52 protein-coding genes, 1 tRNA gene and 7 pseudogenes (2 of these 60 running past the window's edge) are annotated in these 57,306 nt (G+C 60.7%); 36 read left to right on the forward strand and 24 right to left on the reverse strand.

The genetic code is table 11. The features are described from left to right. Positions 1-727: pseudogene (locus LUA85_RS05245) on the reverse strand (helix-turn-helix domain-containing protein) (its annotated part extends 94 nt beyond the left edge of the window); the annotation flags it as partial. Between the two features lie 198 nt (positions 728-925). Here LUA85_RS05245 and LUA85_RS05250 point away from each other — a divergent pair. Further along, positions 926-1,078 carry an Arm DNA-binding domain-containing protein gene (locus tag LUA85_RS05250; RefSeq protein ID WP_231471775.1) on the forward strand — a complete coding sequence of 51 codons (153 nt, stop codon included), beginning with the start codon at positions 926-928 and terminating at the stop codon, positions 1,076-1,078. On the opposite strand, the gene LUA85_RS21675 is transcribed toward LUA85_RS05250, so the two are convergent. Further along, complete coding sequence (locus LUA85_RS21675; RefSeq protein WP_371823649.1) at positions 1,029-1,373, reverse strand: hypothetical protein; 345 nt, start codon at positions 1,371-1,373, stop codon at positions 1,029-1,031. The two genes, LUA85_RS05250 and LUA85_RS21675, sit on opposite strands and share 50 nt — an antisense overlap. 21 nt (positions 1,374-1,394) lie before the next feature. Between LUA85_RS21675 and LUA85_RS05255 the strand changes: the two genes are divergently transcribed. Next, complete coding sequence (locus tag LUA85_RS05255; RefSeq protein ID WP_231467547.1) at positions 1,395-2,387, forward strand: IS481 family transposase; 993 nt, start codon at positions 1,395-1,397, stop codon at positions 2,385-2,387. A 1-nt stretch (position 2,388) separates the two neighbouring features. Here the strand turns inward: LUA85_RS05255 and LUA85_RS05260 are convergent, their stop codons facing one another. Continuing rightward, positions 2,389-2,790 (reverse strand): YqaA family protein, encoded by a 402-nt coding sequence (locus LUA85_RS05260; protein ID WP_231467549.1) that lies wholly within the window; start codon positions 2,788-2,790, stop codon positions 2,389-2,391. Positions 2,791-2,861: 71 nt separating this feature from the next. Between LUA85_RS05260 and LUA85_RS05265 the strand changes: the two genes are divergently transcribed. Beyond that, complete coding sequence (locus LUA85_RS05265) at positions 2,862-3,206, forward strand: DNA adenine methylase (protein WP_231467551.1); 345 nt, start codon at positions 2,862-2,864, stop codon at positions 3,204-3,206. Positions 3,207-3,660: 454 nt separating this feature from the next. On the opposite strand, the gene LUA85_RS05270 is transcribed toward LUA85_RS05265, so the two are convergent. The 5 genes and pseudogenes from LUA85_RS05270 to LUA85_RS05290 form a co-directional block, all read right to left on the reverse strand. Beyond that, positions 3,661-3,936, reverse strand: a complete 276-nt coding sequence (locus tag LUA85_RS05270) for a hypothetical protein (protein ID WP_231467553.1) — start codon at positions 3,934-3,936, stop codon at positions 3,661-3,663. Between the two features lie 37 nt (positions 3,937-3,973). Next, positions 3,974-4,328: pseudogene (locus LUA85_RS05275) on the reverse strand (ParB/RepB/Spo0J family partition protein); the annotation flags it as partial. A gap of 342 nt (positions 4,329-4,670) precedes the next feature. Then, positions 4,671-7,907, reverse strand: a complete 3,237-nt coding sequence (locus tag LUA85_RS05280) for an error-prone DNA polymerase (RefSeq protein ID WP_231467557.1) — start codon at positions 7,905-7,907, stop codon at positions 4,671-4,673. Continuing rightward, complete coding sequence (locus tag LUA85_RS05285) at positions 7,904-9,478, reverse strand: DNA polymerase Y family protein (RefSeq protein ID WP_256448223.1); 1,575 nt, start codon at positions 9,476-9,478, stop codon at positions 7,904-7,906. Before LUA85_RS05285 ends, LUA85_RS05280 begins: the two co-directional genes overlap by 4 nt. Next, the gene (locus tag LUA85_RS05290; RefSeq protein WP_231467559.1) at positions 9,372-10,133 is read right to left on the reverse strand and encodes an ImuA family protein; all 762 of its coding nucleotides are present in this window, start codon (positions 10,131-10,133) and stop codon (positions 9,372-9,374) included. Before LUA85_RS05290 ends, LUA85_RS05285 begins: the two co-directional genes overlap by 107 nt. A 91-nt stretch (positions 10,134-10,224) precedes the next feature. Here LUA85_RS05290 and LUA85_RS05295 point away from each other — a divergent pair. Next, positions 10,225-10,647 (forward strand): annotated as a pseudogene (locus LUA85_RS05295) (integrase); the annotation flags it as partial. A gap of 55 nt (positions 10,648-10,702) precedes the next feature. Here the strand turns inward: LUA85_RS05295 and LUA85_RS05300 are convergent. After that, positions 10,703-10,823: pseudogene (locus LUA85_RS05300) on the reverse strand (Ohr subfamily peroxiredoxin); the annotation flags it as partial. Positions 10,824-10,914: 91 nt separating this feature from the next. Between LUA85_RS05300 and LUA85_RS05305 the strand changes: the two are divergent. The 7 genes from LUA85_RS05305 (at position 10,915) to ligD (ending at position 20,651) form a co-directional block, all read left to right on the forward strand. Continuing rightward, positions 10,915-11,469 (forward strand): TetR/AcrR family transcriptional regulator, encoded by a 555-nt coding sequence (locus LUA85_RS05305; protein WP_231467574.1) that lies wholly within the window; start codon positions 10,915-10,917, stop codon positions 11,467-11,469. Further along, positions 11,448-13,133, forward strand: a complete 1,686-nt coding sequence (locus tag LUA85_RS05310) for an MFS transporter (RefSeq protein WP_231467576.1) — start codon at positions 11,448-11,450, stop codon at positions 13,131-13,133. Before LUA85_RS05305 ends, LUA85_RS05310 begins: the two co-directional genes overlap by 22 nt. 10 nt (positions 13,134-13,143) lie before the next feature. Beyond that, on the forward strand, positions 13,144-14,328 hold the full coding sequence (locus LUA85_RS05315; protein ID WP_231467577.1) for an HlyD family secretion protein: 1,185 nt from the start codon (positions 13,144-13,146) through the stop codon (positions 14,326-14,328). After that, the gene (locus LUA85_RS05320) at positions 14,325-15,728 is read left to right on the forward strand and encodes an efflux transporter outer membrane subunit (protein WP_256448224.1); all 1,404 of its coding nucleotides are present in this window, start codon (positions 14,325-14,327) and stop codon (positions 15,726-15,728) included. The genes LUA85_RS05315 and LUA85_RS05320 overlap by 4 nt, the downstream gene beginning before the upstream one ends. Positions 15,729-16,269: 541 nt before the next feature. Further along, positions 16,270-17,373: a manganese catalase family protein gene (locus LUA85_RS05325; RefSeq protein ID WP_231471778.1), complete on the forward strand. Its 1,104-nt coding sequence runs from the start codon at positions 16,270-16,272 to the stop codon at positions 17,371-17,373. Further along, on the forward strand, positions 17,277-18,158 hold the full coding sequence (locus tag LUA85_RS05330) for a Ku protein (RefSeq protein ID WP_231467580.1): 882 nt from the start codon (positions 17,277-17,279) through the stop codon (positions 18,156-18,158). Before LUA85_RS05325 ends, LUA85_RS05330 begins: the two co-directional genes overlap by 97 nt. Before the next feature lie 3 nt (positions 18,159-18,161). Next, positions 18,162-20,651: a DNA ligase D gene (ligD, locus tag LUA85_RS05335; RefSeq protein ID WP_231467582.1), complete on the forward strand. Its 2,490-nt coding sequence runs from the start codon at positions 18,162-18,164 to the stop codon at positions 20,649-20,651. A 438-nt stretch (positions 20,652-21,089) separates the two neighbouring features. Here the strand turns inward: ligD and LUA85_RS05340 are convergent, their stop codons facing one another. Then, the gene (locus LUA85_RS05340; protein ID WP_231467584.1) at positions 21,090-21,860 is read right to left on the reverse strand and encodes an SDR family oxidoreductase; all 771 of its coding nucleotides are present in this window, start codon (positions 21,858-21,860) and stop codon (positions 21,090-21,092) included. Positions 21,861-22,002: 142 nt separating this feature from the next. Between LUA85_RS05340 and LUA85_RS05345 the strand changes: the two genes are divergently transcribed. Continuing rightward, entirely contained in the window at positions 22,003-24,213 is a 2,211-nt protein-coding gene (locus LUA85_RS05345; RefSeq protein ID WP_231467586.1) for a hypothetical protein, read from the forward strand. 17 nt (positions 24,214-24,230) lie between these two features. Here LUA85_RS05345 and LUA85_RS05350 read toward each other — a convergent pair whose 3' ends face one another. Then, positions 24,231-24,845 (reverse strand): DUF4142 domain-containing protein, encoded by a 615-nt coding sequence (locus tag LUA85_RS05350; RefSeq protein WP_231467588.1) that lies wholly within the window; start codon positions 24,843-24,845, stop codon positions 24,231-24,233. A 594-nt stretch (positions 24,846-25,439) separates the two neighbouring features. Next, a complete protein-coding gene (locus tag LUA85_RS05360) occupies positions 25,440-26,024 on the reverse strand; it encodes a hypothetical protein (protein WP_231467590.1) in 585 nt (194 codons plus the stop codon). Between the two features lie 181 nt (positions 26,025-26,205). Here LUA85_RS05360 and LUA85_RS05365 point away from each other — a divergent pair, with 181 nt between their 5' ends. The 4 genes from LUA85_RS05365 (at position 26,206) to LUA85_RS05380 (ending at position 29,280) form a co-directional block, all read left to right on the forward strand. Continuing rightward, complete coding sequence (locus LUA85_RS05365; RefSeq protein ID WP_231467592.1) at positions 26,206-26,475, forward strand: hypothetical protein; 270 nt, start codon at positions 26,206-26,208, stop codon at positions 26,473-26,475. A gap of 172 nt (positions 26,476-26,647) precedes the next feature. Continuing rightward, positions 26,648-27,253 (forward strand): Crp/Fnr family transcriptional regulator, encoded by a 606-nt coding sequence (locus tag LUA85_RS05370; protein ID WP_231467594.1) that lies wholly within the window; start codon positions 26,648-26,650, stop codon positions 27,251-27,253. Positions 27,254-27,556: 303 nt separating this feature from the next. Next, the gene (locus LUA85_RS05375) at positions 27,557-28,069 is read left to right on the forward strand and encodes an SRPBCC family protein (RefSeq protein WP_231467596.1); all 513 of its coding nucleotides are present in this window, start codon (positions 27,557-27,559) and stop codon (positions 28,067-28,069) included. Then, the gene (locus tag LUA85_RS05380; RefSeq protein ID WP_231467598.1) at positions 28,069-29,280 is read left to right on the forward strand and encodes a zinc-dependent alcohol dehydrogenase; all 1,212 of its coding nucleotides are present in this window, start codon (positions 28,069-28,071) and stop codon (positions 29,278-29,280) included. Before LUA85_RS05375 ends, LUA85_RS05380 begins: the two co-directional genes overlap by 1 nt. A gap of 15 nt (positions 29,281-29,295) precedes the next feature. Here the strand turns inward: LUA85_RS05380 and LUA85_RS05385 are convergent, their stop codons facing one another. Further along, positions 29,296-29,808: a DUF6766 family protein gene (locus tag LUA85_RS05385; protein ID WP_231467600.1), complete on the reverse strand. Its 513-nt coding sequence runs from the start codon at positions 29,806-29,808 to the stop codon at positions 29,296-29,298. Positions 29,809-29,875: 67 nt separating this feature from the next. Here LUA85_RS05385 and LUA85_RS05390 point away from each other — a divergent pair, with 67 nt between their 5' ends. From LUA85_RS05390 to LUA85_RS05405, 4 genes and pseudogenes are all read left to right on the forward strand, one after another. Beyond that, positions 29,876-30,073, forward strand: coding sequence for a hypothetical protein (locus LUA85_RS05390; RefSeq protein WP_231467602.1), 198 nt, complete (start codon positions 29,876-29,878; stop codon positions 30,071-30,073). 6 nt (positions 30,074-30,079) lie between these two features. After that, the gene (locus tag LUA85_RS05395) at positions 30,080-30,598 is read left to right on the forward strand and encodes a CinA family protein (protein ID WP_371823650.1); all 519 of its coding nucleotides are present in this window, start codon (positions 30,080-30,082) and stop codon (positions 30,596-30,598) included. Between the two features lie 746 nt (positions 30,599-31,344). Then, positions 31,345-31,763 (forward strand): annotated as a pseudogene (gene tnpA / locus LUA85_RS05400) (IS200/IS605 family transposase). A gap of 136 nt (positions 31,764-31,899) precedes the next feature. Beyond that, positions 31,900-33,945, forward strand: coding sequence for a GLUG motif-containing protein (locus LUA85_RS05405; RefSeq protein ID WP_231467606.1), 2,046 nt, complete (start codon positions 31,900-31,902; stop codon positions 33,943-33,945). On the opposite strand, the gene LUA85_RS05410 is transcribed toward LUA85_RS05405, so the two are convergent. Beyond that, the gene (locus tag LUA85_RS05410) at positions 33,934-34,926 is read right to left on the reverse strand and encodes an IS481 family transposase (protein WP_231467547.1); all 993 of its coding nucleotides are present in this window, start codon (positions 34,924-34,926) and stop codon (positions 33,934-33,936) included. The genes LUA85_RS05405 and LUA85_RS05410 overlap by 12 nt on opposite strands. A gap of 74 nt (positions 34,927-35,000) precedes the next feature. Here LUA85_RS05410 and LUA85_RS05415 point away from each other — a divergent pair. Next, positions 35,001-36,334 (forward strand): annotated as a pseudogene (locus LUA85_RS05415) (MFS transporter). On the opposite strand, the gene LUA85_RS05420 reads toward LUA85_RS05415, so the two are convergent. From LUA85_RS05420 to LUA85_RS05450, 7 genes and pseudogenes are all read right to left on the reverse strand, one after another. Next, on the reverse strand, positions 36,331-36,801 hold the full coding sequence (locus LUA85_RS05420) for a chromate resistance protein ChrB domain-containing protein (RefSeq protein ID WP_231467607.1): 471 nt from the start codon (positions 36,799-36,801) through the stop codon (positions 36,331-36,333). The pseudogene LUA85_RS05415 and the gene LUA85_RS05420 sit on opposite strands and share 4 nt — an antisense overlap. A 4-nt stretch (positions 36,802-36,805) precedes the next feature. Next, positions 36,806-37,552 (reverse strand): superoxide dismutase, encoded by a 747-nt coding sequence (locus LUA85_RS05425; protein WP_231467609.1) that lies wholly within the window; start codon positions 37,550-37,552, stop codon positions 36,806-36,808. 16 nt (positions 37,553-37,568) lie between these two features. Continuing rightward, positions 37,569-38,860: pseudogene (gene chrA / locus LUA85_RS05430) on the reverse strand (chromate efflux transporter). Positions 38,861-39,680: 820 nt separating this feature from the next. Then, positions 39,681-41,228 carry a recombinase family protein gene (locus LUA85_RS05435; RefSeq protein ID WP_231467611.1) on the reverse strand — a complete coding sequence of 516 codons (1,548 nt, stop codon included), beginning with the start codon at positions 41,226-41,228 and terminating at the stop codon, positions 39,681-39,683. Beyond that, positions 41,225-41,524 carry a hypothetical protein gene (locus tag LUA85_RS05440; RefSeq protein ID WP_231467613.1) on the reverse strand — a complete coding sequence of 100 codons (300 nt, stop codon included), beginning with the start codon at positions 41,522-41,524 and terminating at the stop codon, positions 41,225-41,227. The genes LUA85_RS05435 and LUA85_RS05440 overlap by 4 nt, the downstream gene beginning before the upstream one ends. A gap of 253 nt (positions 41,525-41,777) precedes the next feature. Beyond that, positions 41,778-42,161, reverse strand: a complete 384-nt coding sequence (locus tag LUA85_RS05445) for a hypothetical protein (protein ID WP_231467615.1) — start codon at positions 42,159-42,161, stop codon at positions 41,778-41,780. Beyond that, on the reverse strand, positions 42,158-42,601 hold the full coding sequence (locus LUA85_RS05450; RefSeq protein WP_231467617.1) for a TraM recognition domain-containing protein: 444 nt from the start codon (positions 42,599-42,601) through the stop codon (positions 42,158-42,160). The genes LUA85_RS05445 and LUA85_RS05450 overlap by 4 nt, the downstream gene beginning before the upstream one ends. 60 nt (positions 42,602-42,661) lie before the next feature. Here LUA85_RS05450 and LUA85_RS05455 point away from each other — a divergent pair. The 13 genes from LUA85_RS05455 (at position 42,662) to LUA85_RS05510 (ending at position 53,437) form a co-directional block, all read left to right on the forward strand. Then, a protein-coding gene (locus LUA85_RS05455; RefSeq protein ID WP_371823651.1) for an IS3 family transposase occupies positions 42,662-44,025 on the forward strand; the annotation gives its coding sequence in 2 pieces (ribosomal slippage) (positions 42,662-43,010 and positions 43,010-44,025; 1,365 coding nt in all). A 183-nt stretch (positions 44,026-44,208) separates the two neighbouring features. Beyond that, positions 44,209-44,631, forward strand: coding sequence for a hypothetical protein (locus LUA85_RS05460; protein WP_231467619.1), 423 nt, complete (start codon positions 44,209-44,211; stop codon positions 44,629-44,631). A gap of 276 nt (positions 44,632-44,907) precedes the next feature. Continuing rightward, entirely contained in the window at positions 44,908-46,008 is a 1,101-nt protein-coding gene (locus LUA85_RS05465) for a hypothetical protein (RefSeq protein ID WP_231467621.1), read from the forward strand. Positions 46,009-46,729: 721 nt separating this feature from the next. Next, positions 46,730-47,977 (forward strand): site-specific integrase, encoded by a 1,248-nt coding sequence (locus tag LUA85_RS05470; protein WP_231467623.1) that lies wholly within the window; start codon positions 46,730-46,732, stop codon positions 47,975-47,977. 99 nt (positions 47,978-48,076) lie between these two features. Beyond that, positions 48,077-48,541 (forward strand): hypothetical protein, encoded by a 465-nt coding sequence (locus LUA85_RS05475; protein WP_231467625.1) that lies wholly within the window; start codon positions 48,077-48,079, stop codon positions 48,539-48,541. A gap of 121 nt (positions 48,542-48,662) precedes the next feature. Beyond that, entirely contained in the window at positions 48,663-49,346 is a 684-nt protein-coding gene (locus LUA85_RS05480; RefSeq protein WP_231467627.1) for a hypothetical protein, read from the forward strand. Between the two features lie 94 nt (positions 49,347-49,440). Further along, entirely contained in the window at positions 49,441-49,629 is a 189-nt protein-coding gene (locus tag LUA85_RS05485) for a helix-turn-helix domain-containing protein (protein WP_231467629.1), read from the forward strand. Positions 49,630-49,632: 3 nt separating this feature from the next. Further along, complete coding sequence (locus LUA85_RS05490) at positions 49,633-49,821, forward strand: hypothetical protein (RefSeq protein WP_231467632.1); 189 nt, start codon at positions 49,633-49,635, stop codon at positions 49,819-49,821. After that, positions 49,814-50,125 carry a hypothetical protein gene (locus LUA85_RS05495; protein ID WP_231467634.1) on the forward strand — a complete coding sequence of 104 codons (312 nt, stop codon included), beginning with the start codon at positions 49,814-49,816 and terminating at the stop codon, positions 50,123-50,125. Before LUA85_RS05490 ends, LUA85_RS05495 begins: the two co-directional genes overlap by 8 nt. Then, positions 50,122-51,060 (forward strand): toprim domain-containing protein, encoded by a 939-nt coding sequence (locus LUA85_RS05500; RefSeq protein ID WP_231467636.1) that lies wholly within the window; start codon positions 50,122-50,124, stop codon positions 51,058-51,060. The genes LUA85_RS05495 and LUA85_RS05500 overlap by 4 nt, the downstream gene beginning before the upstream one ends. Beyond that, positions 51,053-52,363 (forward strand): AAA family ATPase, encoded by a 1,311-nt coding sequence (locus tag LUA85_RS05505; protein WP_231467638.1) that lies wholly within the window; start codon positions 51,053-51,055, stop codon positions 52,361-52,363. The genes LUA85_RS05500 and LUA85_RS05505 overlap by 8 nt, the downstream gene beginning before the upstream one ends. Before the next feature lie 206 nt (positions 52,364-52,569). Next, positions 52,570-52,803 carry an HGGxSTG domain-containing protein gene (locus tag LUA85_RS21680; RefSeq protein ID WP_371823652.1) on the forward strand — a complete coding sequence of 78 codons (234 nt, stop codon included), beginning with the start codon at positions 52,570-52,572 and terminating at the stop codon, positions 52,801-52,803. Between the two features lies 1 nt (position 52,804). Then, on the forward strand, positions 52,805-53,437 hold the full coding sequence (locus LUA85_RS05510; protein WP_231467640.1) for a hypothetical protein: 633 nt from the start codon (positions 52,805-52,807) through the stop codon (positions 53,435-53,437). On the opposite strand, the gene LUA85_RS05515 is transcribed toward LUA85_RS05510, so the two are convergent. Then, positions 53,426-54,040 carry a hypothetical protein gene (locus tag LUA85_RS05515; protein WP_231467642.1) on the reverse strand — a complete coding sequence of 205 codons (615 nt, stop codon included), beginning with the start codon at positions 54,038-54,040 and terminating at the stop codon, positions 53,426-53,428. The two genes, LUA85_RS05510 and LUA85_RS05515, sit on opposite strands and share 12 nt — an antisense overlap. A gap of 415 nt (positions 54,041-54,455) precedes the next feature. Then, positions 54,456-54,548 (reverse strand) — tRNA-Ser (locus LUA85_RS05520). Positions 54,549-54,778: 230 nt separating this feature from the next. On the opposite strand from LUA85_RS05520, the gene LUA85_RS05525 reads away from it, so the two are divergent. Together LUA85_RS05525 and LUA85_RS05530 are read left to right on the forward strand one after the other, a co-directional pair. Next, entirely contained in the window at positions 54,779-55,564 is a 786-nt protein-coding gene (locus LUA85_RS05525) for an EipA family protein (protein ID WP_371823653.1), read from the forward strand. A 147-nt stretch (positions 55,565-55,711) separates the two neighbouring features. Then, the gene (locus LUA85_RS05530) at positions 55,712-56,884 is read left to right on the forward strand and encodes an amino acid aminotransferase (protein ID WP_231467644.1); all 1,173 of its coding nucleotides are present in this window, start codon (positions 55,712-55,714) and stop codon (positions 56,882-56,884) included. A gap of 100 nt (positions 56,885-56,984) precedes the next feature. Here the strand turns inward: LUA85_RS05530 and LUA85_RS05535 are convergent, their stop codons facing one another. Then, positions 56,985-57,306 carry the end of an SDR family NAD(P)-dependent oxidoreductase gene (locus tag LUA85_RS05535; RefSeq protein WP_231467646.1) on the reverse strand. It continues 599 nt past the right edge of the window, so 322 of the gene's 921 nt are visible here — the last part of the coding sequence; its start codon lies off the right edge, out of view; it ends in the stop codon at positions 56,985-56,987.

Consider the following 57,306-nt stretch of genomic DNA (forward strand, 5'->3'; position numbering starts at 1 on the left):
ATCAGATCGTGGGCCTTCAACAGACGGTAAACCGTGGCTTCCGACACGAAGTAGCGCCTCTCATCGGTAAAACGCACCGCCAGTTCCCGGGGGCTTAGCTCGGACTGCCCCAGCGCCAGCTCGATGATCTGATCATGGATGTCAGGCGGGATCCGGTTCCACACCCGGCTCGGTGTCGATGGCCGATCCTCCAGCGCCTCCGGGCCGCCTTCGAGGAACCGGTCGTACCAGCGGTAGAAGGTCCGACGGGCAATGCCGAGCTCGTCCAACGTGTGCTTGGCTGGTAGGTGCGATTGCTCGACGATCCGGATGATCTCGAGCTTCTCCGATGCTGGATACCTCATTCGTCGTCGCCCCCATCCGCGATCATACTTTTTTTGAGCAGACGGTTTTCGAGCGTCAGGTCGGCAACGCATTCCTTCAGGGCACGGGCTTCGCGGCGCAGGTCCTGCACCTCGCCGGTGGTTGCGGCACGGGCAGTGTCGCCAGCCAGGCGACGCTTGCCCGCTTCCATGAACTCCTTCGACCAGGTGTAATACAGGCTTTGGGCGATGCCTTCCTTGCGGCACAGCTCGGCAATGCTGTCCTCGCCGCGCAGGCCATCCAGCACGATCCTGATCTTGTCTTCGGCCGAGAAGTGCCGACGGGTCTGCCGCCGGATGTCCTTCACCACCCGCTCGGCAGGGGCCTTCATCGGCGATTTTTTTAAGGAGTGTTGGGGCTTCATCTTCGTTCCTTCGTCACTACGACGAAGCCCCAACACTCCTTAAATCACAACCTCAAATCTGTGCCATTGGTGCTGACGGGGAACATTTGTGCTATTTTGTTCCCCGTTTGATCTTATGCTTCCGTATGCCTCCAGAGTAAAGTGGGGGCATTTTGGGGGCAGTGAAATCGAGATTTGGGGGCATTTATGCTCAACGACATGACTGTCCGTAACGCCAAGGCGAAAGACCGTGATTACAAGCTCTCGGACTCGGAAGGGCTTCACCTCTTCATAGCGAAGTCCGGGCACAAAAGCTGGCGTTTCAAGTATCGCTTCGCTGGCAAAGAACGCAGACTGGTTTTCGGCTCCTAACGAACTCACTGAGGATGCCCACGACGCTCCGGTTAGCAGTCTTTGCGTACTCAACCTTGTCCATCCGCCAGACTTCCTGAGCGATGAATTCGGGCGGCACTCCGTGCTCTTTCAAGACGAGCGCTAGCTGGCCTGGGTACCGTCGAGCGAGCGTGGCCGCCGGGGCCAGCGGCATGAGCACCGGAAGCAGCGTGCGTTCGGAAACCAGCAAAGCGACTTGCGGCTTCCAGAACAGGACGGTGGCAAACCAGTTGCCTAGATGTTTGGTCCCGGAGTTTGATGGTGCATTATCCATGCAAGAATGGAAGGATGCACTATGGGACAAGTTCTTCACGGGAGCGCCAGCACGACAGCGGCAATCCGTCGAGCAATACAAAATAGTCAAGAGAGCCTGAGGACGCTGGCCAAGCGTCACGGGATCAACCCCAAGACGGTTGCCAAGTGGCGGAGTCGGAATAGCACAACCGATGTGCGGCCCGGCCCCAAGGATGCCCATTCGACGGTGCTGAGCATCGCGGAAGAAGCAATCATCGTCGCTTTCCGCAGGCACACACTGCTGCCGCTCGACGATTGCCTTTATGCCTTGCAGGCGACGATACCGCATTTGACCAGATCGTCGCTGCACCGCTGCTTGCAGCGCCACGACATCTCGCGCCTGCCTGAGGTGGAGGGTGACAAGCCCAAGCGCAGCAAGTTCATCTCTTACCCCATCGGCTACTTCCACATCGATATGGCCGAGGTGCGCACCGAACAGGGCAAGCTCTACATGTTTGTGGCAATCGACCGGACCAGCAAGTTCGCCTTCGTCGAGTTGCACGAGAACTCCAGAACCGCAACGTCGCGCGACTTCCTGCTCCGGCTGATCGAAGCGGTACCGTACAATATCCACACGGTGCTGACCGACAACGGCATCCAGTTCACCACGCCGGGCGCTGGCGGATCAGCCGTCCCGCTGATCAGGGAAGCCATGGCCAACGGTGAGCCTTTCCGGGCGCATGCCTTCGAATACGCCTGCGCCAGGAACGACATCGACCACCGGACAACCAAGCCCAGGCATCCGTGGACCAACGGCCAGGTCGAACGGATGAACCGGACAATCAAGGAAGCAACCGTCAAACGCTTCTACTACGAGACCCACGATCAGTTGCGCGAACACCTCGCCAACTTCGTGGCTGCCTACAACTTCGCCAAGCGGCTCAAGACGCTCAAGGGCCTCACACCCTATGAGTTCATCTGCAAATGCTGGACAAAAGAGCCCCAGCGGTTCACGTCAGATCCGCACCATCAAACTCCGGGATCAAACATCTAGGTCAAGCCAGCCAGCTGAGCGTGGCGGCGGCGAGAAACAGGTAACGCCCGCCCTTGGCGATCACGACCACCGCGAAAAATGGCAGGAAGCGCATTTTTAGTACCCCCGCGATCACGGTCAGGGGATCGCCAATGATCGGCACCCATGACAGCAACAGCACCGCGGGGCCGAAGCGGGCGAACCAAGTCTCCGCGCGGACCATCGATTCCGGCGATACCGGGAACCAGCTTCGGTCCCGATAATGCGAAAAATAGCGCCCCAGCACCCAGTTGACGACCGAGCCCAGCACATTCCCGGCAGTCGCGACTGCCAGCAGCATGGCCGTATCGAAACGCCCAGAGACCATCATCGCCGCCAGCACAAGTTCGGACTGCGCAGGCAGGATCGTCGCCGCGACGAACAATCCGGCATAACCGGCACTTCGGCATCGACTTCAGCAATGGTGCCCGGTTCAACCTGACCAAGATCGTGCCGATGCTGGAAGACGTGCACGAGCGGCTTGCCGGCGTGCTGATCGAGCGGCTGCCCTATGCCGAATGCATCCGCCGCTACGACAGCCGACCGGGCTCGTTGTTCTACTGCGACCCGCCCTACTGGGGATGCACTGATGACTACGGAAAGGACATCTTCTCACCGGCCGATTTCGAGGCTCTGAGAGACCTCTTAGCGGGCCTTCAGGGGCGCTTCATCCTGTCGATCAATGATAAGCCGGAGATCCGTGCGATATTCACGGGATTCGACATTGAAGAGGTTGCACTCAACTACCGGCTGAGTGGAAAGGTGACTCCTGCCCGAGAACTGATAATCACCGGGCCTTAGACAGGAGCCTTACATGAGCAACTATTCAGAGGATTTGGTCGACTACGCCCGTAGCAGCATCGCCAAAGGCGGCTTGAAGGTCGAGATCTTTTCTGAGCCGACAGGTTGGTTGGAGGTCAGCGAGATTTCACCTGCTGGCAGCTTCGGACTCCGTGCCCTTTCTCCTACCGATGACAAGGATCAGCAGCATCCAGCTGCCCGTATCCGAAGTCCGGGCGGTTCGGGTTACAAAGCCGTCCGAAGGGGGAAGGGCATGGACATTTTGATTGCTCTAGATTCTCTTGTCACGCGCTCTAAACGCTCCTGCCGCGCTACATCGGCGACGGGCTTGCCGGTCAGTGCCACAGGGTCTCGAGCCCCCTCCGCTCTCCTTCCAAAAAGGAAGCGGCCCTCCGGCGTGAGCCGAAGGACCGCTTCTCACGGGTCGCGAGTGGCTTTTCCTGTCAGGAGGAGGTCAGGCGGCCACCTCGCGGGGGGTATGAGTTTCGCCGTCGACACCAGGCTCAGCGTCAGCCGAGTCGATCTCGGCTTCGCCCGCCTCCGGCGCAGGGCAAGCGAAGCGCATGACCTCAGGCACCCAGGCCAAGGCCTTTTCGCGGACCTCGACCTCGGTGATGTAGGTGCCGGCGAAGACGCGCTCGGCGCTCATCGCCAGGTCACCCTTCTTGACCGACGCAAAGCGCGAGGAGAGCTCGAGACCGCCGACATCGGTCAGCGCATCGAGGATCACCTGCTTCGACACCCGATCAAAGTAGTTGGCCGCCGTCGGGCGAGCGCCGCAAAGGCCTGGGCTTCGTCGGCCGGGTTCATTGCGAGACGGTGGAAGTTCTCCGCAAGGCTGGTCTCGACCGCGGCTTCAGCGCTGTCCTCGAGAAGGAGACACGTGACTTCATGGTCGCGGGCGAGGATCTTGTCGTCCGCGAGCGCAAGCATTGCGCGGCGACGGCGCTCTCCGGCTTCGACCTCGAACTTGCCCCTCGCGGCAGGCCGGACGATGAGATTCTGAAGCAGCCCATGGGCAGCGATACTGGCCTTTAGTTCGGCATCGGCGACTTGATCGCCGTGACGGCGGACATTGCGGGGAGACTCGACGAGCTTGTTCAGCGGGATCGACTTGATCATGGGACATACTCCTGATTGTGAGCCCGGTGCATCGACTATAGACGCCCATTTGGCTCAATCAGGGCAAAGCCCCCTCCCCTCTCGTGCGTTCGTAGCGGATCTGCGTATATGCGCTGGGAAACAACGGACGACTATGCTTGCGGACGATCCGGTTTGTCTCCTTCGGGCGGTGGATCGGCCCAAGGTGCCTTTGATTCACCCGGCATGGATTGGGTCGCGAATGCCCGTGATTGCGGACAGACCGGAACGGCGGCTTCAGGAAACTGATCGAATTCAAACTGCCCTACATTCATCGAGCTATATCCGGAATTGGCATGTCTTGCAGGGTCGTACAATTCGATGTCAGTGGAAATCCCGTGATTTCGGCAGTACTCTGACATCGCGTGGATGGCCGTGCATGCGGGGCCGCTGGGGGTGATGGATCTCGTCGCCGCGCGAAATGGGGTGCCTGACCTTCTCCTGATCCGTCAGGCGATCAAGAAGGTCGGTGCGATCCGTGATCCGCGCGGCCATCAGGTGGACCACGCCTTCCTTGCTTTTCTGGATATCGCCTTCGATCAGCATCAGGCGGGCGGCCATGACGGCACGGCGCTGTTTTTCCAGATCGCGTGACCAGAGTAGCGCGTTGACCACGCCGGTTTCGTCCTCGATCGTGATGAACACCGCATTGCCCTTGCCGGGGCGCTGGCGGGTCAGGACCACACCTGCGACGCGGACCTTGCGGCCATCGGGCGCTGCGTTGGCATCGGCGCAGGCGAGCACGCCTTTGCGGGTCAGGGCCTCGCGCAGGAATTGCATGGGGTGCCCCTTCAGCGAAAGGTGCGTGGTCTGATAATCCGTCACCACATCTTCTGAGAGCGGCATGGCGGGCAGGTGCGCGGCGGGTTCGTTGCCGAGTTCGGGGGCATTGGCAAACGCGAATAGCGGCAACTGGGTGGGCGGCGTGCGGCGCACGTCCCACAGGGCATCACGGCGCGAGGATGCCAGCGATCCGAAAGCGTCTGCATCGGCAAGTTTGCGCAAAGCCGGAGCGGGTAGTGTAGCGCGGCGGGCGAGGTCTTCGATCGAGGCGAAACTGCCACCCCGGCTGGCCTGCGTCACGTTGTCGGCCCAGCCTTTGCGGAAACCGTCAATCCGGGAAAAGCCAAGCCGCAGCGCAAGCGCACCGCCCTCCGATCCTTCGAGCGTGGAATCCCACTCACTGGCGTTCACGTCTACCCCGCGCACTTCCACGCCGTGTTCTTGAGCATCGCGAACAAGCTGAGCCGGGGCATAGAAGCCCATCGGCTGGCTGTTGAGCAGCGCGCAGGTGAACGCGGCCGGGTGGTGGCATTTGAGCCATGACGAGACATAAGCGAGCCATGCAAAGGCCTGCGCGTGGCTTTCGGGAAAGCCGTATTCGCCGAACCCCCTGATCTGTTGATAGCAGCGTTCGGCAAAATCGCGTTCATAACCGCGCGCCACCATGCCATCCACCAGCAGGTCTTCGTAGTTGTTTACTGTTCCGTGGTTGCGGAAGGTTGCCATCGCGCGCCTGAGGCCATCGGCCTGTGCCGGGGTGAAATTGGCCGCCACGATGGCGAGCTTCATCGCCTGTTCCTGAAACAATGGCACGCCCAGCGTCTTGCCCAGCACCTTGCGCAATTCTTGCGGATCGTGGGGTGGCGCGGGGCTGGGAAAGATCACCGCTTCCTCGCCATTGCGCCGCCGCAGATAGGGATGAACCATGCCGCCCTGGATCGGACCGGGGCGGACGATCGCCACCTGGATGACAAGATCGTAAAGGCAATCAGGCTTCATGCGCGGCAGCATGGCAATCTGCGCGCGGCTTTCGACCTGGAAGGTGCCGATGCTGTCTCCCTGCTTGAGCATCGCGTAAGTAGCCTTGTCATCGCAAGGAACCGAAGCCAGCGTCAGGTCACCCAGTCCGTGCGCGCGCAGCAGGTCGAAGCTCTTGCGGATCGCGGTGAGCATTCCCAGCGCTAGCACATCCACCTTCATCAGGCCCAGCGCGTCGATATCATCCTTGTCCCATTCGATGAAAGTGCGATCGGGCATCGCAGCATTGTGGATCGGCACCAGTTCGTCCAGCCTTCGCTCGGTCAGCACGAAGCCGCCGACGTGCTGCGACAGGTGGCGGGGAAAGGTCAGCACCTGATCGACCAGCGCCTTCAGCCGCGCGATGGTGGGGTTGGTGATATCCAGCCCGGCTTCGGCCACGCGCGCTTCAGGCACGTCATCGCCCCAGTTGCCCCAGATGGTCGAGGCCAGCCGTGCGGTCACATCCTCCGTCAGCCCAAGCGCCTTGCCCACTTCGCGCAGGGCGCTGCGGGGACGATAATGGATGACGGTGCCCGCTATGCCCGCGCGTTCGCGGCCATAGCGGGCGTAGATATACTGCATGATCTCCTCGCGGCGCTCATGCTCGAAATCAACGTCGATGTCGGGCGGCTCGTCACGCTGCTCGGACAGGAAGCGCGAGAACAGCAGCTTTTCGCGCACCGGATCTATGGGGGTGATGCCGAGGAAATAACAGACCAGCGAATTGGCGGCACTGCCCCGGCCCTGGCACAGGATCGGCGGATCGAGGCTGCGGGCATGACGCACGATATCGTGCACGGTAAGGAAGTAAAAAGCGTAGTTCTTCTGGCGGATCAGGGCGAACTCCTGATCCAGCACGGTCCGGTATGCTTCCGGCAGGCCACCAGGAAACCACGCGCGGCCGCCTTCGTGCACCAGATGCTCCAGCCAAGCCTGTGGCACCCAGCCTTCGGGCACCGGCTCGTGCGGATATTCGTAGCGCAAGTCGTCGAGCGTGAAGGCGATGCGTGAAAGGATCTCGGTGCTGGTCGTCAAGGCTTCTGGGTAGTTGCGGAACAAGCGCGCCATTTCTGCGGGCGACTTGAGGTGGCGTTCGGCATTGACGAGCAGGCGGCGCCCCGCCTCGGCAATGGTCACGCCTTCGCGGATGCAGGTAAGCACATCGTGCAGGGGCCGCACATCGCGATGATCGTAAAGCGCATCGCAAGTGGCGAGCAGCGGCACGCCGCAGGCCGCGCCCAGCGCTTGTGCTTCGGCCAGCCGCCGCGCGTCGGCACCGCCGCGCTGCATCGTCACGGCCAGCCACACCGCGCCAGGACGCGTTTGCGCCAATTGCTCCAGCACCGGGCGATCATGGCCCGTGGCGATCAGCAGCAGATCGTCCGAATGGTCGAGCAGATCAGGCAGATGGAGCGTGCAGTCGCCTTTCTCTGCGCGCCGGTTGCCCAGCGTCAGCAGCCGAGTCAGTCGGCCCCAGCCCTGGAGCGTGGCGGGATAGGCGATCACATCGGGCGTTCCGTCGGAAAAGACCAGACGCGCGCCCACTGCCAGCTGGAAGCCGCTGGCAAGTCCGCCGACCTCGCGCCATGCAACATGGGCGCGCACCACCCCGGCCACGGTGTTGCGATCCGCGATGCCGATGCCTGCCATTCCCAAGGCATGAGCGCGCGCAACCATCTGCGCAGGATGAGAGGCGCCGCGCAAAAAGCTGTAATTCGTGGCAGAGACCAGTTCGGCAAAGGGCTGGGGCACGGTCATGCAAACAGACCGTGAAGATACCACTTCGGTCCGTGGCGCGGATCGGATTTCTCCTCATAAAGCCCATGGCGGAATATCCAGTAGCGCCGCCCGCGCACGTCCTCGATCCGGTAATAGTCGCGCGTCAGCCCGCCATTGCCGGGGGCTTCGCCACCTTTGCGCCGCCACCATTCCGACGCGATCCGCTCTGGGCCTTCGTACAGCCGCACCTCGTGCAACTTGCGCCGCCAGCGGAAACGGTGCGGCGGGCCGTCGGGCACTTCGGCAATCACCTCCACCGGCTGCGGCGGATCGAACAGGAACAGGGGGCGTAATGGCGGTTCGCCTTCCGGCGGTGTGGGCCAGTGGGCGGGGGATCGCGCATGAATCGCGGGTAGGGCAAGTTGGGCCTGTTCGGGAATGTGGCTGTCCTGCGGCACCAGCCGGCACAGGCTGGCAGGTCCCAATCGCGTGCTCAACCGGTCGATCAGGTCGGCCAGCGCCGCTGCATCTTTTTCGCTGCCATCGAGCCTGGGCTGGCTTGCGGCAAGCGGCTCGGTCACAGGCAGGAACAGCGTGATGCTGTCATAGCCGAAGCCGGGATCTAGCGGATCGGCCAGCGCGCCGATGCGTTCATCGAACAGGCGCAGCACCGGCGCGGGATCGCGCGTGGGCAGGCCCGTCTCGATGGCGAGGCGGTGGCGCGCGCCGTCACTGCGAAACAGCGTCAGGACAAAACGCCGTCCGCCAAGGCCGCGTTCCTCCAAGGCGCGCGCCGCATCGCGCAACAGGTCGAGGAAACAGGCCGCGATGCTTGCCTGATGGGCAACCGGTTCGGCGAAACGGCGCTCAAAATGCAGTGGTTCGGGTTGCGCCAGCGGGTCAATGGGGGCGTGTTCCTCACCCAGCAGGCGGCGCAGCGCGGTTACTGCATCTGCGCCAAAGCGCGCCGCGATGCTGGCTGCGGCCCGCGACGCGACATCGCCGATGGTCTTCAATCCCGCGCGACGAAGGGCAAGGGTCGCCTCGTCTTCCAGCCCCAGCGCCAGCACTGGCAATCCGCGCAGCGCCTGCCGCTCATCCATGATGGGCAGGCGCGCATGACGCGCCAAAGCCTGCGCGCCTTGCGCGGTAGAGGCCACGGCCATGCGTATGGTCATTCTGATCGCGGCGAAGGCTTCCTCCGCCTGCGCAGCAAGGCCTGCTTCGCCGCCAAACAGGTGTTCGCTTCCTGCAATATCCAGCGTTATGCCATCCGGTGGGGCGACAGTGACGCGCGGAGACCAGCTGATGCAATGTTCGGCCAGCCGCTTTAGCCAATGCCGGTCAGCGTCCTCGTCCATGTCGGCCACGATCAGGCCGGGATGCAGCGCACGCGCATCCGCCAGCGTCATGCCGGTGACGATACCGAGCGCCTGCGCGTTCCCATCAACCGCGCACAGACGCAATGCACCCTTTATCCTGGCGGTCAACGCACGCGGAGCGTCAGGCAACCTGCCGGTCGTCTCCTTCTGTACCCGCAGCCGATCTGTGGGCAGGAAGGGAAACCACAGCGCCAGATAGCGCCGCCTCGCGGAACATACGTCGGTCACGGTCCCACTCCAGCCGCCAGTCGAGGCCACAGGGGCCGGAACGCTGGCGCAGTAAAGTCACATCGAAGGTCGGCCCTCCCGGCGCGTTGCCCGGCAAGGCGCGTGAAGGTGCGGCGGCCACCTGCCAGCGGGTCTGTGCCGCGCTGGGCACAGGGGTTGCGTCATGCCGCAAGAGCAGCAGCGGCACGCCCGATTTCTCTGCAGCCAGCGACAGACGGCGACTGGCGGTCAGGTCCAGTTCGCGCATCGCGCCCCAGCCCTCCAGGATCACCGCCCCCAAAGCTGTGCAGCGCAAGGCATCAACACCAGCGCGCAGCAGAGCCATGACATCGGGCACCACGCCCACCAGCCCATACCCCGGCGCACCGCCAAGTTCGGCCCAGCCATTGGCCTGGACCACCCCACCCAGACGGGCGGCGCGCTGTACGCGCAACCACAGAACTGTCCCTCCCGGATCGGCCATGCCCGTTGCCACGCCCAAGGCAAACCCGGCTGCGCTGGCCGCATCGTCGCCTTCGGCCGCATAGAATTCATGAACACGCCCCCGCGCCAGTCCGCCGCTCAAGGCGGTATCGAGCGAGGCAATGCCGAACGGGCACCGATAAGCCTCCAACGGCTCCGCGCTCTCGCGCATCAGGGATGAGGCGATTCTCATATGTTCACATTATGTTCTTATCATTGAAGATCAAGAGATCGTTTCGACGTTTGCTCTTCGGTCATTCAGACCATAGGAGAAGAACGATGGGATACTCTGGTTTGGACCCGTACACGATCGGCACCCCCGGAATGCAGGACTGAACGTAGGACCAAAGCGGATACTCCCACGGCGGGATATCTAGGCGATCCACTTCTATTTGGATGACCACAAACGGCATCGCGACCGCCCGCTGTTTGACTTGGCGATTGATAGCAAGCTCAGGGGATTTGACCTCGTGAAGCTTCGCATTGGGGATGTCGTAAGTGGTGGCCACATCCGAAATCGCGGAACAGTCATCCAGCAAAAGTCCGGCCGACCAGTCCAGTTTGAAATCGTGGCTGAAACCCGCACCACTTTGCAACGCTGGCTTGAACGCCGGGGCGGAACGCTCAACGACTTCGTGTTTCCAAGCAGGGTCGATTATCTCGGCCATCTCAGCACCAGGCAATACACACGACTGGTCGATGAGTGGGGTCCGGATAGGCAGCTACCTTTTCGGCCTAGTCACGGGGTGACACGAATCACCGATTCTCGAAACAGGCAGCATATCCGGCCGCGAACAGCTGCTCGGGATTGGTCGCGCGCCCTTTGCCACCCAGTTGCTTGGGTAGGGCGAGGACAGAGAATACCGTCCTCGCTCCGTACGATTTTGTCATTGAGTCGGCGCGCCTTGGTGGCGCGATCGGCCTTTTGCGAGAGAGTATTTGACAATCGGACGATTTTGTCCGCTTAGGGGCTGGTGAATATCCGAATAGATGCGCAGCGCCACCGTCAAGCTCTATTGAAAGCCGCGCGAGAGGTATTTCTTTTGCATGGCATTACCGCGCCTCTGGAACTCGTGATCGCGCGGTCGGGCCTTGGCCGCGCCACGTTGTACAGGCATTTCCCGGATCGTGCTGCGCTCGCGCTGGCAGTGGGATCGCAGAGCCTAGATAGCCTCGCCCTGTTGGTGGAGACCGGGGATGGTAGCGCCTCCCTGCAGGACTTGTTCGATTACCTGGTCAGGTCCCACACCGCCAACCCGTTTCTGGCCGACGTCTGGCGGGTCGCTTCATCCCGGGCGGACGAGGTCCGCCAGCTCATCGATCGGTTTCGCGCGCTGTTCGAAGCGCCGATCCACCGGGCGATCGCGGAGGGGACATGCCGCCCCGATCTCAAGCCTTCGGATATGTTCCTGGTCGTGGCCATGCTGGGCACCTCCATCCGCGAGCCGGACAGCGAGGCGCGGCAGCGGATGGTCGAACGGATGAGGGAACTGATTGGGGAGGGCCTATGGCCGCGCCCGCTCTCATGAACGGGCCGTTGGAACCCATTCCCAACTGGACCGACGACGAAAAGCCGTCGATGCCAGGATCGCCTTCGACGCCGAAGCATAGCAGCCCGATCCGTGCGGCGTATATCGCGATCGCGTTTCTGCTGGGCATTACCGGCGGTCTGGGCAACGCCCTCGTCAGCGCCAACCTGCAGAACATACAAGGCTCTCTCGGTCTGACACCGGTGGAGGCAGCGTGGCTTCCGGCCGCCTATTTGATGGTCAACATCTCGACCAGCCTGATCCTGTTCAAGTTCCGCCAGCAATTCGGCCTGCGCCTGTTCGCCGAGATCGGCTTGCCAATGTACGTCGCGGCGACCATCCTGCACTTGTTCGCCGATAGCTATGCGACGGCGTTGCTGGCTCGGGCGGTAAGCGGCTTTGCGGGGGCGACGATCAGCACTCTCGCGATATTTTACACGTTGCAGGCGTTTCCCAAGGCCAGGCTCGGTCAGGGGCTGGTGATAGGATTGGGCATTTCGCAATTGGCGACGCCTTTGGCATGGCTCCTCTCGCCGGCTTTGCTTGATCTGGGCGAATGGCGGACGCTTTACTTTTTTGAGTCGGGGCTGGCGCTTTGCTGTCTGGCCGCCGTGGTTTCGCTCAAGCTGCCGCCCGGTATCCGCATCAAGGTATTCGAAGGACGCGACTTCCTGACCTTTGCCCTGCTTGCGCCTGCTCTTGCACTGATCGTCGCTGTGCTGGCGCAGGGCCGCACGCAATGGTGGACCGCGCAGCCTTGGATGGCGGGTGCCCTGATCGCAGCTGTCGTCCTGCTGGTGGCGGCAGTCCTCGTCGAGCACCACCGCGCCAATCCGTTGATCCAGACGCACTGGCTGGGGACAGCGTCCACGATCCGCTTCGCGATCGGTGCGATGGGAATCCGCTTTCTCCTTTCCGAACAAACTTATGGCGCAACGGGCCTGTTGCGGACGCTGGGCATGGGCCCAGATCAGGTGCAGCCGCTGTATGCTGTCATGTTGATCGGGTTGGTGGTCGGGATCGGCACCAGTGCGCTGACCTTCAACCAAAAGTCGGTGATCCCGCAAATCTTGTCATCCGTGGTGCTGATCGCCATCGGCAGCTTCCTGGACTGGAATGCCACCAGTCTTACCCGCCCGCACGACATGTTCCTCAGCCAGTTCCTGATATCCACTGCCGCTGGGCTTTTCATGGGGCCACTGCTGCTCGTTGGCGTCATGAGCGCGCTGAAGAAAGGACCCAACTATATCGTGAGCTTCGCCGTGCTGTTCGGCGTGAGCCAGTCTATTGGCGGCCTGGCCGGGCCCGCGATCTTCGGCACCTTCCAGCAATTCAGAGAGCATGAATATTCGGCGACGATCAACGCCGGAATTGATCCCACGAACCCGGTCGTGGCTCAGCGTCTGCAGATTCAGGGTCAGGTGTATGGCCGTGTAATCGCGGATCCCGTGCTGCGCCAGACACAGGGGACAGCCCTGCTCGCCCAGACAGCAACACGCGAGGCGAACGTCCGCGCCTATAACGACGTCTTCCTTCTGAACGGTATCCTCACGTTGCTCCTGTTGAGCTGGTCGCTGTTCAACGTCCTTCGTCTCGTCATTCAGGCGAAGACAAATCCCCCCGTCGCCACCGGTCCTGCGAGTGGCGCCGCGGCCCCGATCTGAAAGAACCCTGATGGCAGACGCACCGATCATCCGCCCGGAGAAAGACGAGTCCGAAGAACAAGCCTCCACACTGGTGGATGCGAGCGGCCAACCACTCAACGGGGGCATCGCAGCAGCCGGAGCTGAACCGCCAAAGACCATCAAGCCGCGACGGTCTACCGTTTTCATCATGGTCGGCGTCGCGCTGATCGGGGTGCTGCTGATACTCGCGGCTTGGCGGATCTGGCCGTTCACGAGCACAGTGGTCGTCACAGAGAACAGCTATGTCCGGGGCCAGATTACGGTGATGGCACCGCAAGTAAACGGCTATGTCGCCGAGGTACTGGTGCGCGATTTTCAACATGTGAAGGCAGGGCAGCCACTGCTGCGGATCGACGATCGCATCTATCGCCAACAACTCGAACAGGCCGAGGGCCAGCTTGACGCGGCCGAGGCCAACCTCGCCAACGCCGTTCAAACGGTCGCGCAAAATCAGGCGGACATCGAAGCCCGTCGCGCGGACCTCTATGCCGCCGAGGCCGAGCGCGACCGGGCCAGATCCGACGAGGAGCGCGTCAACGATCTGGCCACGCGCGGATCGGTATCAATGCGCGAGCGCGACCAGATCCGCGCAACCGCGCGATCAGGCGCCGCCAACGTGATGAAGGCGCGCGCCGCCATTCGCATTGCTGAGGAGACAGTGAAAGCCACACGCGTGTCGCGACTCGGTCTCGAGGCGCAGGTGAAAACCGCCAGGGCGCAGCGCGACCTTGCGCGGATCAACCTTGCCAACACGGTAATTTATGCGCCCAAGGCCGGGCAACTGAGCGAGGCGAGCGTCCGTCAGGGCCAATACGTCTCGGCCGGATCGCAACTGATGTTCCTGGTCCCCGAAAGCCTTTGGGTCATCGCCAACTACAAGGAGACGCAGACCCGTGCGATCCGACGCGGTCAGATCGCCACTTTCAAGGTGGATGCACTGGGTGATGAGAGGCTCACCGGACATGTCGAGGGTTTTGCGCCCGCGACGGGATCGGAGTTCAGTGTGCTGAGGCCCGATAATGCCAGCGGCAATTTCACCAAGGTCGTGCAGCGCATCCCGATCCGGATCTCGATCGATCCGGGCCAGCCGCTCGCAAAGCGGTTGCGCCCCGGCATGTCGGTCGTCACGCGGGTCGAGACGGCGGGCGCTTCCGACGAAGGCAGCGCCCGATGAAGCGCGCGCCTCAGAGCGCAGCGGCGCTGGTAGTCTTCGCGCTCGCAGGGTGTATGCCTGCCCATGTGCCTCCGCCCGCATCGGCCGCGATCCCTGAGCCCGCTGCATGGCGCGACGGCGCGACCGGGAGTGCCGCTGTCGATCCACGTTGGTGGGAGGCATTCAATGATCCCAAGCTGACAGCGTTGATCGAACGCGCTCTCGCCCGCAATACCGACGTCCTATTAGCCGCCGCGCGGGTGCAGGAGGCACAGGCAACAATCCGCCTCGCTCGTTCGGCGGCGCTGCCCACGCTCGATGCGGTCGGAGGCGGGCAGTACGCACGAAGCATCGGCGCGGCGGGGGTGATAACCAGCACAGCCTTGCAGCCTGAGATCCAGCTCAATTGGCAGGTGGATCTCTTCGGTCGTCTCTCCCGGCTCACTGACGCCGCTCGACTTCGCTATGTCGCGAGCCAGGCGGATCGCGACGCGGTTGCCCTGGCGGTCTCCGCCGAGGTCGCACAGGCCTATATCGGCCTGCTCGCGCTCGATGCCCAGTTGCTTGTATCGCAGCAGACGGTCACGTCGCGCGCTGAGGCGCTAAGGCTTGCTGCCGATCAGGCACGGGTCGGTTATACCTCACAGTTCGAACTTACCCAGGCCGAGTCCGAATATGAGGCCGTCCAGCAGGGGATCCCGCAAATCCAGTTCGCGATCCAGGCTCAGGAAAATGCATTGAGCCGACTGACGGGGGACCTGCCGGGCGCCATAGTCCGGGGACGGAATCTTCGTGATTTCCCGCTGCCGGTCGCTCCGGTCACGTTGCCCTCGGATCTTCTGCGTCGCCGTCCCGACATCGCCAGCGCCGAATTCGCCGTAGCAGCCAGCGATGCGACACTGGCTTCGGATCGCGCCGCCTTCCTGCCACAGGTTGCCATCTCGGCCGCTCTCGGGCAACTCCTCGTCAACTCCCTCGATTATGATCCTGTCACGGTCTGGAGCCTCGGCGGCAGTGTGCTCGCACCGATTTTTGCAGGCGGTCGCCTGACAGCACAGGTCGATGCGACCGCCGCACAGCGCGACCAGGCCGCGTTCGCCTATCGTGGGACTGTGCTCACCGCGTTCGCCGAAGTCGAAACCGCGATGAACGGGATCACGCGCTATGCCGAACAGATCGAGCGGCTTCACAATCGACTGATCATTCTGCAACGTTCGGTGGCGCTAGCTACCGATCGGTATCAGGGCGGCTACGCCTCATATCTCGAGCAACTCGACGCTCAACGAAACCTTTACGCAACCGAACTCGACGCCATCTCCGTACGGCAATCCCAGCTCGAAAACATCGTGACGCTTTATCGGGCGCTCGGAGGTGGCTGGCAGAGGGCCGTTCTGACTGACGCAGTGAGCCGACGGCGATGAACTCGAAAGATCAAAGGTTTGCTGCTCCTGCCGGGCGACAACGCAATCAGGGCAGAAGGCTGTCCCTTGAGCAGGCCCGCTTCGTGTCACCTGGTTCAGAACGCATCGAGAGCCCAATGGCGGGTGGGAAGCTTCGGGGCGCTCACGGTCGACATTCGTTTTCTCTGAACAGCTCAAGATTGCCGAGCGGCGAGCGACATTTTGACAACAAGCGTGTTGTAACCCGCCGTCCTGAATTTTACTCTAACGCACTCTCCATATCATTGTTTTGCCGTGCAGGACAAAGGTAAGCCGCTGATTGGCACCCTCGTTGGGAATGGCCGGTTGCTGAAGACGAGAGCCGGGCCAGGGCTCGAGCTGAAGGTCAGCTTCAGGCGGGCAATAAAGTACGACTAGTGGGCGCATATAGCCGGGGATTTCGCTCCGTCTCGTCGTTTCTCGCTAAACTGCGTTAGCCACGCGCATCGCCACAGGAACCCCCGCCGCTCGGCTCCATTACTCCCAAACTATCCTCATGGATCGCAGGAGCCAATTCATGTTCATGCACAACAAGCGCCTTCAATATACAGTTCGGGTCGGTGAACCCAATCCCGAACTTGCATCGCTGCTGCTGGAGCAGTTCGGCGGGCCGGACGGTGAGCTTGCTGCAGCGATGCGCTACTTCACGCAGGGCCTTGCTGAGGATGGTCCCGGCCGCAAGGACATGTTGCTCGACATCGCTACCGAAGAACTGAGCCATCTCGAAGTGATCGGCTCGATTGTCGCGATGCTCAACAAAGGAGTGAAGGGCGCACTGTCCGAAGCGGCGATGGGAGAGGCCGACATGTACATGGCGATTAACGCCGGTGGTGACAGTCATACCCAGTCGCTGCTTTATGGCGGCGGCCCGGCCTTGACCAACAGCTCGGGTGTGCCCTGGACCGTTGCGTACGTTGACAGCCGCGGCGATCCCACATGCGATCTCCGGTCGAATATTGCAGCAGAAAGCCGCGCGAAGATCATCTACGAGCGTCTGATTAACATCACCGATGACCCCGGGATAAAGGAGGCACTCGGCTTTCTGATGACGAGGGAAATTGCGCACCAGAAGAGTTTCGAAAAGGCTCTCTATTCAATCCGCGAAAACTTTCCCCCAGGCAATTTGCCCGGCCTGTCTTCATATGCCAGCCTTTACGTCAATACGTCCCAGGGCGACGGTGACGCCAATGGTCCGTGGAATACCGGACCGCAATGGGATCGTCTGGATGATATTGAATTCCACGATGCTCGTGGCGCGCCTTCGTGGAAATCGCCCTTTTCGACAAATTCCTTGCGCACTGCTTCGAATAGCAGCTGGCCATTCTTCCCCGGCCAGTGCGCCCGCAACGCGCCTGCTGGGCAAGGACGACGTTTTCGGCCTGCGTCCTTATCCAGGACGAACCCTTGTCTGCCCATCACGGATGTTCCGAAAGGAAGGTCGCGTGACCTGACCGGAATTTCAGCACCGCGCGATTGTCTGGAACTCACTGGACTGGCGATGAGTTTTGTCGCCGGAAGGCAGGTTGGCACATGGCAGCGCGGGCATACTGGCAGGGTCAGATTCGGTTGGCGCTGGTTTCCATTCCGGTGGAAATCTATCCGGCGACGAAATCCGGCGCATCAATAAGCTTTCGCCAGATTCATGAACCTTCGGGCAAGCCGATTTCCTACGAGAAGATCGTTCAGGGCATGGGAGCGGTGGACCGCGACGACATCGTCAAGGGATACGAGATATCCAAAGGCAATTACGTTCTGCTCGACGAAGACGAGATCGAGGCGGTGAAGATCGAAAGCCGCAAGACCTTTGAACTGGTGCAGTTTGTCGACCAGCACGAGATTGATGTGCTCTATTATGAAAAGCCCTATTTCGTCATCCCCGCCGATGATCTGGCCGATGAAGCCTTCATCGTGTTGCGCGAAGCACTGCGCAAGGCGCGCAAGGTCGGACTGGGACAGCTGTCGGTGCGCGGACGGGAAATTCTCGCCAGTCTCAAGCCCTGCGGCAAGGGACTGGTGCTTGAGACCATGCGCTATGCTGATGAGGTGCAGCGTGCGCAGACGTACTTCAAGGACATTCCCGACCAGAAACCCGACAGCGAATTGCTGGACCTTGCGACAACATTGATCGAAAAGAAGTCCGCGCCTTTCAAGGCGGAAACTTTCGAGGATCGCTATATCGAGGCGTTGAAATCGCTTGTTGCGCGCAAGGCCAAGAGCAAGGGCAAAAAGATTCTGGAGGACGTGGACGAGCCGACTGCCAAAGGTTCGAACGTGATCGATCTTATGGCAGCATTGAAGAAGTCCGTTGGCAGCAGCGCCGAAACAGCGAAGCCTGCGTCCAGGACCAGGAGCAAGACAAAGCCGAAACCCAAAACGCGCACGCCGTCTGCCCCGTCGCGCAAATCGGCGTGAGCCGTGGCCAAGCCTGATCCCCTTGCCGAATACAACCGCAAGCGCGATTTCGCAAAAACCGCCGAGCCTGCGGGCAAACGTGTCAAGGACACGGCAGGCAACGTGTTCATGGTGCAGAAGCACGCGGCGACCCGCCTGCACTACGACCTGCGCCTTGAAGTGGATGGCGTCCTCAAATCCTGGGCCGTAACCAAGGGGCCTAGCCTGGACCCTGACAACAAACGGCTTGCGGTGCGGACCGAGGACCACCCGCTGTCTTACGCCACATTCGAAGGCGTCATCCCTGCGGGCGAATATGGCGGCGGCACGGTCATGCTCTGGGATCGCGGCACATGGGCACCCATACCCGGAAAGAGCGCGACGGATATTGACGATGGCCACCTGCACTTCACGCTCGCCGGTGAGCGCATGAAGGGCGAATGGTTGCTGGTGCGGATGAAGCCGCGCGTCGGCGAGAAGCGCGAGAACTGGCTGTTACGCAAGGTGCAGGATGACTTTGCGCAACGCGGCGATGGACTGGTCGAACACGAGTTGAACAGCGTGTCGACCGGTCGAACGATGGCCGAGATTGCGTCAGGCAAGAAGGCTGAAGCTCCGGGGATTGCACAGAAGGGCGACCCCGCAACAAAGGTGAAGGCCAGCAAGCGACGGCCTGCCGCCCATGCTGGCAGGCCCCCCGCGTTCCGTCCGCTGCAACTGGCGACTTTGGTCGACAACGTGCCGACCGGAAACGACTGGATTCACGAAATCAAGTACGACGGCTACCGGGCGCTGATAGCGGCGGCGGGCGGTGACGTGCATGTATTCACGCGCAATGGGCATGACTGGACCGAAAAGTTCGGTCCGCTCGTCGAGGCCGTGGCGCGGCTCGACCTGCCGCCGTGCCTGATCGATGGGGAAATCGTCGCCTATGGCAAGGATGGCAATCCCAGCTTCTCTGCCTTGCAGGCGGTGCTGAAGCGCGGACACGGCTCGCAGGGGCCGGACGACCTTCTTGAGTTCTACGCCTTCGATCTGCTTGAACAGGACGGAAAGGATCTTGCACCGTTATCCAACATCGAACGCAAGGAACGTCTCGAGGCTCTGCTGCACGAGGCCGAACCACCCGTGCGCCTTGCCGATCACGTGATCGGTGCCGGTGAAAAACTGCTCGAAACGATGTGTGCCCACCATCAGGAGGGCATCATCAGCAAGCGCGCTGATGCGTCCTATAGCGGCAAGCGCAGCAAGGCCTGGGTCAAGATCAAGTGCACCAACCGCCAGGAATTTGTCGTGGTCGGCTGGACCAAATCGTCATCGCGGGCGCGGCCTTTCGGCTCGCTGCTGCTCGCACAGAATGACGGCGAAGCATTTGTCTACAAGGGCAAGGTCGGGACCGGGTTTGATGCTGACAGCTTTGCCGACCTTGCAGCGCGCTTTACCGGAATTGTTCGCAAGACACCGCCAGTGGACGTGCCGCGGGTCGAGGCGCGCGGGACAACGTGGCTCAAACCCGAACTCGTAGCGGAGATCGCCTTTGCCGAATTCACCGCCGATGGCCGGATCCGCCATGCCAGCTTCATCGGCCTTCGTGCAGATAAGCCTGCAAAGGACGTTACATCCGAAGTCCGCGAGCAGACGCCTGATGCCAAGCCCAAAATCGAGATCAGCAACCGGGATCGTGTGATCTTTCCCGATAGCGGTGAGACCAAGGGCGATCTGGCAGATTACTATTCGGCCGTGGCAACATTGATGTTGCCGTTCTCTGGCAACCGCCCAATCAGTCTCGTGCGTTGCCCGCAGGGCAGGGCGAAGAAATGCTTCTTTCAGAAACATGATACCGGCGGGCTCGGAACATCTGTGCATCACGTGGCTATCAGCGAAAAGGATGGCGGCAGCGAAGATTACCTCTATGTCACCGACGGTGAGGGCCTGCTGCAATGCGTACAGATGGGCACTATCGAATTCCACGGCTGGGGCGCAAGAGCCGATTCCGTCGAACTACCCGACCGGATGATCTTCGATCTCGATCCGGACGAAGGGCTTGATTTCGGCGCGGTCAAGCACGCCGCGCGCGACATTCGGGACCGGTTATCGGATCTCGGTCTGGTCAGTTTTGCGATGTTGTCGGGCGGCAAGGGTGTCCATGTAGTTGTACCGCTGGCCGCCGGGCACACATGGGATGTGCACAAGGACTTCTCACGCCGCTTCGCCGAAGCCTTGTCTCAAGCCGAGCCTGATCGCTTCGTGGCCACGATGAGCAAGGCCAAGCGCAAGGGCCGTATCTTCATCGACTGGCTGCGAAACCAGCGCGGTGCCACGGCGGTAGTGCCCTATAGCGCCCGCGCCCGTGGCGGTGCGCCGGTAGCGGTGCCGATTTCATGGAATGAGCTGGAAGGTTTTGATCATGCTCACCCCTATTCAATCGGCAATGCCAAAAAGCTGATCGAACGGGCAACAAGCCGTTCACTGTCAGGCTGGGGCTTTTCGCAACAGGTCCTGCCACCGCTTTAGCGTCAGACGGGTCGCCTGCTGCATGCGTGCGGATCGCGGATGGCGCGCCACACGGATCGGCACCGCCGGAGCCAGCACATGCCTGCGGAAGGTTTGACTGGTGAACCGCACCGGGATAAATGTGCGGCCGAAGACCAGCGCCTTATTCGGCTTTCGGCCGTCTTCGGCAGCAGAATGTGGAACCCTTTGTAGATTCGCATGAATTCGGAAATCCGCTCCACCCCACCCTTGGGCAGCGTTGCTCCCTTTTGATGGCGTCGCCGATGCAGCCATTCTCGCGTCCAGATCGAATGACGTCTCGGAGATCGGGAATTGCCCTCAACGCAACGTTGGGTGATTGACGGACTTGCGCCGAGCAATCCCCGATCAGGCGGGAGACTCACGCAGGCCGGCAGTCACGATGCGTTGAAATGCGGCTCGATCTGAAAGGACACCTGGTCAAGGGTGTTCAAGCCGCGTTTCGACTCGCATCAGGGAAACCGCCGCGCGCCTTGGTTGAGACAGCATGAAATGGGTGGCAACAGCGATATCCTCGGCCCGCAACATCTTGTGCTGATGAATAAGCTCACGCTGCTTTTCGGGCGGGAAGTCCGGGTACTGGAAATCGGCCCCGGTGAATCCGGGTTCGATCAGGCCAACCTTGACGTCCCTTTCGGCCAATTCCTGTCGCAGCGAAGCAGCAAACCCCTGCACCCCCGATTTTGCCGCAACGTAGATCGAGCTGCCCCCTTTTCGCGACACCGCCGACATTGAACCGATGAAAACGATATCGCTGCCAGCGGGCATGCGCCGGGCACATTCCTGCGCGGTGATCACGTAAGCGACCAGATCGGTCTCAAGCTGATAGCGCGTGTCTTGTTCGGGCGTATCAACCAGCGCTTCGGCGGGAACAGCGGCGTTTATCACCGCAATGTCGAGACCGCCCAAATAGTTGTCGGCCGCTTCGAACAATCGGTCGATACCCCCACTCCCGGAGAGATCGACAACTACACCGTCGCCTTCACCAACCTCGCAAATGCGTTCCAACGCATCGGCCAGATGCTCGGTCGTTCGGCCGCACACGAAAACTTTTACACCATAACTCGCCAGCAGAACGGCAATCGCCCGGCCGATGCCGGTGGTGCCGCCGGTAATGATCGCCTTGCGCCCCTTGAGATCGGGTTGCTGGGTGTGAGCATCCGCCAATGATTTTGCGTCGTGCGTCGCCATCGTGAACCTCTTGCAAAATGCGGTGACCCGTCGGTCAAAAAACAAGGACCGGTCAGGTTCGTTCCGCGCAAAAAGTGCCGGAACCTGCGTCCATGGCAGCGTTTGTAGCGAAGTCAGATTGCGATGGAGAAAGGAGCACCTCATGGCTCGCGACGACCAAAGCCAGATCCTGACGCCGGAACTGGCGGCCGCCGGTCCGGTGTTGAAGGGAGATCAAGGCCTCTCGCTCGTACAGGCGCGGCAGGGCGGCCTTCGGATAGATGTGCGATTTGATGATGATGCTCTGTTCATCGTATTACGCCGAAATGGCGATGGAGGGCTGGCGCTGCGGTTCCCTGTTCTGGGCGCCGAAAGTGTCGCCCGGATACTTCCGGCAGGTGGCGCCCTGGCTGCGATAGAGTGCCGGTCCAACATGGGTGTTGCCCGGCTTACGCTGACCGGTGACCCGTTTGGACTGGAGCAACTGCGCGCCCGCTATTGCTTCACACCCTTACATGAAGTGCGGATCGGCCCGCTCGCCCGCGATATCGTTCTGTTCGATTCCGGTGGCAATTCTGGCGGGGTCGATATCTCGGTAGAGGCTCAGCAACGCAAATTGAATACGGCGCTACTGTACTTCACGCTGGACAAACCAGCCTTCGGCAAGGTTCTCTATCTTCAGAACCTGTCTGCCCTGAACCCCTATTTCAATGCGACGAATTCGAAGCCCGAGGACGCAGTGAAATGCGACTGGCCCGAGCTTGGATATTCGCCACCCCTGGACCCCGAAACGGGCAAAGCAGACCTTCCCGCCGGACAGACATTCACGCTTTACGATACCATCCTCACCGTCCGCGCTTATCCGCAAACGGGAGAAGCCGACAGCGCCTGGCAATTCCTCGACATGCTGGGCGGCATCTATCCGTGGCTTTCACCCCCTGAGGCCGAATTCCGGCACTGGCCATCCCGCGCCGAAGCCACGGTACAGGACCTGCTTCACGCACCCGAGGCGCGCATCGAGCATTTCGGCAAAACTTACTTCCATCCCTATACCGCCAGCGAATATCCCGATGTCATGGTGCAACTGGCCATTGCTTCGGCGATTGACGACTGGGGCCGGTGGAAAGGCCTGCGGCATCCGCTGGTGCGCGAGATCATGGCCGGGATCGAAGGCTTCCACGACAAGGAACTCGGTACGCTGCGCCGCTATCTGCCGAATGTCGGCAAGGACAAGGATCCGAACGCAGTCGACAGCTGGTATCTTTACCACCCGATGATGAACCTGGCGAACCTTGCCATAGCGGGCGACATGCAAGCCCGGCAACTGTTTCACGACACGATCGATTATGGCATCAGATCGGCTCATCACTTCAATTACAAGTGGCCGATCCTTTACGATGTCCGCGACTTTTCGGTCATCCAGGATGTGGCGCCGGCGGACCAACGCGGCCAGACCGATGTGGGCGGGATATATGCCTGGGTCATGCTCCAGGCCTTCGAACTGACGCACGAGCGGAAGTACGTCGAAGAGGCTATCCGGGCAATCGACGCGGCCAAAGGCATGCGCTTCGATCTCAATTACCAGGCCAACCTGACGGCGTGGGGCGCGGCGGCCTGCATCCGCCTGTGGCGAATTACCGAACGAAAGAAGTACCTTACCCAGAGCTATGTCTATCTCGCCAGCTTCTTCCAAAACGCGCAGATCTGGGACAGCGAAATCGGCATGGCAAAGCACTGGAAGAACTTCCTCGGCGTCACCTGCCTTCAGGATGCTCCCTACATGGCCGCCTATGAATGCTTCGACAGCTTTGCGGCATTCGAGAAATATCTCGATTACGGCGGGCCGGACCTCATTCCTTCGGTTCGGTTGCTCCTGTCCGAATACTGCCGTCACGCGCTGGACCGGGCATGGTTTTATTACCCCGATGCTTTGCCTGCCGAGGGGATCGCACAGAGGGATATTCGCAACGGCTATATCTTGCACGAACTGAATTTTCCGCTGGAAGACCTTTACCCCGACGGCCAGCCTGCCGGACAGGTGGGGCAGGAAATCTATGGATGCGGGGCGGCGTTGATCTTCGCCACACGCAGCTTCCGCCGAATAGAGGGTGCGCCATTCCTGCTGTGGTGCGATGTGTTTGCAAGGGCCATTCACCGGATTGACGAGCGGACGATAAGCCTGCGCATCGATGGCCCTGCCGGAACCGAGGCCCGCGTCGCCCTGGTCGCGCAGGAAGGCGATCTGCCCGCCAATCTCCAGCCCCAGGTGTCCACGTCCAACGGACATTCAGCGGAGTTCACCCGTCATAACGGCAGGCTGGAAGTGCGCGTTCCGGCGGATGAATCCCTGCTGCTGCGGTGGTCTGGAGCATGACTCGCCCCAGCGCCCGCTCAAGGCTGCATGTTGCGCAGCATTTCGAGATGATGCTTGACCACGGGAGCCGTTTTTCCGGCATAGTCCATCAAAGGCTGGGCATCGCCACTGCTGGCGTATGTTGTCAGCATGGCGAGAGCCTTTTCGTGCGCTGAAAGCTGCTGCGCCGAATAGAGTCTTACAAACGCCTCCCCGCTGGCTGATTGCAGCTGTTGAATCTTATCCTGCTGTTCGGGGGTGAGAACAGGTGCTTGCCGCAATTGCACACCTTGTGTTTTCGCCGCGGCCGCCTGCAGATCATTCCTTGATTTCGTGTGGTCGCGGGTCATTGCCTGAGCGAATTCGCGCCATGCTCCCGTCAGCCCTTTGGACTGGGCGATGCGGGCGCTATCGATCTCGAACTGATCGCTTGCCGATGCGGCATCTATAAATGCCTGCCCGGTCAGCGGCAGTTCCGTCCCGTTGGCTGTGCCCGTGCCTGAAACAGAGGTTGCAGCCGCGTCCGCATCGGCAGCTTCGGTTGCCGGTCCAGTCGCCGCCGCGTCGGGACCTGAGGCCTGTCCGCAAGCACCAAGGGCCAGAACCGCAGAAATGCAAATCGTGAAGCGCGATGCGCCTGACAACAGTGTCATGTCTTTTTCTCCAAGCTCAGTTCAAAATATTGAGGTCAGACCTCCAATCCGCCGGAGGCCGAACGACGCGGCTCTCCTTACCGAACGGTGGCCGTTACTGAAGGGTGGCCGTTACTGGACTGTGGGATGTGCGCGCCTGCAATCGGCAGCGCATTCGCGGCACATTTCTGCGCAAAGCTTGCAATGGCGATTATCATGCCTTGAGCACTCATCCGCACAGAGATCACAAATCGCAGCACAAGTTTCGAGCATAAGCCGCAACGACTCGATATTCTGGGCGGTGCGGCGAATGGCCAAACTCCCCGTAGCGGAGCAGACGTCCGCGCAATCAAGGCAGGAGCGAATACACTGCCGCATATCCATCGGCTCGGCCACACAGGCGTCTACACACGAAGTGCATATCGCGGCACACAGCTTGGCATGCCGCGCAGCGGTAGCCAGAGTTTCGTTGAAATCCTCGTCAACATCGGGATGCAGGGCGATCATCTTGGCAATGGACATATTCATTTCCTCGAAAGTGAGCGCTGATCGGGCAGCGCTGCGCAACTACGACCGGGAGCAGGCGATCCATCATGGTCGCCTGCTCCCAGAGGCTCACAGGAAGTCAGTGCCGACTTTCCCAGCCCTTCCGGGCGGCTTCCGCATGACCGCGAGAATCGCCGAACCATCCTCCGTTGTTACCTCGGCGTCCGCCTCGATCGTCGTCGTCATCGTCACGGCCACGCGAAAAGCGCGATCCACCGCGTCGATCATCGTCATCATCGCGACCGCGCGAGAAACGCGAGGAAGTCCCCCGATCTTCCCAGCCCCTGCGAGAGGCTTCCGAATGACCGTCTGGATCACCGAACCAGCCGCTTCGCCCATGATCGGGGTTATCCCAGCCCCGGCGTGAAGCTTCCGAATGGCCACGGGAATCGCCGAACCAGCCACGCCCGTCACCTTCGCGTCCACCGCCAGAATTGCGGCGTCCGCCACGATCATCGTCTTCGTGGCGATTGGCGCTGCCCCGTGATGAACCACGACGGTCATCCTCATCGTCCCGCGCAGAGCGCGACGAGCCACTATCCCATCTGCGTCGTGCGGCTTCAGAATGTCCGCGCGAATCGCCATACCAACCGCGTCCGTCATCGCGGTCATCACGATTTCGCGCGCTACGCCCGCCACGATCGTCATCATCACGGTCGCGCCCGCCGTCGCGAGAACTCATGAAGCGGCCATCTTCATCGCGGTCACGTCCCCGCGACGAGTAATCGCGATCGTCATAGTCATCCCTTCCACGGCCGCGTCCGGTAAATCGACCCTGGTTATCGCGGTCCTGTCCTGCCTGTTGATAGCTAGCCATTTCGTACTCCTCTCTATTTTGGGTTTGCTGGGATCGGGGCGCGATTGTCACCGGCTGGTCCTGGTATTTGGCGCCTTTGCGCTTGTGATCACGTTCGATGCCGGATCGTTGTTCTTTGCAGAACTGGCGGGTTCGCTGCTGACGCTTTCGCTGCTGACGCTTTCGCCATTCGACCTGGCGTCGCTGGGTGGTGACATAACGTGGTGCCTCCTGCTGCTCTGGCCGGAATCAATCGCGGTCTGCAGGGGTCTAAAGTCGATGCGAAGTGCGTTCGATCCGTCTGACTAACATGGGTGAACAACCTGCCGCCGGTGGACCCTGCTCTGCGGTGAACGGTACGTCGCAGCACTGCACCGGCATGTCGCGGATTCGATGCAAATGCGTGTTGGTTTAATTGCTTGAGGCAGGAACAACCTATTGCCGAAGCGCTTGGCGGAACAGGCAATTCTGGATTCAGGCAATGGGAAACTCCCTGTCCGACAATACGATCAGGCATTTTCGCCGCTATGAGCACCTGGCGCGCGCGGGAGAGAGTTGTGACTGCATCTATCGTGTCGAGGAGCGGTGGGCCTGCCGTTACTGCGTATTGAATGACGGTCGCCGTCAGATCGCGGCGCTGTATCTGCCCGGCGACTACTGTGAGCCGCAATGGCTGCTGTCGGCACACGCTGAACTGGCAGTGATGGCGCTGACCGGGATGCGCACAACAAAGCTGTCCTTGTCTGAAATTCATGGACGGCGCGGTGAAAATGTAAAGAAGATGCTCGGCGCGACCGTGCAACTTATCGAACGGCAAACGCAGTGGATCATCAGCTTGGGCCGCAAGACAGCAGTAGAGCGAATTTCGGAATTGCTGGGAGATTTGCGGCAGCGTTTGCGAGCGGATTCAGAGCCTGTCGCCATCCCGCTTACCCAACGTGACATCGCTGATGTCGTGGGGCTGACCCCAGTTCATGTGAACCGGGTTCTACAGGATCTTCGCAGGCAAGGCGTTGTGAGACAGCTGGGCAGAACGCTTCTTGTGGCCCCGAAGGCTGCTGAAATCGACAACCGCCCGTCGGTTTGAGACGGGCCGTGCATCCCGTAAGCCACATTCCCTGCCTGACTTTAACAGTGGCACGTTCCCGTTGCAGCGGGCGTTTGTCGCGGGCGAGCGCCAATCATGAACCGGAGAAAACCTGTGAGAAACCATAACCATACGCAAAAAGGCGGGGTTGGTCTTGCCGCCATCGCGGTGACCGGTGCCCTGGCCGTCGGCGTCAGCCTTTACATGCGATCGAAACATCGGAGTACCGGGGGCAGCGCGGATGACGCGCCCGGCTTTACTGCTCGCAGGTCGTTCGGTGCATACGACGTGGTCGGACGTAGCGTGACGATCGCTCGCCCGCGAGGCGAGCTTTTCGCATTCTGGCGTCACTTTGCAAACCTGCCGCAATTCATGGAAAATGTTGAGCGCATACAGCCTGTCGGAAGCGATGGCCACAACGTCTGGACAATGCGCGCGCCCGCCGGCCAGACAGTCGATATCGAAACCGTGATCGCGCGTGAGGAACCGGGCGAATTGATCGCCTGGCGCTCTGTGGATGGATCCGACATCGATACTGAAGGCCGCGTGACGTTCAGCGATGCGCCCGGCTCGCGTGGCACGCGGGTCAGCGTCCGCATAGCTTACAAGCCGCCCGCCGGAGAACTGGGGCGGGTTGTGGCGAAATTGTACGGACGTGAGCCGGAAATTCAGGCGCGGCACGATTTGCGCCGGTTCAAGATGCTGATGGAAACGGGCGAAATCGCAACGTCGGCCCGCCGCCGCGACAAGACCCGTGCGGTCCAACAGGCAAACGAACATCAGAAGACAACTTCACAGACAGAGGAGCACGCCTGATGCGCGCACTGGCTTTCCACGGCACACACGATGTGCGTGTCGATACCGTCGATGATCCTGAAATCGTCAACCCGCGTGATGCGATCATTCGTGTGACCTCCACCGCCATTTGCGGTTCGGACCTGCACCTTTACGACGGGGTAATTCCCGGAGTGATGCCCGGCGACATCCTCGGCCATGAATTCATGGGCGAAGTCGTCGAAACCGGTCCCGGCAGCACGCTGAAAAAGGGCAGCCGCGTCGTCGTGCCTTTCACCATAAGCTGCGGAAGTTGCTTTCATTGCAAAGTCCAGCAATTCGCGGCCTGCGACAATTCCAATCCGGCCGAAAAGCAGGATGCATCCGAAAAGATGTACGGTCACGCAGCATCAGGCCTGTTCGGATATTCCCACATGACCGGCGGATATTCGGGCGGGCAGGCGGAGTATGTTCGCGTACCCTTTTCCGACATCGGTCCGATCGAAGTGCCCGACCATCTGAATGACGATCAAGTCCTGTTCCTGTCAGACATACTGCCCACTGGTTGGATGGCCGCCGAAAACGCGCAGATCCAGCCCGACGATACAGTGGCGGTCTGGGGCTGTGGCCCGGTCGGGCTGTTCGCAGTTCAATCCGCCCTTGCCATGGGTGCGGCGCGCGTGATCGCCGTCGATCATTATCCGCACCGGCTGGAACTGGCGCGCGGGCTTGGTGCGGACGTGATCAATTTTCGTGAGACCGACGTTCGCGAGGCTCTGATGGAAATGTCGGGCGGCATCGGGGTGGACGCTGTCATCGATGCCGTCGGCATGGAATCGCATGGCTTTGCCGTCGATAACATTCTCGACGTGGTGAAGCAGAAGGTTGGCATCGGGGCAGACCGTGCCAGTGCCCTCAAGCAGGCTTTGCTTGCAGTGCGCAAAGGCGGCCGTGTTTCGGTGCCCGGCGTCTATGGCGGCTTGACCGACAAGTTTCCACTAGGGGCCGTCATGGAAAAAGGGCTAGAACTTCGCACCGGGCAGACACACGTCCAGCGCTACATGAAAGATCTGCTTGTCCGGATTGAGGACGGGGCGCTCGACACCACGTTCCTTATCAGCCATCGCCTGCCGCTCGAACAAGCAGCCGATGGATATCGCAATTTCAAGGAGCAGCAGGATAGCTGGACCAAGGTTGTGCTGAAACCGGGTCAGGCACCGGCGCAGGCAACCGGCCCGGCGGCTTTCCGCTGATGGTGACGGGGAGCCTCAGCGCTCCCCGCTTTCCTCCGCTCCGTGCGGCTGCGCATGTCCTCCGTCCCGCAAATAGCGCTCGTCGATTTCGCGCAGCAAGGCGTCTGCGTTTTCGCCAGCTTGCAAGCGGATCAGCGCGTCCACTTTGGCCTCCATGCGGTCGTCGTTTTCCTTCGAGGTTGGCGAACCGACGTAGAGAAAATAGGCAAGGCCGATTACTTGCCACATCAGTTGCAGAAACTCCGACTGCCAGTTCTCAAAGGTGTCACGCATCATTTCGTCAAGGTACTCGCCCAGCGCTGCGGCCTGACCATGAGCTTCCGCTTCGTTGACGAACGCGCGCCAGCCGAACCACCAATGCAAAACCAGCGAGCCGAGGAAGAAGGCCAGCGTAATCCAGCCATAGGCATATTTTCCGAGAATGCCGAACCGGGCCGCCTTGTCTTCCGTACCTGCGCCACTCATCGCTATCTCCTGCGAGTTCAAATGGAATGCAGGTTCAGCGCGCATCGGCTCAAGCAGTTCCACAAAGCTTGTCGAGGGAACCATCGGGCAGGTCGGTGGTAGTGAAAGTACGCTGACAGGATGCACGACCATGACCGAACGAAAGCCGAAACAACCACTCGACATTCATGGCGGCAGTCCGAGTCAAAACGGTCGGATGCATGCTGCGACGAAAATCCAGTCACCGGTTACGCCCGAACAATACCCCGAGTCAGAACGTGATGCACAAGTCGCGGCGGCTACGGGTCAACCGAATAAGTCCGGCCGCGACGGCGACGAAAAACCGTAGCTGCCCATGGGAGTGTCGGATCTTGCCGAAGCAGGTGTGCTAGAACGACAGACTGCGACGGTTATGGAAATGGTTGCAAAAGCTGGCTTGAGCATTGCAACTGCGGAAAGTTGCACTGGCGGGCTGCTGGCGGCACTGCTGACCGACATTAAAGGGTTCAGCGGATCATTCGACCGGGGGTTTGTTACCTATTCCGAGCAATCCAAACGCCAGATGCTGGGTATCCCAGGCAATTTGATCAGGATGCATGGCGTGGTCAGCCGTGATGTCGCGCTGAGGATGGCGCAAGGCGCACTGTCCCGCAGCAATGCCGACTTATCGATCGGGATTACCGGGTTTGCTGGTCCAGCCGGGGTGCGAGACGAAGCGGGCCTGGTTCACCTCGCGGTGGTTGCCGGAGCCAGACCGGCCATAGTGCGAGAGTGCCACTTCGGTCTGGCAGAGCGTGATGTCGTCCGACGGCGCACGGTGCGGGCCGCCCTGGAAATGCTTGAGGAGATGGTCGTGGTTTTCCAGGTCGAATAGTCTGGCCCATCGTGGGGCCATTCGGCCAGGTTTTAACTGCCGTGAGTTGGCAATGTTACGGAGGCGAGTTGTGCGCTTAGCACGAGGTCCGTGGAACGGTGCAGAACTGAGGCGGCGGTTGACAAAACTACACCCGTTCCGGATAAAGTTTGCCGTCTAACGGACCCATATGGCGAGCTCCACCAAGCGAATGCGAAGGACTGCTCAACACCCTTTTATTCAATTTCACATCGTTTTTTCGAGATCAAACCTGCGTGGTAATCGCTTCGCTGGTATATAATCCCGAAGATCGCCAAGCGGGCATCGAGCGACCAGCCGACCCGTCGGGCAGGGGGGCTTCGTACTCCCGGCGGCGATCTAAAGGCAGCTCGCCGATGGCGAGTTGGTCGAGGGCGCGTTAATGAAATGGCTTAGAATTCGATCAATCACGTTCTTCCTGCGGCGGTGAAGTCGTTTGCGCAAGATGGATTTCAGCTTATACAATGGACTCTCGATCGGGTTGAAGTCTGGGCCGTAAAGCGGACGGAGAGCATCCTAGCACCGGCAGCTTCGATGGCGAGGAGCGCGCAATGCCTTTGTGTGCGCAGATTACCGAGGTTCACGACGTCACCTAGGCCGAGCGTCGGCACAGAGGCCGTTGACGCCCTAGACTCTTTTCCACTTAGAGTCCTCTGACTGGGAGGAACCCCTCCGACTTCAGTCGGATACTGGCTTCAGCCACAGACTCGGTGTGTAGCTTACAAGCTATGGCGTATCGCTCCGGTTGTCACACGACATTTCATCATCGCTACCATCTCGTCTGGGCACCGAAGTACCGGTACAAGGTGCTCATCGGTGATGTGCGGTTGCGTGTTCGCGAGATCATCAAGCAGGTGTGCGATGAAATGGGCGTGACCATCGTCACCGGCGCATTGTCGCGCGATCACGTGCATATGTTCGTCGAGATCCCGCCGCACGTCTCGGTCAGCGATTTCGTGCGCCGGGCGAAGGGCCGGTCATCGCGCGGGATCCAGCAGGAGTTCGACACATCCGCAAACGCTACTTGGGCCAACGCTTCTGGCAACGCGGCTACTTCTCGACCACATCCGGCAACGTCACCGATGACATCATCATGCGTTATCTGGACCGACATACCCACAAGGATGGCTTCAGCCCCTCCGCATGATCTTACCGGCGTCAGCCGGTCTAGTCATTCAGTTGGGTTTGGGTGAACTTTGACTGACGCCTCTGTTTCTTGATACCTCAAGGCTTACGCCACACTCAACCTGATCGCGGACAACACCGGCACAGGCATCGGCACGGTGGCGTTCGGTGCGGGGATCACTGCGGCGCTCGGCGGTACCGGCACCGTCGCCAAGGTTTTTTACAACCCGACCACGTTCGGCACCGCGACCAGCTACGGCGGCAACGTTACCGCCGGAAAGCTGACTGCCTACCAGCTGGTCAACACTGCCGCCAAGCTGCAGGCGATCAACAATTTTCTCTCGGGCAACTTCGCGATCAGCCGCGACATCAATGCCTCGACCATCGTCAACTTCGTCCCGCTCGGCACCAATGGCGCGGGTACGGTCGCCAATGGTGGCAACGGGTTCACTGGCTCGTTCGACGGGCTGGGGAGCACTATCGACAAGCTTTCGATAAGTCGCGGAACCTCGAATTACGTGGGATTGTTCGGGGTGGTCGGCGGCGGCGCGCAGACCACGATCGAGAACCTGACGTTGACCAACGCAAAGCTGACCGGGGCGAGCTACATCGGCGGGCTGATCGGGGCGAACTACAACACCGCGACCGGCGGAGCGGGTGCGACGATCCGCAATGTGTCGGTAAGCGGGGCCGTCATCGGTCGAGCCCTCTCGACTTTCGTCGGCGATCGTATCGGTGGCCTGATCGGCTACAACCGCGGAGCGGCAATCACCGAAACCACGGCGCAAGTCACGATCGTAGCTGGCCCCGGCGCCGAGATCGGTGGTCTTGTCGGTGCCAACGAGGGTGGATCGATCGCCCAGTCGCGCGCATCGGGTAATGTCAGCGCGGCGGTGATCGGCGGCTATGTCGCCACAGGTGTCGGCGGGCTGGTAGGTTCGCAGGTGGACGCGTCGATCACTGATTCCTTTACCTCCCGAAATGTTACGACCGGCGGCGTCCAGGGCAACAACATCGGCGGCCTCGTCGGTTCGTTCGGATGCAGCTTGGCCTGCGGATCCGCAATTGTGAATTCTTGGACAAGCGGCGCGGTTTCGGTAGGTAACAAGAGCAGGAATGTTGACGGCCTGGCGGGTTCCCTGAACGGGACCGCCGGTATCGATCAATCCTACGCAACTGGCACGGTGACGTCGGGCACTGGCAGCGACGCCGTTGGCGGCCTGGTGGGTCTGAGCAACGCAACGGGTGTGACCAACAGCCGCACGACTGGCACGGTTACCGGCGGCACCAACAGCACCAGTGTCGGCGGCCTTGTGGGATCAGCCGTGCAGACGTCGCTGCTACATGATTACGCAGACGGGGTCGTCTATGGCGGGTTGGAATCCAAGTACGTCGGCGGCCTAATCGGCACTTCACAGGCCAGCACGCTCGACGATGTTCACGCATCTGGCTCGGTGAGCGGCAGTTCCTATGTCGGCGGGCTGGTTGGCTGGTCCCGCGAGGGTAACATCGCCAACATTCATGCTGACGGCAATGTGACTCAGATCGGCAATATGGGATCCAGCTACTACAATCCGTACCGTTACCTGGGCGGACTGGTGGGCGCGAATGAGTCGGTGCTGTATAGCGTCTATGCGTCAGGGAATGTGTCTGGCTTAGCAACGGACAATGGCGGGGGTTTGGTAGGGTATAACAACGGCTTGATCACCGGTTCATACGCAACCGGCAATGTGTTTCTGGCAAATGATGCTGGCGTAGCGGGCGGTCTCGTAGGTTGGAATGTCGGCGGAACGATCATGGTGTCGTTCGCTACCGGAAACGTCACCGCCAATCGGAAGGTTGGTGGGCTGGTTGGAGAAGTTTCCGGGGGCACGGTCTTCGAGGCTTGGGCGAGCGGCGCGGTCAGCGGGTTCAATGGCGTCAGCGCTAACCTGCGGTCTGGTGCCTACATTGGCGGTTTGATCGGAGCCAGCGGTGGCGATGTTTCCAACTCCTATGCTATCGGGACCGTCACCGGCGTGAGCCATGTAGGCGGCTTTATCGGCAGCGCCTCGGGCAGCAATAGAAACCTCGAGATGATTGGCGTCTATGCCGTCGGCGCTGTGACCGGCGTGAATGGCTCCACCTACGTCGGCGGGCTGATCGGTTCAGCCAATAAGGCCACTATCGTGGGCAACGCCGACGGTGCGGTTTTAGATGTTTGATCCCGGAGTTTGATGGTGCGGATCTGACGTGAACCGCTGGGGCTCTTTTGTCCAGCATTTGCAGATGAACTCATAGGGTGTGAGGCCCTTGAGCGTCTTGAGCCGCTTGGCGAAGTTGTAGGCAGCCACGAAGTTGGCGAGGTGTTCGCGCAACTGATCGTGGGTCTCGTAGTAGAAGCGTTTGACGGTTGCTTCCTTGATTGTCCGGTTCATCCGTTCGACCTGGCCGTTGGTCCACGGATGCCTGGGCTTGGTTGTCCGGTGGTCGATGTCGTTCCTGGCGCAGGCGTATTCGAAGGCATGCGCCCGGAAAGGCTCACCGTTGGCCATGGCTTCCCTGATCAGCGGGACGGCTGATCCGCCAGCGCCCGGCGTGGTGAACTGGATGCCGTTGTCGGTCAGCACCGTGTGGATATTGTACGGTACCGCTTCGATCAGCCGGAGCAGGAAGTCGCGCGACGTTGCGGTTCTGGAGTTCTCGTGCAACTCGACGAAGGCGAACTTGCTGGTCCGGTCGATTGCCACAAACATGTAGAGCTTGCCCTGTTCGGTGCGCACCTCGGCCATATCGATGTGGAAGTAGCCGATGGGGTAAGAGATGAACTTGCTGCGCTTGGGCTTGTCACCCTCCACCTCAGGCAGGCGCGAGATGTCGTGGCGCTGCAAGCAGCGGTGCAGCGACGATCTGGTCAAATGCGGTATCGTCGCCTGCAAGGCATAAAGGCAATCGTCGAGCGGCAGCAGTGTGTGCCTGCGGAAAGCGACGATGATTGCTTCTTCCGCGATGCTCAGCACCGTCGAATGGGCATCCTTGGGGCCGGGCCGCACATCGGTTGTGCTATTCCGACTCCGCCACTTGGCAACCGTCTTGGGGTTGATCCCGTGACGCTTGGCCAGCGTCCTCAGGCTCTCTTGACTATTTTGTATTGCTCGACGGATTGCCGCTGTCGTGCTGGCGCTCCCGTGAAGAACTTGTCCCATAGTGCATCCTTCCATTCTTGCATGGATAATGCACCATCAAACTCCGGGACCAAACATCTAGGAGAGTCCGCGCCATGATCTCGGTCCTCGCCAATAGCACTTACCGTCACCTGCTCGCGGCGCAGGTGATCGCCCTTGTCGGCACGGGTCTCGCCACAGTTGCGTTGGGCCTGCTCGCCTACGACATCGCGGGCGCGGATGCGGGCGCAGTGCTGGGCACCGCGCTGGCGATCAAGATGCTGGCCTATATCGGCATCGGTCCGGTGGTCGGCGCGTTTGCCGATCGCATGCCGCGGCGGGCCTTTCTGGTAGCGATGGACCTGGTGCGCGCCGGAGTTGCGCTGTTCCTGCCCTTTGTCACTGAAGTGTGGCAGGTTTATATCCTCGTGTTCCTGCTGCAATCGGCTTCGGCGGCCTTCACCCCGACGTTTCAAGCAACGATCCCTGACGTGTTGCCCGATGAAGCCGACTATACCCGCGCACTTTCGCTCTCGCGAATGGGCTACGATCTCGAAAGCCTGCTCAGCCCGGCGCTGGCCGCACCGCTGCTCGGTGTGATCGGCTTCCATTGGCTGTTCGCGGGAACGGCGGTGGGCTTCATAGGATCGGCACTGCTCGTCGTCTCGGTCGTTCTGCCTCGCACCACGGCGCAGCCGCGAACCGGTGGGATTTACGATCGCACCACGCGGGGTATGCGCATTTACCTCAAGACCCCGCGCCTGCGCGGTCTACTTGCGGTCAATCTCGCGGCGGCGGCGGCCAGTGCGATGGTCATCGTCAATACCGTCGTCCTCGTCCGGCAGAACTTCGGCATGGGCAGCGCGAAGTGGCGCTGACGCTGGCAGCCTATGGCGGCGGATCGATGCTCGCGGCGCTGTTGCTGCCGCGACTGCTCGATCGCCTTGCAGCGCGAACGGTCATGGTGACCGGAGCTTTGGTGATGACGCTGACGCTTCTTGCGCTGGGCGCAACCTCGGGCACTCTGCTCCCCAGCTATTGGCCGAGTTTGCTATCTGGCTGGTTCGTCCTTGGCATCGCCTATGCCGCGAGCATCACGCCTTCGGGCCTGCTGCTGAGGCGCTCCGCGCACCCGCAGGCTCGCCCCGCCGTTTTCGCCGCGCAGTTCGCGCTCAGCCATGTCTGCTGGCTTATAGCCTATCCGCTAGCCGGGCAGGTCGGTGCCGGGGTGGGGCAGCAGGCAGCATTTCTGGCGCTGGCCGGGCTGGCCGCACTCGGTGCTGCGCGCGCCTTGATCTTCTGGCCTGCAAGCGATCCTGCTTTAGTCGAACATGACCACCCGGACCTGCCTGCCGGGCACGAACATTTCAAAGAACACTCCAATGGTGGCTCGCCGTCGAGCCACTCACATGAATATGTGATTGACGACCTCCACGCCCGATGGCGCTAGGGTTGCGACCCGGCATTCAGAGCCGGTGGCCAATTGTGGCTCTCCGCCTGACATGACCTACACCAGGCGTAGAGCGCGTCGTACATCACCATGCCATGCTCGAGCATTTCGTGATCGTCCGCAAAATTGGCGGAAAGCCGGAGCGACAGGGCGAACAGGCCCGCAGATTGCGGAGTGAGATCGAGCCGCGAGGTATCGGCACCGCGCACGATTTCGGCGAGTTGAAGCAAGGCAGGATCGGTCAGATCGTACTTCTCAAGGAAGGCGTCGAAGCTGCATTTCTCGCCGACATGACTGAACTCGACGCCGGGGATGTCGTAAGGAATTCCACCCTCGGCCTCAGCGACTTCGACGACCTTGTTGGCGGGAACATAGAGGAACTGGGCCTCCGGTTCGATGAAGCGCTGAATCAGCCAGGGGCAGGCGATCCGGTCGATCTTGGGGCGTTCGCGCGTGATCCACTTCATGGCCTCAGCTCCGCGTGCCGGTGCCAGCGCGATAGCGCGCATCGACGACCGCCCAGTCGAGGTTGCGCATGAAGGCATCGATATATTTTGCAGCGGCGGCGCCGTAATCCATGTGGAAGGCGTGCTCATACATGTCGAGGACCAGCAGCGGCGTGCCGGCGACCGGTCCGTTGGTGTGATCCCATGCCCAGTAGTTGTGCAGCGAGCGGGTGTGCTGGTTGTATGCCAGCACGCACCAGCCAGAACCGCCGGCCAGCGCCATCGCCGTGCGGCGGAATTCGCCTTCCCATGCTTCGAACGAACCGTGGCTCGCGGCGAGCGCATCGCGGATGGCGCCCGCCGCCTGCCCGTTGCCGCCCAACTGCTCGAAATAGAGTTCGTGTAGGATCACCGAGCCAGTGCGGTGCAGTTCCTCGCGCTTCAATCCGCCATAGACCACTGGCGGCAAGTCCTTGTCCGTCATCGCGGCGGCAAGGCGGCCTTCGATCATGTTAAGCGTCTTGACCGAGCCTTGGTAGTTGTTCTCCCAGTGCGAGCGGATAAGCTTTTCGGACAGGCCGACGAGCTTGGTCGGGTCGAAATGCAGCGGCTTGACGGCGTGGCCGCCGGCAAAGGCGGGTGCGGGCGTGGTCATGGGAGAGCCTCCAGCTGCGGGAGTGGGAGTAGCCGCCGAGGCGGCGGCGGGCGCGGCGGCGGCCGCCACGCCAAGCGCGATGCTGCCGATGGCGTTGCGGCGGGAAATGTCGTTCATGGGATGAGACTCCTTTTCAAGCGATCTGTCCTAGGATGAGCCCGCCCGCCGCGCTGAGCGCGAGGACGCGGATGACGTTCCACTTGCGGCGAAAAATGAAGAAGGCCGATGCCGCCCCGAGCAGCGCCGCCCGCCAGTCGAAACTCGTAAGATCGGGTGCGGACACGGCCAGCGGGCCGAGATTCAACGGGGCAACCCGCGTGAACAGCACATGGAGCGCGAACCACAGGCTGAGATTGGCGATCACGCCGACGATCGCGGCGGTCACCGCCGCCAGACCGCCCTTGAGCTTGTGCGCGTGTTCCAGCCGTTCGATCCATGGCGCGAGCGCGAAGATCCAGAGAAAACACGGCACGAACGTGACCCAGGTGGTGAGAACGGCACCGGCGCGCGGAAGGCGGCGAGGTAGCCGACAAACTGGGTTACCATGATCAGCGGGCCGGGTGTCGTCTCGGCCAGCCCGAGCCCATCCGCCATCTCGCCCGCGCTCAACCAACCGAAGCCTTGAACGGCCTGCTGCGCCATATAGGCCAGAACCGCATAGGCTCCGCCAAAAGTGACCACGGCCAGTTTGGAGAAAAATGCGCCAATCTGCCACAGGACATGGTCCGGGCCGAGCAACGCGAACACCGCTACCATTGGTGCGGCCCACACTATCGCGCCGGCGAGAACCGCCTTGATGCTAGCGCCCCATGGGCGCGGGGCGAGCATGGGGGCCTTGTCCATTGACTTGAGCGCCAGCAGGTCAGGCCGCGTCGCAGCGACGATCGTGCCGACCAGACCTGCTCCCAACACGACCAGCGGAAACGGCAGGTTGAGCAGGAACAGGGCGGCAAAGGCGGCCAGCGCGATGCCTTTCTTGAACGGCGTGTTGAGCGCACGGCCCGCAACCCTGATCAGAGCCTGGACCACGATCGCCAGAACGGCCGCCTTGATGCCGAGGAACAATGCAGCAAACCAGGTCAGGTGCGCGGCATAGCCATAGAGGATCGACAGCGCGAGAATCACCAGCGCACCGGGAATCACGAAAAGCAGTCCGGCCGCCAATCCCCCTTTGAACCCATGCAGCTTCCATCCGATCCAGATCGCCAGTTGCTGCGCCTCGGGACCAGGGAGCAAATGGCAGAAGTTGAGCGCGTGGAGATATTGTTCCTCGCTGACCCACTGCCTCTCCTCCACAAGTTTGCGGTGCATGAGGGCAATCTGACCGACCGGACCGCCAAAGCTCAGGCAGCCGATCCTCGCCGAAACACGCACAAGTTCGGAAAAACTGGGGCTGGTGTCTGAAATGAAACTAACGCGCGTCATTGGCCTAGTTACGCCTTTCCGTCCGCCAAAATGCGGACAACTGAAAGGCAACGCTTGGGCTGACGCCTGACCGGGAGGTTGCTTCGCCCCGATACCAACTATCTAGCCCAAGTCGTTCGGTTCAGGCAATCACCTCAATTGCGCGATCAATAAGAGGGTTCCAGTCGACAATGCGGCGGGAGCCGAACAGGTGCTTCCATTGCAGGCCCCACTTCAGGTAACTCCCGGAACTACGAGATTGGCCGGCACGCCGGAGCGGAGTTGGCCGCAATGCAGCGCGGGCGCGCAGATCGCAGGCAGCAACAGCAAAATGAGGACCGTGGAGGTCGTCAGACCGCCGATCGCAATGGTCGCCGGTCTCCTTCCGGCCAGGGGGCTAAGAACGGGTGGCGGTAAATGTGGCTGGCAAGGACCAAGAGCATCGCTCTCGAGAATGGCGATTCGGCCTGCCCGATGTGCCCAATGCAAGCCTAGGAGGCAGTGAAACTCCAGACTTCAATCAATGCGGTAGGAAAATCCGGGTCGATGCCCCATTGGGAGCTGCTACCAAGAGAGCTACCTAGCGGTTCTCGAATGGGCAGAGCCTTCGTAGATCGCTCCGACAACATCTTGTAAAATAGTGAGAATTTGGTGGACGCACAGGGCTCGAACCTAGGACCCGCTGATTAAGAGACAGATCGCAATCTTATGAATAGTTAATGGCACAGCCTCGCATTGAAGCGCCTCGTCAGAGACAATGCGGATGCGTCCAATTTTTTGGGGGCAGAGCAGGGGGCATACTTGGCAAATTTCGTCCAAGTATGCCAGTATTTACAAGGCTCTACGAGACATATTCGAATCCCACCCTCTCCGCCATCACTGTTTCTCGGTCAGAGATTTGCCCCAACACCTTGAACGGCAAGGAAATTTCAGGGGTTCGAACACCCTCATTCCAGTCATATTCCAGATGAGAGCCTAACGTCAGTTTCAGCACTATACGCTTGTCATCGAGTGTGCCATTTTCCCATAGTTTATAAGGGTTTCCGACGAATTCGAGAGCGGTTCGAAAAGTTTCGTCGAAGCCCTTCGCGACCGTGCCACAGCGCGCGGTTTTTTCAGCGAGGACGAGCTTCTGTCGTTCCAGTTCATCGACCTTGCGTTCAAACGCGCCTATGACAGTCGCGCTTTCTGACTCGACGATGCGATCCAGAAACTGCGCGACCTTCTTCTCAATCGCTGCAATCTCCAGCTTCATTGCCGTGCGCGATTCTTTGGCCTTCGACTGAGCCTCGTCCCAGCGTTTGCGGAACAGCTTTTCCATCAAAGTGAACAGTTCATGACTCGGCACGAGGTTGCGCAGCAGGCCCTCATATGCGCCTTCGACGACGCCCCGCTTCACGGACTTGCCGAATTTCTCGCAACCGCGATGGCGGCAGACGTAATAGGGATATGTGGCGTTGCGACCCTTCGTCCAGTTCGCCGTCATGGCGTGGCCGCAGCATCCACAGGCGACAAAACCTCGAAGCGGGAAATCTGCATTGATATCGTTGCGCACAGGCGCGAACGGCTTTCCGTTCAGCCGCTCCTGATTGTGCTGGAACGTCTCAAGCGAAATCACGCCTTCATGATGCGCCTTGCGCAGCGACACATTCCAGACCTTGCTTTCGACGTAACCTGCATAGATCGGGCGGGTCAGAATGCGATTTACCTGCTCGTTGGTCAGAAAGCCGTGACGGCAAAGCGGAAACTCTGCGTGAGCCTCAAAGAAGCGTTTCACTTCCGCCTGTGATCCGAAGCGACCGCTGGCATAACCCTCAAGTCCCTCACGAATGATCGAGGCAACAGGCTCGTCGCGGACGAGAACACTGCCCCCACCGGGACTGCGCTGGTATCGATAGCCAATAGGCGGATTGAAGACCCAGTAGCCATTCAGCATGCGAGAACGCATACGGTTTTTGGCCTGTTCACCATTTTTCTGACGCTGGTGCTGCGCCACACTTGCGAGCAGATGCTCCACAAGGATGCTGTCTGAATCCTCAGCGAATTCTATGGAAGGTGACTCCAGCGACCCACCCGCCCCTGCAATCTTGGCCCGCAATTCCAGATGGGGCTTAATCCCACGTGCGAGACGGCTGATATCGTCGATGATAACGACAATATTGTCCTTCCGGTTTTTCCTCAGAAAAGCGAGCATGGCGAGCATCCCCGGACGATCTAACAGCGCCCCGGATTTGTCGTCGGTGAAGACGCGAACAACCTCATGACCGCGATATCCTGCGTATTCACGACAGCGCGTTTCCTGCGACTCTAGACCGTTGCCGTCACGCGCCTGCTTCTTCGTGCTGACGCGGCAGTACGCTACGGCCTTCTGGTTGGTTGTTCGTGTCATGGCGCTACCTGCCTTATCGGTCCTTCATCGCGTCTTGCGCTCTCGCCATCGATAGGCACAGCCGCATTTTCTGTTGAGGTCCGAAGATTAGCATGGGACGAATCCCCATTGAAAGCATAGTTTGCACGTGACGACAGGGAAATTTGCACCGGATTTAGGCCATGCGCCTGCTCAACAAATGAAATGACAATACTGTCTATGAGACGGATAAGATCGTCCTGACAGTCATCAGGAATCCCGAGTACCGCAATGTCTTTGCGCAATTCGTTGAGTTCTTCCTGCGACAGCATTTTCATCAAACTATCCCTGCCGCTTATGCGGCGCTCAATGAGCAATGAGAGAGTCCGATCTACGAATTTACCGTCTGTCAGCCGGGGGATTAACCCTGTCCTGCTCCACTTATCTATCGCGAAGCCACAGGCGAAGGTGCTGAGCATCGCATGAAGGCGTATCGCCTCCATTCGCCTGCAACAGCGATGATGCTCAACTTTCCCCCTACCATAATTGTAACCTAAACCGTTCTGATTATGCAACTTTATGGCTGTTTGGCTATCGTTCAAGTCCGTTCCGGACTTCCCGGTTGCCGCCGCGCTGCATGTTGACAGCGGCACGTTCAACCCGCGCCAACCTGTTGGCCTGGCGCTGCCTTACAAGATAATCCGCCGCACGCATGAGATGCGATTTGCGGTCATCGCCCATGCCGTTCGGACGATAGTCCATGCGCTCGCCATCACGGGCAAGCAGCACGCCATATTGGCGGTTGGTCCATAACTGCCTGTGCTTCTCGAAATGCGCTTCCGCACGACTGACAACTGCATCGCGTTTGGCGGATATCTCCGCCGCACGTTCCGGACTGCTCCTGCTCGTCTCAGCCGGAGCCGCGCTCGCCGAGGCAAAGCGCGGACTGATCGCCGATGCTGCTGCGTCGCTCACTGACTCACGCCTTTATGCAGATCGCGTACATCGCGGAGCTGATCCTTCCACGGGTCCACTTCATAAAAGGGCACGCGGTCGCAAACGATGAGGTGAGGCAATCCCGTCGCACGGATAATCTGGCGACCGGGGCCGATAGCGCGGATATCTTCGCTCTGAAGGACCGCACGGCGCGCTTCACCGAGATTTGCACCTGCTGATTCAATCATGCCGCCGCTTCGGTTGACGCCGTGCATGAGAACTGTGCGATTACCGCTCCACTTCTCGATGTCGGCCATGAGGCTGGGGTCTTCGACCGCGCTCGTGTTGAATATCGCAGCCATATCCTCAAACTCCTTCACGGCTTCGTGCGACCACCGCTCTTCCAGCGAATAGCGTCCCTGACTGAAGAACCAGAGCTGAAGTCCTTTGCCGCTGTTCCCCGTCAGCACCAATGGCACAGATTTGAGGTTGTGATTTAAGGAGTGTTGGGGCTTCGTCGTAGTGACGAAGGAACGAAGATGAAGCCCCAACACTCCTTAAAAAAATCGCCGATGAAGGCCCCTGCCGAGCGGGTGGTGAAGGACATCCGGCGGCAGACCCGTCGGCACTTCTCGGCCGAAGACAAGATCAGGATCGTGCTGGATGGCCTGCGCGGCGAGGACAGCATTGCCGAGCTGTGCCGCAAGGAAGGCATCGCCCAAAGCCTGTATTACACCTGGTCGAAGGAGTTCATGGAAGCGGGCAAGCGTCGCCTGGCTGGCGACACTGCCCGTGCCGCAACCACCGGCGAGGTGCAGGACCTGCGCCGCGAAGCCCGTGCCCTGAAGGAATGCGTTGCCGACCTGACGCTCGAAAACCGTCTGCTCAAAAAAAGTATGATCGCGGATGGGGGCGACGACGAATGAGGTATCCAGCATCGGAGAAGCTCGAGATCATCCGGATCGTCGAGCAATCGCACCTACCAGCCAAGCACACGTTGGACGAGCTCGGCATTGCCCGTCGGACCTTCTACCGCTGGTACGACCGGTTCCTCGAAGGCGGCCCGGAGGCGCTGGAGGATCGGCCATCGACACCGAGCCGGGTGTGGAACCGGATCCCGCCTGACATCCATGATCAGATCATCGAGCTGGCGCTGGGGCAGTCCGAGCTAAGCCCCCGGGAACTGGCGGTGCGTTTTACCGATGAGAGGCGCTACTTCGTGTCGGAAGCCACGGTTTACCGTCTGTTGAAGGCCCACGATCTGATCACCAGCCCGGCCTATGTCGTGATCAAGGCCGCCGATCAGTTCCACACCAAGACCACGCGGGTAAACGAGATGTGGCAGACTGATTTTACCTACTTCAAGATCATCGGGTGGGGCTGGATGTACCTGTCGACCGTGCTCGACGACTTCTCGCGCTACATTATCGCCTGGAAACTGTGCACCAACATGCGCGCCGAGGATGTGACCGACACGCTCGACCTGGCCCTTGGCGCATCGGGCTGCGACAGCGCCACGGTGCTGCACAAGCCCAGGCTGTTGTCGGATAATGGCCCCAGCTACATCGCCGGCGAATTGGCTGAATACATTGAGGCCCGGAAGATGAGCCACGTGCGCGGTGCCCCGATGCACCCGCAAACCCAGGGCAAGATCGAGCGCTGGCACCAAACCCTGAAAAACCGCATCCTGCTGGAAAACTACTTTTTGCCCGGCGACCTCGAAGCCCAAATCGAGGCCTTCGTCGAGTACTACAACCACCAGCGTTACCACGAGAGCCTGAACAACGTGACGCCCGCCGATGCCTACTTCGGCAGGGCTCCAGCCATCATCAAACAGCGCGAAAGGATCAAGCGACAGACCATCGAACATCGGCGCTTGCAACACCGCAAGCTCGCCGCCTAACATCAACCCCCAGACGAGGTCCGCACTCCGCTAATTTACGCCGCGAGTTGTGCCGAATGTTCTGACGACGGACAAGACCAGCGGCACGAACTGCTCTGTGACTGGTGGCCGGACAAAAAGCGCGAGATCATCGAACGGCTCGACACGGATCTGGAACACGCCAAGGAGCACCTGGCCTATCAGGTGCAGCGCCTCGAAGCCGAAGCGAAAAAGAAGTTGGCCGAAGAAATGCAACACACTGAGAAAGCAGCCTATTTGACCACTCTCGCGGGTGCGGCACCTCAGGTGCCGTCACAGACTGAGATGGCCGAGGCGGTGGAACGCGGCATCAAGCGGGCGCTGGAAGAGCGGGACCAGATGCAGGCATCTGCAGGCAAGGAGCGCAAGTCGATGGGGCTACAGTTTCTCTTGTGCTTTTTCTTTGGTCCGCTGGGATTGTTCTATTCCAACGTCGCCGCTGCCATCGGTCTGATATTGGGCGCCGTGCTTACCTTGCTGATCCTGCGCGGCGCCGCACCGCTGGTATGGTTGATTATCTGGCTAACCTCGATCGGTTTTGGTCTAAGCTCGGTTGAGAAGCACAACAAGTCTATCAAACATAATTGATACCGATGCGCCGTCTACAATCAAAGTCATTATAAGAGGATAAGCTGGGATTTTGTTTTTGGCGCAAATGGTTCAAATTTTCAACTCCGATGCGGAACGCAAAGCAAACTACCGTCTCTCAAATTCCGGCTCATTCGGTTAGAAGCAGTTCGATTAGCTCGATTTCCTCGGCGAATTTGAAAGGTAACTGGCCGCGCTCAGCAATCGGGGAAGGGCGTGGCACGGAAGAGGGCATCATCGCCACCCGTCAAGCAGAACAGTAAGGAAAGAGTCAAAATGCCCTTCGATCGCAAAGCGGACGGGACGATCGCTATGAGGTTGTTATCGGAAGAGCGGGCGGTCGTCTCTAGGGTGCTGCATGTATTGTGCCGCGAGTTCAACAAGATTGATCCGCTCCTCTTTGCACCGAGCAGGGAGGAAGTCGAAGCACTACATGACCTCATTCAGGCCGTAGTTCCGGAGGAAGAGACTGTGCTGTCGGCAGAGCGCTACATGCTCCTGCTCGGCGCGATTTCTTACGCGGACGATACCTTTGGCGAAGACTATGGAAGCAAGCCCATGAGCATCCGGGGAATGCGCTGGGAATTTGAAAGATTTCGGCGTCGACCGCGAGCTGTCCTGCATCGTGATGGCGTGGGGTCACGCCACCCCTTTCACGACGAGCTGTTTCTGGATGGAGATGGCATCGAGCTGACCTCGGTCTATTTTCAGCGCGTACTTGATGACCAAGGTGGGCACGATAGCCTCAGCCAGTTTCCCCCAGGCCGCTATTTCTATAAGGTTTTTCTCCATTTCAGTGACGCGCAAGGCAACCCTGGTCGCATTTTTTGCTGGTGCGAATTCACCACCACCGCAACCGTAATAGGGGTCGGCGAGCTCGACGTATATGCCCTGAGCGCCACACTCGATCTCTTGCGCGATGCTGTCGTACCCGCATTCGGATGGCTCGAATTGCTTTGGAACCACGGGAGCGACGCGATCAATGAGCTACATGGATGGAATGTGGAAGAAGCTCGCAGAGCGGTCGAGGCCCTTTATTTTGATGAATTCGATTTCGACTGGGGATATTGCCACAGGCGACATCAACGCGAGTTGAATGGCAGGATAGCTGCGTGGCAGTCGTTGACGGCTGTGTACTACCACGGCCGTAATGAGATATGGGGGACCGCGTCCGCTGCACTGACATTTTCCCCAGAGACCACGTCGGCCGAGCGTGATTTTGCAACTTACCAACGCTGCAAGCAGGTGTTTCAGGTTGCGGGTGGGCTTTCGCTTGAGGTGCTTGTTGCCAAAGTCGTCGAGGAGCCCGTCAAGTTAAACAACGTCGAGTTCGACCTCGAAGACTATGAGATAGAATTCCAGGGTCCGGATCTGTAATTGCAGATCGTTCGTCGCTGCGTTCCCCATCGGGACACTGCCCTCGGATCAGCTTTGACACCTCACCGCTGGCAAACAGTTTCTATCCTACCTCACGCCTGGAACAGAGTGCCATCGCGCAGCATGGCATGGATGATGGGCGATACGGCGGATTTGAGCGGCCCGCCTTTGAAGCCCCGCGTGGCTGATCGGCTGGACCCGTGCCGCACCGCTCTATGAAAGCTATGTCCGTCACGCCAAGACTTATGGCTCCAACCGGCCCGATAAGCGGCTCGCTAAGGAAGAACTGGCGACCGAAACCGCTTGGGGCAAAATGATGGGGTCGCTCTTCGGCAAGAAGCGTCGTCGGGCACTCCAACGCCGCGTGAAGCGGTTAGGCGATCCTAACGGCGCAAACTTACACTGCACTTACACGGCCGAAAACGAGACCCAATAGGCGCTAGCAGCGCCCCGCAGGAGTGCTGTATTAAGTTTTTGTTTTTAAAGGGTTTTGGCGGAGACGGAGTCCGCCTAACTAGCGTCCAGCCGCATTCGCATGCCGCCATAATAACGGCTAAAATAGGGGGATTTAGTGAAGTCCCGCCCCTTTTCCCGTCCGAATGCGTCCCGTTGCGTTCCCATAAAACCGCGCTATTATAGGGGAACGGTTATGGGAACGCTCTGCTCTTGGGGCCATGGGGGCTCCACTTAGGCAGGTTCGGTTCCCGGACAGGGAGCCATAATGCCCAAGAAGCTCAGCAACGCGCTCACCCCCTTGGCGGTGAAGAATGCAAAGCCCGGTCGCCATGCCGATGGTGGCGGGCTGCATTTGCTGGTGAAGGAAAGCGGTGCCCGGTCATGGGTCTATCGCTTCATGCTCAGCGGTAAGTCGCGCGACATTGGCCTTGGCACGGCTGGCCCGGACGGCATTTCCCTTGCCGATGCCCGCGACGCCCGCGACGCGCTGCGCCTCAAGGTGAAAGCCGGGATTGATCCCCTTGAGGAACGCCAGCGGGAGGCCGCTGAGGCCCTTGCGACGGCTCAGGCGGCACAAGTCGCCGGAATAACATTCAAGGCCGTGGCAGAAACCTACATCGGCGCGAATGAGGGAAGCTGGCGCAATGACAAGCACCGGCAGCAATGGAAGAACACGCTGGCCACCTATGTCTATCCGGTGATCGGGGAATTGCCCGTTGCCGAGGTTGGCACGGCCCACGTTCTGCAAATTCTTGAGCCGATCTGGAAAGCCAAGGCCGAAACTGCCAGCCGTGTGCGAGGCCGCATGGAAACGATCCTCGATGCCGCCAAGGCGCGCGGATACCGCGACGGCGAAAACCCGGCCCGGTGGCGCGGCCATATCGCGCAAATTTTGCCTGTCCGGTCCCGCCTCACGCGCGGCCATCACAAGGCCATGCCCTATGAGGCGATCCCGGCATTCGTCGGTGCGCTGCACAAGCGGGAGGCCGTCGCGGCGCTGGCGCTGGAATTTACGATCCTGACTGCTGCCCGCACCGGGGAAGTGATCGGCGGGAAGTGGGATGAGGTCGATTTGGAAAAGGCAATCTGGACGATCCCTGCCAGCCGCATGAAGGCGGGCAAGGAACATCGCGTTCCCCTGTCGCCGCGCGCCGTGGAGATTTTGAAGTCCACGCAAGGGCTGCGCAAGGAATGGCTGTTCCCGGCGACCAAGGGCGGGAGCATGTCGGGCATGGCCATGTCGATGCTGCTTCGCCGAATGAAAGTTGACGTGACCGTGCACGGATTCCGTTCGGGCTTCCGCGACTGGTCCGCCGAATGCACCGGCTATGCCCATGAGGTTGCGGAAATGGCCTTGGCGCACACTATCGAGAACAAGGTTGAGCGAGCCTATCGGCGCGGTGATCTGTTCGACAAACGGCGGCGGCTTATGGACGATTGGGCCACCTATTGCGTCACGATCCCGGCGGCTGGCGCCAACGTGACGCCCATTCGCAAGGCCGAGGCCGGATAGAGTTTCACCGGGCATTCGGCCCGATGGAAGCGGGCCAGCAAAGGGATGGTCCCCCGATGCTGGCCCTAACCACAACCCGACTGCAAAGGAGTCGAGATAATGGCTAGCATTCCCATAGGCCGAGAGGCCCAGCCCGTCACCCTGCCGGGCACGATACCGCCCATGCCAGCCGTGGCGCGCATCCTGTCACGGTATGATCGCGGTAAGCTGGCGGCATTCGTGACCGTGGCAATTGACCTGCTCGACGTGCTGGACGGTGATTCCGACCGGGAGGGCGAATGCAGCGAGGATGAGGTTTCGCGCTGCACCGACATAGGACGTCCCGTGCCCAGCGATGAGCCAGGATGCGACATTGCCGACACTGGCGAGAATGCTTGGATCGAATGGCACACCATGCGCGGAAGCCAGAAACGCTGGCCGAACATCACGCAACCGCATGAGGATGCCGAGGACGACGATCCAGCCGGGCAATATGATGAGGATTGCTGGACCGGCCCGCCAATGCCCGACCGTGGCGCTGGCTGTCCAATCAGCGATCCGGGGGAATATGAGGATGGTTTTTGAGTGCGGCTGGCAAGCAGCCCAATGACGCCATAGACTGCGGGCGGGGATAGGCTGGCCAGCCGATAAGCGCGCATCCCACGTGCTTCCCCGCCTTACCTTGGGAACCGCTAGGGAGGCGGGAATGGTTGAACCATATATCAGCGATCAGTGGCATGATGCCCCCGAGGGATACCGCTTCTCCCTTACGGGCATCGACGAAGCATTATGGATGCCACTTTCCGAAGCAATCTCGCTTTTGAATGCCCTACCTCGCCCAACTGTCATGCCTTTGCGCGAGTTTTTCGCGTGGCGTTGTTCGCAGGGTCTTATCTCTGCCAAGGCCGGTCGGCTTATTCAGACTTTCGGCGACCAATCAGGATCGATCGAATACCGACAAATGCCCATAACTGTGGAGTGGGCATCGCCATATTGGACCGCCAGCCACGGGGAACATTGGACCACAAACGCCGCTCGAATCGTGACGAACGGGCCTGCCAGTCGCCAGATAAACCAGTATCTGGAAATTGCCGTTGACCGCGAGGGAGTGGACTTATTTCGGGCGTTGATCCTTGCCCAGAACGCGACCCAGCCAACGCATGGCGGGGGGACTGTGCCTCCAAATCGCAAGCTTAATCACGCTGAAATTATCGGGCAGGCCGCGTCCATGCGTGCCGCTCTGCCGGATATATCGAAAGGATCGGCGGCAGCCTCAATCGTGGCTGATTTGCCGCCTAATCCGAAGTCCGGCAAGCCGAGGGATACGCGGCACATTGAACGCATGATCGCGCATCTATGGGAGGGGGGACTTTCGCAATCCCCCCGATAAGCCGCATTCCCCCAGTCCAAGGCTAGCCAAATCCGGCCTAATTGGTCCCCCACCAAGTGAAGGCATCCCGCCTCCGCAAAGTGGGACCGAAGAAATGCAATCCATCAAGCACGATCCCCCGAAGATCGGTTACAGCATTCGGGAAGCCTGCCATGCGTCCAGCCTTGGGCGGACGACGCTCTACAATCACATTTCGGCTGGTCGCCTTCGCGCCGTTCGCGTCGGTGGCAGGACGATCATTCCGGCAGAGGCGTTGCACGCGCTGATCGCGGGGGAGGCTTGAGCCATGCCCCAGAAAAGCGAAACCCGCGCGGGTAAGGCGCGGGCATCGCGGAATAGCTGTGGCGGCTGGTTCCGTGATCCTCTTACCCCTCTCGACGTGCAGGCGCAATTCCTTGTCACCATGCACAATGTCCGGCCCGAACTGGCGGCGATGATTGCGGCTATCGCATTCGGAGGGCACGGCCATGGCTGATCGCTACCCCGACGATCCCGGCACGAAAGGCCCGGACGGCACCAGCCAGGACGCTGCCGACGCCATTGCGCCTAGCGTTCCTCACCTTCGCCGCGTCGCCATGCTGGCGCTAAACCGGCTGGGAGAAGCAACCCCGCTTGAAGCCGTGGCGGTCGCTGGCATTGCCCGCGAAGCACTCCAGCCCCGTTTTAGCGAGTTGCGGACCACGGGCCTTGTCGAACCGACCGGCGAGCGTCGGCGCAACCCGTCCGGCAAGTATGCGGCGGTGCTTCGCCTCACCGAACAAGGGAGGGCAGCACTATGATTGACCTTCGCGTCATCGCCGTGCGCTACGGCGGCAAGGTTATGGGCAGGGAATGCCTTATACCGACGCCCGGCCATTCCAGCCGCGACCGAGGAACGGCAATTCGGCTGGCACCGGGCGCACCGGATGGCCTGCTAGTGACCTGTTTCAATGGTGGGCGGCTGGAGGCTCTGGCGGTGAAAGATATGCTTCGCCGGGATGGCATCCTACCCGCCGATGACGGCAAGCGCCGGGCACTGACAGCGGCAGAGCGGCACTCGATCCGGCAAGCCGAACTGGCCCGGCAACGGGAGCGGCTGGCGCTGGAGGAAATGGCGGCATCCGGTGCGGCGGCCTTGTGGAGCAATGCCAGCCGGGCGGACAAGGCGCACCCCTATCTTGTTCGCAAGGCGCTTGAGCCGTTCGGGATTCGGCAGTCGGGCACTGCCTTGCTGGTGCCGATGGTGGATGCTGACTTTCGTCTGTGGAATGTCCAGCGCATCCGGCCCGATGGCTTCAAGCTGTTCCTCAGGGATGGCCGCACCGCTGGCCTGTTCTGGCCCCATGGCGTGCACATGCTGGACGGCAGGCCGTCCGATGGCCCGCTTGTGATCGGGGAGGGCTTTGCCACGATGGCAGCTGTTCACATGGCAACCGGCCATGGCATCGCCGCTGCTATGTCGGCGCGCAACCTTGAAACCGTCGCCCGCGCTATGCGCAAGTTGTTCCCCGCCCGCAAAATTATCATCGCGGCGGACGATGACAGCCACCTGCCTGAAAATCTTGGCCAGAATGCCGCAAGGAAGGCCGCACAGGCGATTGGTGCCCATGTAGCGACCCCAAGGCCGGAAACGCGCGCAGGGGACTCAGGGGCCGATTTTGCGGACATTCCCCGCGATCAGGTTGCAGCGCGCATCGATCAAGCCCGGTCGGGCAAGGCGGCTTCTCATGGCTGATTGTTGGGATGACCTTTGGGAGCAAGATCAGTCCGCGCCGATGGATATGGCTGCCATTCACCCCGGCGAAGCGGCGGCGCGAATCCATGCCCACGACGCATTGCGCGCCACGCCCTATCGCTGGCCCGATCCAGCATCTCTGCCCACGCGGCAATGGCTGCTTGGGCACTGGCTGCTGAGGGGAGAGGTTACGGCGATCATCGCACCGGGCGGCACCGGCAAGAGCACAATCAGCGGCACGATGGCGCTTTGCCTCGCCAGCGGCAGACCGCTCTTGGGCAAGCCTCTACCCCGTGGCCCGCAAGCGGTGTGGATCTTCAACCTTGAGGATGGCACCGACGAACTGGAGCGGCAAATGGCCGCTGCCTGCGCGTTCCATGACATTGGCCCCGAGGATTGCGGGGACCGGCTGCACCTCGATAGCGGGCTGGTCCAGCCGCTATGCACGGCCATTGAAGATCGGGACGGCTTCGCGTTGGCAGAGGAAGTATTTGCCCAGCTCGCAGCGACGATCACGGAGCGGCAAATTTCTGCGGTGGTTGTTGACCCTTTCGTGTCCAGCCATGCCGTGCAGGAAAACAGCAACGGAGCAATCGACGCCATCACCAAGCGGTGGAAGCGGCTGGCTCAGGAAACAGGCTGCGCAGTCGTCCTTGTGCACCACACCAAGAAGCTCGGCGGGCGCGAGGTAACGGCAGAGGACGGGCGCGGTGCGGTCGCATTACGCGATGCTGCCCGCGTCGTGCTTCCGCTCAATGCCATGGGCGAAAAGGATGCCGAGGAGCTTGGCATTACCGATCCCGCCTTGCGCCGCACGCTGGTGCGTATCGACGAAGGCAAGGTCAGCCGTGCGCCTGCCGGTGCTGCCACATGGATCAAGCTGGAAAGCCAAAGCCTCGACAATGGCAGTGGATTAGAGCCGTCCGATTTTGTCGGTGTCGCCACGCTCTGGGAAAAGCCGGACGTGTTCCATGGCCTGACAACCTGGCACCTCTACATGGTCCAGCAAGGGCTTGCGGATGGTGACTGGCGCGAGAGTGTGCAGGCCAAGGATTGGGTTGGCCATCTGGTCGCCAAGGTGGCTGGCTTGTCCGCCGAAACCGACAAGGGGCGCATCAAGGCAATCCTGCGGACGTGGCGCAAGAATGGGGCACTGGCGGTTGAACGCCGGACGGAGAATGGCCGTGACGTTCCCTTTGTGATCGCCGGAAAGCCGGTTGACCCCGGCGAGATTGGCACCCGTCCGCACCTTCAAACGTGTGGTGCGGAAAGTGCGGAAAGTGCGGACGATGACCCGTGCTGAACCCCGTCCGCACCACCCGCACCTCTCTATAGGAGAGTGCGGTGGTGGTGTGGTGCGGGTGAAGGCTGGTGAGGGTGTGAAAATGGAATTTCAATGGTGCGGGAAAAATGGGGGAGCGGCTGGCTATGGTGGCTGAGGAAGCACGGCGTTTGCTCTGGCGGCATTGGTGCGAGAATGGCGGGCCAATCCCAGCCGAATGCGTTGGCATGGAATGTGGCGCAACCACTAGGGCAGGCACGCCCTGCAAGCGCCGGGACATATACCGTAGCGGGCGCTGCAAGCTGCATGGCGGTCTGAGCACCGGGCCGCGAACTGCCAAAGGCAAGCGGCGATCAGCGCGCAATGGAAAACGCACAACAACGGGCAAACCCCATGAGCGGATGCAGAATGCTGATGATTTAGGAAAATCTGGCGGCGCTACCGTGCGCCGGGGAGACTGAAATGGGCGGCTATGGTTCTGGCAGATATGGCGGCAGGCCCACGGCAGATGCCTCGCTGAAAATCGACCTGGCTTGGATGTTTCGCAGCGGATACGCACGGGAGGGCGAACACCGGGCCGGGAGCATAGATTGGACCCGTCAGGGCGAACCATCCGGATCGATCGGCTATCAGGCCATCATGTCCGAACCGGGCGCGGAACGGCTGGAATTGTCATACGGGCGCGGCAGCGGCGATGCACGCGAGCAAGTGCGGCAGACGGTGCGGCTCTGCTTCACGGTGCCCCACCATGGCGGCAAGCGATGGTGGATGCTTTGCCCCTTTCGACATATCCGCGTTGCCAAGCTCTACCTGCCACCCGGTGGCGACCGCTTCGCATCCCGGCAGGCATGGCGGCTGGGCTACCAATGCCAGCGGGAAGCGGTGCGGGACCGGCCCCTTGAGCGGCTATTCCGGCTGCAATACAAGTTGGGGGCAAAACGTGGCTTGGGGGCGTTTCCCAGCCGCCCCAAGGGCATGTGGCATCGGACCTATGAGCGGCACCTGGAGCGATATTGGGAGCTGGAGGAGGCTGCCAGCCGGGAGTTTCTTGCTTTCGCCAATCGCCTTATCCGACTGGACCGCTCAATCCTCTAGGATCGAAAGCCACGCCTGATAGCGGCAAGCGCACTGATCGGGGTGAGGGCACGTCTCGAAAGGAAGCATCGGAGCATCGGCAACGGGGACGCTAAGGCCGTCCAGCTTAGCGGCGGCTGAGCACGGCCCGGCTGCCATATTGGACGCATGGAACTTGGCCAAGTCGATCCCAGCCGCTTCCATGTTGCAAAGGTCGCGGCAGGTGCAGAGCGCGGTTGATATGGCGCCGCCAATGACGCTGGCTGCGCTGAGTGGATCGGCGCAACCGCTTTCGTTCAAAGTGGCGATGAATTGCGCTGACAGCTTCACGTTGGCGCGCAGTCCAAGGGCCTTGAGTGCATCCTTGTCCAGCAAGTCGCCTTGCTTCCGAAGATCATCATAGGTGACGAACCGGGTGGGGTGATCTTTGAAAGTGGCTTGGTAGAAGGCTATGGCTTCCGGCTGGTCAATAACGAGGCCCGACAGGTTCACTGCATAGGCGATTACCTCATCCCTGCCCGGACTCGTCTTCGCGGGCCGCGCGACCGGAAGCGAGGATGCCGCGCCCGACTTAGCATCGCTTCCGCTTCCGATGATCCTTTGCAGCCAATCCCGAACGGCCATAGCGTCGCCCCCTCCCGCACCAGAAGTGACTTGATTGCAAATTGGAGTGCATGAGTCACTCGCTGCGCCGAAAGCCCAGCTTTTCCGCCAATTCCAGGCATGAGCAAATCACTTCAACGTGAAAAATCGCGAGCAAGTCAATCTGACTGAGAAGTGACCATCTGCGGAAACTCGCACAAATCCGCCATTTTCAGCCGCGATTTGTCGCGTACGGTGTGGGGGTATTTACTGCTGCACTTGGGCCGGCGTTCTGCCCAGAAATGCCTTCCGGTGCCTAATAATTCTGCCCGGCTGAAAACGTGCTCTGCATCGGGGCTGTTCGCATTCGTTCAGCCTCAAGCGGGCGCGCTATCGGGGAACGGTTATGGGAACCAATGACCTTACTTGAATTTTATCAAGTAAATTCAATAGCCAGTGGCGGAGACGGAGGGATTCGAACCCTCGGTACCGGATTTACCAGTACGACGGTTTAGCAAACCGTTGGTTTCAGCCACTCACCCACGTCTCCGGATCGCAGCGGCGAAGGCGGCCTATAGCGGGGGTTATGGGGGGCGGCAAGGGGCTGGTGGGGAAAATTGAGCGGGTTTGCAAACGGGCGCCGATAATGTGGCAAAGCCGCGCTTTGGCGCGTTTCTGACTCGACTCATCGCCGGTTCATTGTGGTGGCGCCAGGCATGGATTCTGGTGCAATCGACGCAGGATGTGCCGAATGCTGGCGCTTGGGACGGGAATGACGGGATGACCATGATTCGAAACAAGGTCAGGGCGATGGCCGCCGGGCTGGCTTGCGCCTTCGCCGTGGCGACAACCGGCGTTTCGGCGCAAGTGCAGACGGTCGATCCCAATTCGGTGATCGACGGTGATCTTGCGCCATCGGCAACGCCGGTCGGTCGCGAAGCGGGAACCACGCCTGCACTTCCCGCAGAGACGGTTCCCCCTCAGACACTGCCCCCGCAGACGTTTCCGGCACCCAGCCAGTCCGCTCCTGCATCGTCGAGCGAACTGCCTGCCGCCACCGCCCAGCCTGTTCCTGCGCAAGGCACCAGCTATCGCGAGGATGACCTGATCGGTGCGGCAGAGGGCGTGTTCGGCAAGGGCGCATCGGGGCTTGCCGACCTGATCAAGGACCTGCTCAAGAAGCAGGGGCAACCCAACGCCTATATCGTAGGGCGCGAGGCGAGCGCAGCGCTGGTGGTTGGCCTGCGCTATGGCTCTGGCACCTTGCATCACAAGGTCGAAGGCGAACGCGCGGTTTACTGGACCGGGCCTTCGATCGGGTTCGATGTGGGGGCCAATGCGGCGAGCACGTTCGTTCTTGTCTACAATCTGTACGACAGCGAAGAGCTGTACGCGCGGTTTCCGGCGGGCGAGGGGCAGGCCTATCTGATCGGCGGGTTCCATGTCAGCTACTTGCGCAAGGGTGACAAGGTGCTGATCCCGGTCCGTTCGGGCGCGGGGCTGCGCCTGGGCATCAACGGCGGCTACATGAAGTTTTCGCGCACACAGAAGTGGCTGCCGTTCTGACGCCAATCCTGTTCTGAAGCGATCGGGCAATATCCGGCGCTATTCGACCGTCCATCGCGCATAAATGCAATGCAGGGGTTGCCCGCGCGGCAATCCGGTTGCATGGAGCCGCCGCGTTTGAAGCCCTCCGCAAAGGATTGCCGGACCATGCTCGAAAATCTTGCCCCTCAGCCCGCCGATGCGCTGCTGGCGCTGATCAAGCTCCACAATGCCGATCCGCGTGACGACAAGATTGATCTTGGCGTGGGCGTCTATCGCACGGCAGATGGCGCTACCCCGGTGTTCAAGGCGATCAAGGCGGCCGAAGCCCGGCTGCTCGAAACGCAAGGCTCCAAGGCCTATCTTGGTCCTGAAGGCGACATGGGTTTTGTCCATGCGCTTATCCCATACGTTTTCGGCAAGGACTTTGACCGGTCCAGGGTTGAAGGCATGCAGGCTCCCGGTGGCACCGGCGCGGTGCGGTTGGCGGTCGAAGTGGCCAAGCGTTCGGGCGTGAAGCGGCTGTGGATGGGTACGCCTTCGTGGCCCAACCATGCGCAGATCGTGGCCGCAGTGGGAATTGAACTGAAGACCTTTGGCCACATGACGGCCGATGGTCTGGCCGATCTCGAAGCGCTCAAAGCCGCGCTGGCCAGCGCAGAGCCGGGCGATGCGGTGCTGCTGCACGGCTGCTGCCACAACCCGACCGGCGTCGATTACACGCCCGCGCAGTGGGACGAGATTGCTGCCCTGCTGGTCGCGCGCAATGTTCTGCCGATCCTTGACCTTGCCTATCAGGGTCTTGGCGCGGGCATGGAAGACGATGCCTATGGCTTGCGCAAGGTGTTGAGCGTGGTGCCTGAGGCGCTGGTCGCCTATTCGTGCGACAAGAACTTCGGGCTTTATCGTGACCGGGTCGGCGCGTTCTATGTGGTAACGTCGGACGCGACCGCGCTTGCCAATGCCATGGCCAACGGCGCAACCATCGCGCGCGCATCATGGTCGATGCCGCCCGATCATGGTGCGGCTGCGGTGCGCCTGATTCTTGAGAATGCTGACCTGACCGCGATGTGGCTGGCCGAGCTGGACGACATGCGCGACCGGATGCGCTCGGTGCGCGATCGCCTTGCCGCTGCGCAGCAGGTCGGCACGATCAGCATGGCGCCGCTGGGCGTACAGAACGGCCTGTTCTCGATGCTGCCGCTGAACGGTGAACAGATCTTGGCGATCCGCGAAAAGCACGGCGTTTACATGGCCGGATCGGGCCGGATCAACATCGCGGGCCTGACTGACGGCAATATCGACCAGTTCATTGCTGCACTGGGTGATGTTGCTGGCTGAACCCATGCCCACCCCGCTGCGACGAAGTTCGCCTGCGGCTCTCTAAGTCTCGCGCCCCTCCCGCAGGCGGGAGGGGCTGGGGGTGGGCAATTGCAAATCCTCAAAAATCCGCCGCGCGAGACTTCGCGCGCGCTTCGGCGAAATTGTCGTAGCGGAACTTCTCGAAGGCCACGCGCTGATCGAAGCCGGGGTCTTTGGGATAGTCCTGATATTCGGCGATGATCTCGTCGAAGATTTCGCGCATTTCCTGTTTGTGGTCCGGGTGCGAGAAGATGTGCAGCCGGTTGGCCTTCATCGCCTCGATCGCCCGCGCGCCGATTACGTCCGGCTCCATGCCGAATTCGTGGACGCCCGCAAGCCGTTCCACAGCGGCGCTGTCTACCGCCTTCATCGTGCCTTTCAGGGCATCGGGGCGGATGTCG

The sequence above is a fragment of the Novosphingobium sp. CECT 9465 genome (assembly GCF_920987055.1).
Taxonomy (GTDB): Bacteria; Pseudomonadota; Alphaproteobacteria; order Sphingomonadales; family Sphingomonadaceae; genus Novosphingobium.

Excerpts from the sequence above, each read along its gene's own strand:
- LUA85_RS05465 (WP_231467621.1), top strand. The coding sequence starts at position 44,908 with ATGCCCTTCGATCGCAAAGCGGACGGGACGATCGCTATGAGGTTGTTA.
- LUA85_RS21675 (WP_371823649.1), bottom strand. The coding sequence starts at position 1,373 with ATGGATAATGCACCATCAAACTCCGGGACCAAACATCTAGGCAACTGG.
- LUA85_RS05435 (WP_231467611.1), bottom strand. The coding sequence starts at position 41,228 with ATGACACGAACAACCAACCAGAAGGCCGTAGCGTACTGCCGCGTCAGC.
- LUA85_RS05440 (WP_231467613.1), bottom strand. The coding sequence starts at position 41,524 with ATGAAAATGCTGTCGCAGGAAGAACTCAACGAATTGCGCAAAGACATT.
- LUA85_RS21680 (WP_371823652.1), top strand. The coding sequence starts at position 52,570 with ATGGAATGTGGCGCAACCACTAGGGCAGGCACGCCCTGCAAGCGCCGG.
- LUA85_RS05280 (WP_231467557.1), bottom strand. The coding sequence starts at position 7,907 with ATGACCGTGCCCCAGCCCTTTGCCGAACTGGTCTCTGCCACGAATTAC.
- LUA85_RS05290 (WP_231467559.1), bottom strand. The coding sequence starts at position 10,133 with ATGAGAATCGCCTCATCCCTGATGCGCGAGAGCGCGGAGCCGTTGGAG.
- LUA85_RS05395 (WP_371823650.1), top strand. The coding sequence starts at position 30,080 with ATGGGAGTGTCGGATCTTGCCGAAGCAGGTGTGCTAGAACGACAGACT.
- LUA85_RS05350 (WP_231467588.1), bottom strand. The coding sequence starts at position 24,845 with ATGACACTGTTGTCAGGCGCATCGCGCTTCACGATTTGCATTTCTGCG.
- LUA85_RS05330 (WP_231467580.1), top strand. The coding sequence starts at position 17,277 with ATGGCAGCGCGGGCATACTGGCAGGGTCAGATTCGGTTGGCGCTGGTT.
- LUA85_RS05380 (WP_231467598.1), top strand. The coding sequence starts at position 28,069 with ATGCGCGCACTGGCTTTCCACGGCACACACGATGTGCGTGTCGATACC.
- LUA85_RS05510 (WP_231467640.1), top strand. The coding sequence starts at position 52,805 with ATGGGCGGCTATGGTTCTGGCAGATATGGCGGCAGGCCCACGGCAGAT.
- LUA85_RS05505 (WP_231467638.1), top strand. The coding sequence starts at position 51,053 with ATGGCTGATTGTTGGGATGACCTTTGGGAGCAAGATCAGTCCGCGCCG.
- LUA85_RS05390 (WP_231467602.1), top strand. The coding sequence starts at position 29,876 with ATGACCGAACGAAAGCCGAAACAACCACTCGACATTCATGGCGGCAGT.
- LUA85_RS05325 (WP_231471778.1), top strand. The coding sequence starts at position 16,270 with ATGCACAACAAGCGCCTTCAATATACAGTTCGGGTCGGTGAACCCAAT.
- LUA85_RS05500 (WP_231467636.1), top strand. The coding sequence starts at position 50,122 with ATGATTGACCTTCGCGTCATCGCCGTGCGCTACGGCGGCAAGGTTATG.
- LUA85_RS05265 (WP_231467551.1), top strand. The coding sequence starts at position 2,862 with ATGCTGGAAGACGTGCACGAGCGGCTTGCCGGCGTGCTGATCGAGCGG.
- LUA85_RS05250 (WP_231471775.1), top strand. The coding sequence starts at position 926 with ATGACTGTCCGTAACGCCAAGGCGAAAGACCGTGATTACAAGCTCTCG.
- LUA85_RS05345 (WP_231467586.1), top strand. The coding sequence starts at position 22,003 with ATGGCTCGCGACGACCAAAGCCAGATCCTGACGCCGGAACTGGCGGCC.
- LUA85_RS05475 (WP_231467625.1), top strand. The coding sequence starts at position 48,077 with ATGGCTAGCATTCCCATAGGCCGAGAGGCCCAGCCCGTCACCCTGCCG.
- LUA85_RS05410 (WP_231467547.1), bottom strand. The coding sequence starts at position 34,926 with ATGGGACAAGTTCTTCACGGGAGCGCCAGCACGACAGCGGCAATCCGT.
- LUA85_RS05340 (WP_231467584.1), bottom strand. The coding sequence starts at position 21,860 with ATGGCGACGCACGACGCAAAATCATTGGCGGATGCTCACACCCAGCAA.
- LUA85_RS05495 (WP_231467634.1), top strand. The coding sequence starts at position 49,814 with ATGGCTGATCGCTACCCCGACGATCCCGGCACGAAAGGCCCGGACGGC.
- LUA85_RS05370 (WP_231467594.1), top strand. The coding sequence starts at position 26,648 with ATGGGAAACTCCCTGTCCGACAATACGATCAGGCATTTTCGCCGCTAT.
- LUA85_RS05485 (WP_231467629.1), top strand. The coding sequence starts at position 49,441 with ATGCAATCCATCAAGCACGATCCCCCGAAGATCGGTTACAGCATTCGG.
- LUA85_RS05310 (WP_231467576.1), top strand. The coding sequence starts at position 11,448 with ATGGCCGCGCCCGCTCTCATGAACGGGCCGTTGGAACCCATTCCCAAC.
- LUA85_RS05525 (WP_371823653.1), top strand. The coding sequence starts at position 54,779 with ATGACCATGATTCGAAACAAGGTCAGGGCGATGGCCGCCGGGCTGGCT.
- LUA85_RS05255 (WP_231467547.1), top strand. The coding sequence starts at position 1,395 with ATGGGACAAGTTCTTCACGGGAGCGCCAGCACGACAGCGGCAATCCGT.
- LUA85_RS05420 (WP_231467607.1), bottom strand. The coding sequence starts at position 36,801 with ATGAAGTGGATCACGCGCGAACGCCCCAAGATCGACCGGATCGCCTGC.
- LUA85_RS05320 (WP_256448224.1), top strand. The coding sequence starts at position 14,325 with ATGAAGCGCGCGCCTCAGAGCGCAGCGGCGCTGGTAGTCTTCGCGCTC.
- LUA85_RS05315 (WP_231467577.1), top strand. The coding sequence starts at position 13,144 with ATGGCAGACGCACCGATCATCCGCCCGGAGAAAGACGAGTCCGAAGAA.
- LUA85_RS05480 (WP_231467627.1), top strand. The coding sequence starts at position 48,663 with ATGGTTGAACCATATATCAGCGATCAGTGGCATGATGCCCCCGAGGGA.
- LUA85_RS05530 (WP_231467644.1), top strand. The coding sequence starts at position 55,712 with ATGCTCGAAAATCTTGCCCCTCAGCCCGCCGATGCGCTGCTGGCGCTG.
- LUA85_RS05470 (WP_231467623.1), top strand. The coding sequence starts at position 46,730 with ATGCCCAAGAAGCTCAGCAACGCGCTCACCCCCTTGGCGGTGAAGAAT.
- LUA85_RS05490 (WP_231467632.1), top strand. The coding sequence starts at position 49,633 with ATGCCCCAGAAAAGCGAAACCCGCGCGGGTAAGGCGCGGGCATCGCGG.
- LUA85_RS05425 (WP_231467609.1), bottom strand. The coding sequence starts at position 37,552 with ATGAACGACATTTCCCGCCGCAACGCCATCGGCAGCATCGCGCTTGGC.
- LUA85_RS05515 (WP_231467642.1), bottom strand. The coding sequence starts at position 54,040 with ATGGCCGTTCGGGATTGGCTGCAAAGGATCATCGGAAGCGGAAGCGAT.